General features: G+C 54.1%; 59 protein-coding genes and 1 tRNA gene (2 of these 60 running past the window's edge). 34 read left to right on the top strand and 26 right to left on the bottom strand.

Annotation, left to right across the window (positions count from 1 at the left end):
* From ispG to prfA, 3 genes are all read left to right on the top strand, one after another.
* Positions 1-856, top strand: the 3' portion of a protein-coding gene (gene ispG / locus ACP7IZ_RS00830) for a flavodoxin-dependent (E)-4-hydroxy-3-methylbut-2-enyl-diphosphate synthase (RefSeq protein ID WP_003623480.1). It extends 305 nt beyond the left edge of the window; 856 of the gene's 1,161 nt are visible here — the last part of the coding sequence; its start codon lies off the left edge, out of view; it ends in the stop codon at positions 854-856.
* A gap of 126 nt (positions 857-982) precedes the next feature.
* Complete coding sequence (gene hisS / locus ACP7IZ_RS00825; protein ID WP_426847469.1) at positions 983-2,233, top strand: histidine--tRNA ligase; 1,251 nt, start codon at positions 983-985, stop codon at positions 2,231-2,233.
* The gene (gene prfA / locus ACP7IZ_RS00820) at positions 2,230-3,288 is read left to right on the top strand and encodes a peptide chain release factor 1 (protein WP_426847468.1); all 1,059 of its coding nucleotides are present in this window, start codon (positions 2,230-2,232) and stop codon (positions 3,286-3,288) included. The genes hisS and prfA overlap by 4 nt, the downstream gene beginning before the upstream one ends.
* Here the strand turns inward: prfA and ACP7IZ_RS00815 are convergent.
* Entirely contained in the window at positions 3,285-3,749 is a 465-nt protein-coding gene (locus ACP7IZ_RS00815) for a hypothetical protein (protein WP_063353957.1), read from the bottom strand. The genes prfA and ACP7IZ_RS00815 overlap by 4 nt on opposite strands.
* Positions 3,750-3,786: 37 nt before the next feature.
* Here ACP7IZ_RS00815 and prmC point away from each other — a divergent pair, with 37 nt between their 5' ends.
* Entirely contained in the window at positions 3,787-4,665 is an 879-nt protein-coding gene (gene prmC, locus ACP7IZ_RS00810; protein WP_426847467.1) for a peptide chain release factor N(5)-glutamine methyltransferase, read from the top strand.
* 258 nt (positions 4,666-4,923) lie between these two features.
* On the top strand, positions 4,924-5,355 hold the full coding sequence (locus ACP7IZ_RS00805; protein ID WP_426847466.1) for a DUF4167 domain-containing protein: 432 nt from the start codon (positions 4,924-4,926) through the stop codon (positions 5,353-5,355).
* A 176-nt stretch (positions 5,356-5,531) separates the two neighbouring features.
* On the opposite strand, the gene ACP7IZ_RS00800 is transcribed toward ACP7IZ_RS00805, so the two are convergent.
* Positions 5,532-5,606: transfer RNA gene (locus ACP7IZ_RS00800), tRNA-Met, on the bottom strand.
* Between the two features lie 99 nt (positions 5,607-5,705).
* The gene (locus tag ACP7IZ_RS00795; RefSeq protein WP_426847465.1) at positions 5,706-6,227 is read right to left on the bottom strand and encodes an MlaD family protein; all 522 of its coding nucleotides are present in this window, start codon (positions 6,225-6,227) and stop codon (positions 5,706-5,708) included.
* Between the two features lie 59 nt (positions 6,228-6,286).
* On the opposite strand from ACP7IZ_RS00795, the gene ACP7IZ_RS00790 reads away from it, so the two are divergent.
* The gene (locus ACP7IZ_RS00790) at positions 6,287-7,135 is read left to right on the top strand and encodes an undecaprenyl-diphosphate phosphatase (RefSeq protein ID WP_426847464.1); all 849 of its coding nucleotides are present in this window, start codon (positions 6,287-6,289) and stop codon (positions 7,133-7,135) included.
* A 15-nt stretch (positions 7,136-7,150) separates the two neighbouring features.
* A complete protein-coding gene (locus tag ACP7IZ_RS00785) occupies positions 7,151-8,677 on the top strand; it encodes an amino acid permease (protein WP_426847463.1) in 1,527 nt (508 codons plus the stop codon).
* 1 nt (position 8,678) lies between these two features.
* Here the strand turns inward: ACP7IZ_RS00785 and ACP7IZ_RS00780 are convergent, their stop codons facing one another.
* Positions 8,679-9,743, bottom strand: a complete 1,065-nt coding sequence (locus ACP7IZ_RS00780) for a D-alanine--D-alanine ligase (RefSeq protein ID WP_426847462.1) — start codon at positions 9,741-9,743, stop codon at positions 8,679-8,681.
* The gene (locus ACP7IZ_RS00775) at positions 9,740-10,306 is read right to left on the bottom strand and encodes a DedA family protein (RefSeq protein WP_414144629.1); all 567 of its coding nucleotides are present in this window, start codon (positions 10,304-10,306) and stop codon (positions 9,740-9,742) included. The genes ACP7IZ_RS00780 and ACP7IZ_RS00775 overlap by 4 nt, the downstream gene beginning before the upstream one ends.
* Before the next feature lie 228 nt (positions 10,307-10,534).
* On the opposite strand from ACP7IZ_RS00775, the gene ACP7IZ_RS00770 reads away from it, so the two are divergent.
* Genes ACP7IZ_RS00770 through ACP7IZ_RS00735 form a run of 8 tightly spaced genes read left to right on the top strand, consistent with a single transcriptional unit; the run spans position 10,535 to position 18,390 of the window.
* The gene (locus ACP7IZ_RS00770) at positions 10,535-11,530 is read left to right on the top strand and encodes a lytic murein transglycosylase (protein WP_426847461.1); all 996 of its coding nucleotides are present in this window, start codon (positions 10,535-10,537) and stop codon (positions 11,528-11,530) included.
* Positions 11,527-12,393 (top strand): RlpA-like double-psi beta-barrel domain-containing protein, encoded by an 867-nt coding sequence (locus tag ACP7IZ_RS00765; RefSeq protein ID WP_426847460.1) that lies wholly within the window; start codon positions 11,527-11,529, stop codon positions 12,391-12,393. Before ACP7IZ_RS00770 ends, ACP7IZ_RS00765 begins: the two co-directional genes overlap by 4 nt.
* 6 nt (positions 12,394-12,399) lie before the next feature.
* Positions 12,400-13,620, top strand: a complete 1,221-nt coding sequence (locus ACP7IZ_RS00760) for a D-alanyl-D-alanine carboxypeptidase family protein (RefSeq protein WP_006115218.1) — start codon at positions 12,400-12,402, stop codon at positions 13,618-13,620.
* Positions 13,621-13,623: 3 nt separating this feature from the next.
* The gene (tmk, locus tag ACP7IZ_RS00755) at positions 13,624-14,268 is read left to right on the top strand and encodes a dTMP kinase (RefSeq protein WP_426847459.1); all 645 of its coding nucleotides are present in this window, start codon (positions 13,624-13,626) and stop codon (positions 14,266-14,268) included.
* Between the two features lie 4 nt (positions 14,269-14,272).
* Positions 14,273-15,217, top strand: a complete 945-nt coding sequence (locus ACP7IZ_RS00750; RefSeq protein WP_426847458.1) for a DNA polymerase III subunit delta' — start codon at positions 14,273-14,275, stop codon at positions 15,215-15,217.
* The gene (metG, locus tag ACP7IZ_RS00745; protein ID WP_426847457.1) at positions 15,214-16,752 is read left to right on the top strand and encodes a methionine--tRNA ligase; all 1,539 of its coding nucleotides are present in this window, start codon (positions 15,214-15,216) and stop codon (positions 16,750-16,752) included. Before ACP7IZ_RS00750 ends, metG begins: the two co-directional genes overlap by 4 nt.
* Positions 16,752-17,564, top strand: coding sequence for a TatD family hydrolase (locus tag ACP7IZ_RS00740; RefSeq protein ID WP_426847456.1), 813 nt, complete (start codon positions 16,752-16,754; stop codon positions 17,562-17,564). Before metG ends, ACP7IZ_RS00740 begins: the two co-directional genes overlap by 1 nt.
* Positions 17,565-17,595: 31 nt before the next feature.
* Positions 17,596-18,390: an MBL fold metallo-hydrolase gene (locus ACP7IZ_RS00735; protein ID WP_426847455.1), complete on the top strand. Its 795-nt coding sequence runs from the start codon at positions 17,596-17,598 to the stop codon at positions 18,388-18,390.
* Positions 18,391-18,449: 59 nt separating this feature from the next.
* Here ACP7IZ_RS00735 and ACP7IZ_RS00730 read toward each other — a convergent pair whose 3' ends face one another.
* Positions 18,450-19,328, bottom strand: coding sequence for a universal stress protein (locus tag ACP7IZ_RS00730; RefSeq protein ID WP_426847454.1), 879 nt, complete (start codon positions 19,326-19,328; stop codon positions 18,450-18,452).
* 53 nt (positions 19,329-19,381) lie between these two features.
* Positions 19,382-20,020 carry a pyridoxamine 5'-phosphate oxidase gene (gene pdxH / locus ACP7IZ_RS00725; protein WP_035351439.1) on the bottom strand — a complete coding sequence of 213 codons (639 nt, stop codon included), beginning with the start codon at positions 20,018-20,020 and terminating at the stop codon, positions 19,382-19,384.
* A 187-nt stretch (positions 20,021-20,207) separates the two neighbouring features.
* On the opposite strand from pdxH, the gene fabI reads away from it, so the two are divergent.
* Both fabI and aroC read left to right on the top strand, forming a co-directional pair.
* On the top strand, positions 20,208-21,047 hold the full coding sequence (gene fabI, locus ACP7IZ_RS00720; RefSeq protein WP_003623523.1) for an enoyl-ACP reductase FabI: 840 nt from the start codon (positions 20,208-20,210) through the stop codon (positions 21,045-21,047).
* A 9-nt stretch (positions 21,048-21,056) separates the two neighbouring features.
* Complete coding sequence (gene aroC, locus ACP7IZ_RS00715; protein ID WP_426847453.1) at positions 21,057-22,127, top strand: chorismate synthase; 1,071 nt, start codon at positions 21,057-21,059, stop codon at positions 22,125-22,127.
* 16 nt (positions 22,128-22,143) lie between these two features.
* Here aroC and ACP7IZ_RS00710 read toward each other — a convergent pair whose 3' ends face one another.
* Positions 22,144-22,578 carry an OsmC family protein gene (locus tag ACP7IZ_RS00710; protein ID WP_426847452.1) on the bottom strand — a complete coding sequence of 145 codons (435 nt, stop codon included), beginning with the start codon at positions 22,576-22,578 and terminating at the stop codon, positions 22,144-22,146.
* 288 nt (positions 22,579-22,866) lie between these two features.
* Between ACP7IZ_RS00710 and ACP7IZ_RS00705 the strand changes: the two genes are divergently transcribed.
* Entirely contained in the window at positions 22,867-24,366 is a 1,500-nt protein-coding gene (locus tag ACP7IZ_RS00705; RefSeq protein ID WP_426847451.1) for a malate:quinone oxidoreductase, read from the top strand.
* Between the two features lie 48 nt (positions 24,367-24,414).
* Here ACP7IZ_RS00705 and ACP7IZ_RS00700 read toward each other — a convergent pair whose 3' ends face one another.
* The 4 genes from ACP7IZ_RS00700 to bioB are packed head-to-tail and all read right to left on the bottom strand — an operon-like array spanning position 24,415 to position 27,363.
* On the bottom strand, positions 24,415-24,963 hold the full coding sequence (locus ACP7IZ_RS00700) for a 6-pyruvoyl trahydropterin synthase family protein (protein ID WP_426847450.1): 549 nt from the start codon (positions 24,961-24,963) through the stop codon (positions 24,415-24,417).
* Positions 24,956-25,696, bottom strand: coding sequence for a 7-cyano-7-deazaguanine synthase QueC (gene queC / locus ACP7IZ_RS00695; protein WP_426847449.1), 741 nt, complete (start codon positions 25,694-25,696; stop codon positions 24,956-24,958). Before queC ends, ACP7IZ_RS00700 begins: the two co-directional genes overlap by 8 nt.
* Before the next feature lie 2 nt (positions 25,697-25,698).
* Positions 25,699-26,349, bottom strand: coding sequence for a 7-carboxy-7-deazaguanine synthase (gene queE / locus ACP7IZ_RS00690; protein WP_426847448.1), 651 nt, complete (start codon positions 26,347-26,349; stop codon positions 25,699-25,701).
* Positions 26,350-26,352: 3 nt separating this feature from the next.
* On the bottom strand, positions 26,353-27,363 hold the full coding sequence (bioB, locus tag ACP7IZ_RS00685) for a biotin synthase BioB (RefSeq protein ID WP_035351428.1): 1,011 nt from the start codon (positions 27,361-27,363) through the stop codon (positions 26,353-26,355).
* 169 nt (positions 27,364-27,532) lie between these two features.
* On the opposite strand from bioB, the gene ACP7IZ_RS00680 reads away from it, so the two are divergent.
* The 12 genes from ACP7IZ_RS00680 (at position 27,533) to ACP7IZ_RS00625 (ending at position 40,205) form a co-directional block, all read left to right on the top strand.
* The gene (locus ACP7IZ_RS00680) at positions 27,533-27,808 is read left to right on the top strand and encodes a putative hemolysin (protein ID WP_426847446.1); all 276 of its coding nucleotides are present in this window, start codon (positions 27,533-27,535) and stop codon (positions 27,806-27,808) included.
* A 322-nt stretch (positions 27,809-28,130) separates the two neighbouring features.
* Positions 28,131-28,895 (top strand): phosphoadenylyl-sulfate reductase, encoded by a 765-nt coding sequence (locus ACP7IZ_RS00675; protein ID WP_426847445.1) that lies wholly within the window; start codon positions 28,131-28,133, stop codon positions 28,893-28,895.
* 64 nt (positions 28,896-28,959) lie between these two features.
* The gene (gene cysD / locus ACP7IZ_RS00670) at positions 28,960-29,754 is read left to right on the top strand and encodes a sulfate adenylyltransferase subunit CysD (RefSeq protein WP_003628792.1); all 795 of its coding nucleotides are present in this window, start codon (positions 28,960-28,962) and stop codon (positions 29,752-29,754) included.
* A 28-nt stretch (positions 29,755-29,782) separates the two neighbouring features.
* Positions 29,783-31,663, top strand: a complete 1,881-nt coding sequence (cysC, locus tag ACP7IZ_RS00665) for an adenylyl-sulfate kinase (protein ID WP_426847444.1) — start codon at positions 29,783-29,785, stop codon at positions 31,661-31,663.
* 193 nt (positions 31,664-31,856) lie between these two features.
* Entirely contained in the window at positions 31,857-32,198 is a 342-nt protein-coding gene (locus ACP7IZ_RS00660; protein ID WP_426847443.1) for a DUF2849 domain-containing protein, read from the top strand.
* Positions 32,199-32,231: 33 nt separating this feature from the next.
* Positions 32,232-33,923 (top strand): nitrite/sulfite reductase, encoded by a 1,692-nt coding sequence (locus ACP7IZ_RS00655; RefSeq protein WP_426847442.1) that lies wholly within the window; start codon positions 32,232-32,234, stop codon positions 33,921-33,923.
* A complete protein-coding gene (locus ACP7IZ_RS00650; protein ID WP_426847441.1) occupies positions 33,910-34,398 on the top strand; it encodes a DUF934 domain-containing protein in 489 nt (162 codons plus the stop codon). Before ACP7IZ_RS00655 ends, ACP7IZ_RS00650 begins: the two co-directional genes overlap by 14 nt.
* Before the next feature lie 15 nt (positions 34,399-34,413).
* Positions 34,414-36,438 carry a glycosyltransferase N-terminal domain-containing protein gene (locus ACP7IZ_RS00645; RefSeq protein WP_426847440.1) on the top strand — a complete coding sequence of 675 codons (2,025 nt, stop codon included), beginning with the start codon at positions 34,414-34,416 and terminating at the stop codon, positions 36,436-36,438.
* The gene (gene lpxK / locus ACP7IZ_RS00640; protein ID WP_426847439.1) at positions 36,432-37,427 is read left to right on the top strand and encodes a tetraacyldisaccharide 4'-kinase; all 996 of its coding nucleotides are present in this window, start codon (positions 36,432-36,434) and stop codon (positions 37,425-37,427) included. Before ACP7IZ_RS00645 ends, lpxK begins: the two co-directional genes overlap by 7 nt.
* A complete protein-coding gene (locus ACP7IZ_RS00635; protein WP_426847438.1) occupies positions 37,424-38,347 on the top strand; it encodes a lysophospholipid acyltransferase family protein in 924 nt (307 codons plus the stop codon). The genes lpxK and ACP7IZ_RS00635 overlap by 4 nt, the downstream gene beginning before the upstream one ends.
* 93 nt (positions 38,348-38,440) lie before the next feature.
* The gene (locus tag ACP7IZ_RS00630) at positions 38,441-39,268 is read left to right on the top strand and encodes an inositol monophosphatase family protein (RefSeq protein WP_426847437.1); all 828 of its coding nucleotides are present in this window, start codon (positions 38,441-38,443) and stop codon (positions 39,266-39,268) included.
* A gap of 91 nt (positions 39,269-39,359) precedes the next feature.
* Positions 39,360-40,205 carry a lipid-binding SYLF domain-containing protein gene (locus ACP7IZ_RS00625; protein ID WP_426847436.1) on the top strand — a complete coding sequence of 282 codons (846 nt, stop codon included), beginning with the start codon at positions 39,360-39,362 and terminating at the stop codon, positions 40,203-40,205.
* A 53-nt stretch (positions 40,206-40,258) separates the two neighbouring features.
* Here ACP7IZ_RS00625 and mltG read toward each other — a convergent pair whose 3' ends face one another.
* The 10 genes from mltG to ACP7IZ_RS00575 form a co-directional block, all read right to left on the bottom strand.
* On the bottom strand, positions 40,259-41,293 hold the full coding sequence (mltG, locus tag ACP7IZ_RS00620) for an endolytic transglycosylase MltG (RefSeq protein WP_426847435.1): 1,035 nt from the start codon (positions 41,291-41,293) through the stop codon (positions 40,259-40,261).
* Positions 41,283-42,593: a beta-ketoacyl-ACP synthase II gene (gene fabF, locus ACP7IZ_RS00615; protein WP_006115244.1), complete on the bottom strand. Its 1,311-nt coding sequence runs from the start codon at positions 42,591-42,593 to the stop codon at positions 41,283-41,285. The genes mltG and fabF overlap by 11 nt, the downstream gene beginning before the upstream one ends.
* Positions 42,594-42,656: 63 nt before the next feature.
* Positions 42,657-42,896 (bottom strand): acyl carrier protein, encoded by a 240-nt coding sequence (locus ACP7IZ_RS00610; RefSeq protein WP_003628807.1) that lies wholly within the window; start codon positions 42,894-42,896, stop codon positions 42,657-42,659.
* A 302-nt stretch (positions 42,897-43,198) separates the two neighbouring features.
* Positions 43,199-43,942 carry a 3-oxoacyl-[acyl-carrier-protein] reductase gene (gene fabG / locus ACP7IZ_RS00605; RefSeq protein ID WP_426847434.1) on the bottom strand — a complete coding sequence of 248 codons (744 nt, stop codon included), beginning with the start codon at positions 43,940-43,942 and terminating at the stop codon, positions 43,199-43,201.
* Between the two features lie 21 nt (positions 43,943-43,963).
* The gene (gene fabD, locus ACP7IZ_RS00600) at positions 43,964-44,908 is read right to left on the bottom strand and encodes an ACP S-malonyltransferase (protein WP_426847647.1); all 945 of its coding nucleotides are present in this window, start codon (positions 44,906-44,908) and stop codon (positions 43,964-43,966) included.
* A 172-nt stretch (positions 44,909-45,080) separates the two neighbouring features.
* Positions 45,081-45,596 (bottom strand): YdcF family protein, encoded by a 516-nt coding sequence (locus ACP7IZ_RS00595; protein WP_426847433.1) that lies wholly within the window; start codon positions 45,594-45,596, stop codon positions 45,081-45,083.
* Between the two features lie 29 nt (positions 45,597-45,625).
* Entirely contained in the window at positions 45,626-46,885 is a 1,260-nt protein-coding gene (locus ACP7IZ_RS00590) for a class I SAM-dependent methyltransferase (protein ID WP_426847432.1), read from the bottom strand.
* A 17-nt stretch (positions 46,886-46,902) separates the two neighbouring features.
* Positions 46,903-47,652 (bottom strand): glycine betaine ABC transporter substrate-binding protein, encoded by a 750-nt coding sequence (locus tag ACP7IZ_RS00585; RefSeq protein ID WP_426847431.1) that lies wholly within the window; start codon positions 47,650-47,652, stop codon positions 46,903-46,905.
* A gap of 201 nt (positions 47,653-47,853) precedes the next feature.
* Complete coding sequence (locus ACP7IZ_RS00580; RefSeq protein WP_006115252.1) at positions 47,854-48,216, bottom strand: hypothetical protein; 363 nt, start codon at positions 48,214-48,216, stop codon at positions 47,854-47,856.
* Between the two features lie 214 nt (positions 48,217-48,430).
* Positions 48,431-49,492 carry a lipid A deacylase LpxR family protein gene (locus ACP7IZ_RS00575; protein ID WP_004449120.1) on the bottom strand — a complete coding sequence of 354 codons (1,062 nt, stop codon included), beginning with the start codon at positions 49,490-49,492 and terminating at the stop codon, positions 48,431-48,433.
* Positions 49,493-49,871: 379 nt separating this feature from the next.
* Here ACP7IZ_RS00575 and ACP7IZ_RS00570 point away from each other — a divergent pair, with 379 nt between their 5' ends.
* Complete coding sequence (locus ACP7IZ_RS00570) at positions 49,872-50,549, top strand: cold-shock protein (RefSeq protein ID WP_006115255.1); 678 nt, start codon at positions 49,872-49,874, stop codon at positions 50,547-50,549.
* 108 nt (positions 50,550-50,657) lie between these two features.
* On the opposite strand, the gene smpB is transcribed toward ACP7IZ_RS00570, so the two are convergent.
* The 4 genes from smpB to ACP7IZ_RS00550 are packed head-to-tail and all read right to left on the bottom strand — an operon-like array spanning position 50,658 to position 53,703.
* Positions 50,658-51,164 (bottom strand): SsrA-binding protein SmpB, encoded by a 507-nt coding sequence (gene smpB, locus ACP7IZ_RS00565; RefSeq protein ID WP_006115256.1) that lies wholly within the window; start codon positions 51,162-51,164, stop codon positions 50,658-50,660.
* Positions 51,164-52,054, bottom strand: coding sequence for a 4-hydroxy-tetrahydrodipicolinate synthase (dapA, locus tag ACP7IZ_RS00560; protein ID WP_426847430.1), 891 nt, complete (start codon positions 52,052-52,054; stop codon positions 51,164-51,166). The genes smpB and dapA overlap by 1 nt, the downstream gene beginning before the upstream one ends.
* A 10-nt stretch (positions 52,055-52,064) precedes the next feature.
* A complete protein-coding gene (locus tag ACP7IZ_RS00555; protein ID WP_426847429.1) occupies positions 52,065-52,961 on the bottom strand; it encodes a prephenate dehydratase in 897 nt (298 codons plus the stop codon).
* Positions 52,962-52,968: 7 nt separating this feature from the next.
* A complete protein-coding gene (locus ACP7IZ_RS00550) occupies positions 52,969-53,703 on the bottom strand; it encodes a 3-deoxy-manno-octulosonate cytidylyltransferase (protein ID WP_426847428.1) in 735 nt (244 codons plus the stop codon).
* A 107-nt stretch (positions 53,704-53,810) separates the two neighbouring features.
* Between ACP7IZ_RS00550 and ACP7IZ_RS00545 the strand changes: the two genes are divergently transcribed.
* The 3 genes from ACP7IZ_RS00545 to serA all read left to right on the top strand — a co-directional run.
* Positions 53,811-54,329, top strand: coding sequence for a c-type cytochrome (locus ACP7IZ_RS00545; RefSeq protein ID WP_426847427.1), 519 nt, complete (start codon positions 53,811-53,813; stop codon positions 54,327-54,329).
* Positions 54,326-55,123 carry an inositol monophosphatase family protein gene (locus tag ACP7IZ_RS00540; RefSeq protein ID WP_426847426.1) on the top strand — a complete coding sequence of 266 codons (798 nt, stop codon included), beginning with the start codon at positions 54,326-54,328 and terminating at the stop codon, positions 55,121-55,123. Before ACP7IZ_RS00545 ends, ACP7IZ_RS00540 begins: the two co-directional genes overlap by 4 nt.
* Before the next feature lie 103 nt (positions 55,124-55,226).
* Positions 55,227-55,734, top strand: partial view of a phosphoglycerate dehydrogenase gene (gene serA / locus ACP7IZ_RS00535; RefSeq protein WP_006115262.1) — the beginning only. Its footprint extends 752 nt past the window's final position; only the first 508 of its 1,260 coding nucleotides appear in the window; it begins with the start codon at positions 55,227-55,229; its stop codon lies off the right edge, out of view.

The raw sequence follows: 55,734 nt of genomic DNA, 5'->3' as shown, positions 1-55,734 counted from the left end.
GGCTGGCGCTGCCTGCCTGCGTATCAACCCTGGCAACATCGGCAGCGCCGAACGTGTGCGTGAAGTGGTTAAGGCCGCCAAGGATTACGGCTGTTCCATCCGTATTGGTGTGAACGCCGGATCACTGGAAAAGCATCTGCTTGAAAAATATGGTGAGCCTAACCCAGATGCGCTGGTGGAAAGCGCTCTGGAACACGCTAAAATTCTGGAAGATCATGATTTCCGTGAATTCAAGATCAGCGTGAAAGCCTCGGATGTGTTCATGGCTGTGGCCGCGTATCAGCAACTGGCAGATGCTTGTGATTACCCGCTGCACATTGGTATTACAGAAGCAGGCAGCAAGCGTGCTGGCACCGTAAAATCCTCCATTGGTCTGGGCAATCTGCTGTGGGCCGGTGTGGGTGATACCATGCGCGTTTCTCTTTCCGCTGCGCCGGAAGAAGAAGTGTTGGTGGGTTGGGATATTCTTAAGTCCCTCGGCCTGCGCCACCGTGGCGTTAAGATTATTTCCTGCCCATCCTGCGCACGTCAGGGCTTTAACGTGGTAGAAACAGTGCAAACGCTGGAAGACCGGCTGGCACATATTAAAACCCCGCTTACCCTGTCCATTATTGGGTGCGTGGTGAACGGCCCGGGTGAAGCCCTGCTGACCGATCTGGGCGTAACCGGCGGTGGTTCTGGCCGCCACATGGTGTATGCCGGTGGCAAGCAGGATCATACCGTGCCTGCGGCAGACATGATCGAACATGTTGTGGAACTGGTAGAAGAGCGCGTTGCTGCTATTCAGGCAGAAGAAGCCAAGGAAAAGCAGGAAGGTAAAGCGCAGGAACTGCCAGACATGGCATCTGCCAACTAAGCATTCAACTTTCTTCCTCTGCTTTGCGCCAAAAGGCGCGGGCAGGGGCAGACGTGCCATTTTTAAACAGCAAAAAACACCACGCCAGCCAAGGTGACGGGTGCCGTGGTGTGGGAATATGTATTCGTGAGCAGCATTCAGCCCGTAAGAGGAACGCACGACCTTATTGGAGAAGACCAGCGCCGCCATACACATGTGGTAGACACAGCGCGTCGGATTGCAGGTGTTTACGGGTTTGATGAATGGGCAACCCCGATTTTTGAAGATACACGGGTTTTCTCCCGCTCTTTGGGGGATACGTCCGATGTTGTTTCCAAAGAAATGTATTCCTTTAGTGATCGGGATGGTGAAAGCCTAACATTGCGGCCAGAAGGTACGGCAGCCATTTGCCGGGCCTTGGTTACCAATGCGCTTACGCAGTCTCTGCCGCAGAAAGTATTTTATGCAGGCCCCATGTTCCGGCATGAACGGCCCCAGAAAGGGCGGTATCGCCAGTTTCACCAAATTGGTGCAGAGCTTCTGGGGGCAGCCGAACCTTTGGCAGATGCAGAAGCCATTGCCATGGGGTACGAAGTGCTCAAGGCGTTGGGCATTGCAGATTACGTGACGCTGGAACTGAATACGCTGGGTGATGCTGCCAGCCGTGATGCATGGCGTGATGCTTTGGTGGCGTATTTTTCGGCCCATAAGGATAAACTGTCAGAAGACAGTCTCACCCGTTTGGAAAAGAACCCGCTGCGTATTCTGGATAGCAAGGATGCAGGCGATAAGGTTCTGGTGGCTGATGCCCCCATGATGGCAGAGTTTCTAACGCCGGAAGCCCGCACGTTTTGGGATGATTTGCGCAATAAGCTGGATGTGTTCGGCATTGCCTACACCGTAAACCCCAGCATTGTGCGTGGGCTGGATTACTACAACCACACTACGTTTGAGTTCGTCACCAACCGTCTGGGTTCTCAGGGCACAGTGCTGGCCGGTGGCCGGTATGATGGTTTGGTAAAACAGATGGGTGGGCCAGAAGTGCCAGCTATTGGCTGGGCTGCGGGTATTGAGCGCCTATCTATGCTGCTGGAACAAGTGCCTGCGGCGCCGCGCTCTGTTGTGTTGGTGCCTGTTGGCGCGCCTGATGAAAGCGCAGTTGTGCAGATTTTGCAGGGGTTGCGCGGGCAGGGTGTAAGAACAGAAATTGGCTACAAGGGTTCGCTGCGTAAGCGTATGGAACGCGCAGGTAAGCAGAACGCCAGTCATGTGCTTTTCCTTGGGGAAGATGAACTGGCCAAGGGTCTGTTCCGTGTGAAAAATATGGAAACAGGGGCCGAACAGGAAGTCTCTCGTGATACGTTGCTTTCCAAAGCGCAAGACGTATTTGCAGCATGAAGTTTGACGAACGGTTAGACCAGATTGTCAGCCGCGCTCTGGAGTTGGAAGCGCAACTGGCAAGCGGGCTGAATGGTGAGGCCTTTACGCAGGCATCACGGGAATATGCTGAAATCGAACCCGTTGTGGCGCGTATCAACGCCCTGCGCGGGGTGGAAGACGGTATCCGGCAAGCTGAGCAGCTTCTAGCAGATCCAGAAATGAAGGAACTGGCAGAAGCAGAGCTGACTGAGCTGCGTGAGCAACTTCCACAGCTGCAAAAAGATGTGCGTCTGTCTTTGTTGCCAAAAGATGTGGCAGATGCCCGCAGTGCTATTCTGGAAGTGCGGCCTGCGGCCGGGGGTGATGAAGCCGCTCTGTTTGCTGCCGAACTGTTTGACATGTACCGCCGCTATGCCGACCTAAACGGCTGGCGCTTTACCGTTATGGATTATGACGAAAGCGAGCTAGGCGGCCTGCGCGAAGGCATTGCCGAAATTAACGGCAAAGGCGTGTTTGCGCGGTTGAAGTATGAATCCGGTGTGCATCGGGTGCAGCGCGTGCCCGCTACGGAAAGCCAGGGCCGTATCCATACCTCCACAGTTACGGTGGCTGTGCTGCCAGAAGCCGAAGATGTGGATGTAGAGGTTAACGAAACAGACCTGAGGGTAGATGTGTTTCGAGCCTCTGGCGCTGGTGGGCAGCACGTGAATAAGACAGAAAGCGCCGTGCGTCTTACACATATGCCCAGCGGTATTGTGGTTTCTATGCAGGAAGAAAAAAGCCAGCATAAAAACCGTGCCAAGGCCATGAAAATCCTGCGTGCACGTTTGTATGAGCGTGAAAGAGCGCAGGCCCATGCCAACCGTGCGGCAGATAGGCGCTCTCAGGTGGGTACGGGGGATAGATCAGAGCGTATTCGCACCTATAACTTCCCGCAGGGGCGTGTCACGGACCATCGTATCAACCTGACACTCTATAAAATTGATCGTGTCATGTTGGGGGAACTGGATGAGTTTGTGGATGCCCTTACGCAGGAAGAACAGGCGGCTTTGCTGGCGGCTGAAGGTTTTTAACTGATAGGTGCCGCACACACGCCAGAACGGCCGGGGTGATGCTCTGCTGCTTCTGGCGCGTTTGGATCTGTTAGAAAGAATTCAGTGAAGTTATCAGACCCCAAGGCGTAAAAATGGTGCCCATCGGGGTTGTGGAGCGTGCCATCACTATCCACCTCATGGGTTTCTACCCGTCCTTCGGGGGAACGGATGGTGATTTCACCGCATAAGGTATAGGTGTGGTCTAACCGCCCCATAGGGGTGGTGACTTTAACCGTTTTTTCCTGATTTTTATCATCCAGCCGGATCACGCTTACAAGTTTGCCATCCAGATAGATGCGTGAAACTTCAGAAATTTCCGTATCTGCCTTGCCGTCCGTTACTGTAAATTCGCCCGCATAGGCGTAAGAAAGGGGTAATGCGGCCATAAGGCCAAGCAGGCAAAAAGTTGTATTCTGGATACGGCGGAAAAATTGGGGCATTGATGTCTAACCAGATCAATCCATCAAGGTTGCGCGTGTGAGTACAGCAGAAAAAACAATTCCCTGCCAGCCAATAGCGCAACTGTTGCGTGAGGGTACACAACTTCTGGCGCAGGCCGGTATTGAAGGCCCGCGGCGGGAAGCGCGATTACTACTTATTCATGCGCTTTCCCTTACGCCAGAGCAACTGCTAGCCCGCTCTCCAACAGAGAATGTGCCCAGTGAGCCCTTTTTTTCTTACGTAAAACGCCGCGCTGCACATGAACCTTTTGCCTATATTACAGGCAGTAAAGGGTTTTGGAGCTTGGATTTAGCAGTATCTCCAGCAAGTTTGGTGCCGCGCGGAGATACAGAAACACTTATTACAAGCCTTCTGGAATATCGACCGGATCAGGCATCCGTGCAGAATATTCTGGATTTAGGTACTGGTACAGGCTGTTTGCTGCTGGCTGCTTTGGCGGAATACCCCAACGCGCGTGGGGTAGGGGTGGATATCAACCCACAAGCCGCCATGTTGGCGCATGCTAATGCCCAGCGTTGTGGCATGCAGGATCACGCATTGTTTATAGCGGCGGAGTGGGATGCCGCTTTGGCTCCAAGTGCGCGGTTTGATGTGGTGCTGAGCAACCCTCCCTATATTCCGAGTTCAGATCTGGCAGACCTTATGCGGGAAGTGCGCGAGCATGAGCCTGTGCGCGCACTGGATGGTGGGAGTGATGGGTTAAACGCGTACCGCTATCTTTGCGGGCGTCTGCCATTTTTGTTGGCAGATGGCGGGTTGGCTGTGCTGGAAATTGGCATAGGGCAGGAAGAGGCTTTACGCGCCTTGGCAGCCACCAATGCCTTGCGCGTGGTAGATGTAAAAGCAGATCTGGCAGGTATTGCCCGCGCTGTGGTGCTAGAAAAACAGGCGTGAAAAATAACTTGGCTTTATAGGCTTGGGTTGCTACACTACCCAAGCTTGCTTCTGTAGCAGATGTAAAAACCTAAAATCACTGCATCAGAAATTAAAGCAGCAAGGGGGCCTTTCATTTGGCAACAAGTTATGTGTTGCCTTACATAAAGCCCATTCCGAAAAAACAATTCGGCCTTCACTCAGGAAGCATACCTTTTTAATACAGGACTGTTTCTTTATGCCAAAGTGCCCTGAACAGGAAAGCGCTGTGATAAACCCATGAACGTAAAACGGATGCGGACAAGACACCATCGTTCCAACGGGAGCAATGGGAGTTCCCGACAACTGAATGGACAGATTCCGATGAACAGGAATCATGTTTTTGATAGTCATGGCCCGGATGTGCGCGTACGTGGCACAGCCCAGCAGCTTTTTGAAAAATATCTCCAGCTTGGCCGTGATTCCACAGGCAGCGGAGACCGCGTGGCAGCGGAAGGTTACTTCCAGCATGCCGAACATTACTTCCGTATCATGAACGCCATGGCGCAGGCTGCGCAGCAAAGCCAGCAAGAGCGTGCCGAACGCCTTGCCGCCCGCCAGCAGCGTGCCGTTGCGCAGACAAATGAAGATGGCGAAGACCGGCAGGAAAATGCCCCTCAGCCTGATGTGCGGGAAGAATCCGAACCTCAGCCTGAACTTTCCGAAGGCTAATAATCTTCAGATCCCTTGCTGCCCTGCTTCTGATATCTGGAGGCGGGGTAGGCGGGGTATAGATTGTGTTTGCTTGTAAGGTGTTCAGGCAGCCATAAAACGCGCGCAACGCAAAAATAACACTGCAAGCTCTTGGCTTGGTGTGTTGGGTTTAGTGTGCTGATTTTTAAGGGAATTGGTAGCGGCGGAAGGATTTGAACCTCCGACCAAGGGATTATGATTCCCCTGCTCTACCACTGAGCTACGCCGCCATCATGTGATGGCGCTGATCTACCTGATTCTCCGGGATGCCGTCAACCCGGTTTGGCGTATTTTGTTATAAAAATAATCAGATAAGAGAATATAAGGGCTTACTGCCCCAGATTTCCGGCGCCAAAAATGTAATTGCTAACCTGTTGCTCAAGGCTTGTGGGCTCCAGCGTATGTGTCAGCATGCCATTGGGCGGTGCTATGGTGGAGGATGTGCCGGGTTCAATCATCAAAGCATTTTCAGATGAAAGCGTGGCGCTGCTGATTGTGAGCGTGCTGTCCTGTGGTAAATGCAGTGCGCCATCCAGTGTAAAGTGCACAAAAGCCATCTGAGTGGCTGGGTCCAGTATAATGGATGAAACACGGCCTACTTTTACCCCGGCAATATCTACATCTGCGCCACGTTCCAGCCCGTTGGCCGAGACAAAGCGGGCAGAGAGAGCATAGTTATTTGTGCCCGGAGATTTTTGAGTGCCATGCGCATAAAAAGCAAAACCCAGCGTGGCTGCCAGAACTGCTCCGCTAAAAAGACATGCGCCTGCACGGTTTTGCCTGCTCATAGGTGTGTTTTCATCCCGAATAATAATGTTGTGGCACAAGATTAGCATGAATCCTTGCAGCATGGTGGCGCATGGTGCAAGGACAGGCAGCAAAGTTGTGCCAGCGTGGGTTGTAACTGCATATGTCGTTTCTTCAGGCTATCATTATCGCTCTTCTTCAGGGAGCAACAGAACTCTTTCCCGTAAGTAGCCTTGGACATGCTGTTATCCTTCCGGCGTTGTTCCATTGGTCGTACGATCCGCATGACCCGGCATTTCTGCCGTTTCTGGTTATGCTGCATCTGGGTACTTCTGTGGCGCTGCTGGTTTTCTTCTGGAAAGACTGGCTGGCCATATTCAAAGGGGCCAGTGGCAGTTGCGGCCAGCGCATGCAAATGGAAAGCCTGCATATTCTGTGGCTGCTAATTGTAGCCACCATTCCCGCTGTTGTGGTGGGTGGCCTGTTTGAGCACTTCTTGCGCAATTTGTTTGGTTCAGCTTCATCCGCTGCCATTTTCTTGTTTTTAAATGGTTTGCTTTTGCTGGTGGTAGAACGGCTGCGCAGCAGTGTGGTGCGGAAAAACGTTAATTCTGTTGCCAGCATGACATCGCGCGATGCGGTTATTATTGGCCTGTTCCAGTGCCTTGCATTCTTTCCTGGGCTTTCTCGCTCTGGTGCAACCATTTGTGGTGGTCTGTTGCGGGGGCTGCACCATGATACGGCAGCACGCTTTTCCTTTTTGATGGCGCAACCCGTTATCTTGGCCGCCACGGTGCGTGAAGCCTTCAAAATGCGGCATCTGGAGCTACAGCCGGGGCAGATGCGCATTGCCATGGTGGCAGCTCTTGTATCTGGCCTGACAGCATTGTTCAGCACCGCTTTTCTGATGCGGTATTTCCGTGATCATGACAGATGGGCGCTTTCTCCCTTCGCTTGGTACTGCATGGGCGTAGGCGGTATTGCGACCATTCTGTTCCATTTTATGCACTGATCCAGAAATAGTCTGATGGGAGATCTTTCTGGTTCGCCGCGGCGCAAGTCCTTACAGCGCATTGAAAAGGAAAACAGTAACCAACGCCTAAGCAGAACACTGGGGCCTTTGCAGCTTACCATGCTGGGCGTGGGCTCCACTATTGGCGCGGGCATTTATGTTATGACAGGCACGGCAGCCGCCAACTATGCGGGGCCGTCCATCCTTTTGTCCTTTATTGTGGCGGGGGTTGCCTGCCTTTTTACAGCCCTTTCTTATGGTGAGCTGGCATCTTCCATGCCGGTTTCAGGCTCTGCCTATACGTATGCCTATGTTTCCATGGGGGAGCGTTGGGCGTGGGCTGTTGGGTGGCTGCTTTTGCTGGAATACGGCATTTCCTGCGCAGGTGTGGCTGCCGGTTTTTCAGGCTATGCGGTCAGCCTTTTGCAAGATTTTGGCGTGCATGTGCCATCGGCGCTGTCCACCACTACGCTGCAAGTTGCGTTTGAAGGGGCATCCCGCCATGTTGCCGCGGGGTGGCGGATGGATGCGGTGGGCGCTTTCTCTATTCTGGCCGTTTCTTTGCTGCTGGTTTTGGGCGTGCGGGAATCCTTCAAAATCAATGCGCTCATTGTTTTTCTCAAAGTGGGCGTTCTGGCGCTCTTTGTGGCGCTGGGCGTGTGGGAGGTGCATCCATCTTACTGGTCTCCCTTTATCCCGAAGTATGAAGGAGGCTTCCGTTTTGGCTTCCCCGGTATTTTCCGCGCAGCATCGGTTATATTTTTTGCATATGTAGGGTTTGAGGCTGTTTCCACCGCAGCGGGAGAGGCCCAAAACCCTCGGCGGGATGTGCCTGTTGGTATCGTGCTTTCGCTCATCATCTGCACGGTTGTGTACATGATTGTGGCTGCCGTATTGATTGGTGTGGTGCCGTGGCAGACGCTGGATGTGGCAGACCCGCTGGCAATAGCCGTTAACGCCATGCATCAGCCGTGGCTGGCTTTGTTTGTAAAGCTAGGGGCCGTTATTGGCCTGTGTTCTGTGCTGATGGGGCTGTTATATGCCCAAAGCCGCATCTTTTTCGCCATGGCGGAAGATGGCTTGCTGATGCCGATGTTCAGCAAGCTGCATCCGCGCTTTCAAACACCGTGGATCGGCAGCATTGTGCTGGGGCTTGGCGTAGCGCTGGCAACTGCCACGTTGCCGATTGATATTATTGGTGATCTGGTTAGCCTTGGCACAGCTGTAGCGTTTGGCATTGTGTGTTTTACCGTTATCTGGGTGCGCAATAAGGCCACCGAAATTCCGCGTCGCTTTAGTGTGCCGTGGGGCGGCTTTACCGTGCGCGGTATCTGGCTGGGCTATGTGCCGCTTTTAGGGATTTTCTTTTGCGCGGTTATGGTGGCGCCGCTTTGCGTGGATATGATGTTGGCCCTGTACAAAGGGGACCCCATACCTCTGCTGCTTCTGCTCACTTATGCCGGTATAGGGTGGGCCAGCTATCGGTTTTATGGTCACGTCCATTCCCGCCTGGGGCGGGAACAGCGCGAAAAAGCCAAATAAGTCAGTCGTTCAACGGGTAGGATGCCAAAAGCCGCTTCTGGCGCTGCCAGAGGCGCACACCTTCCCACAAATTGGTGGGGGACCAGCCAGCCTTCTTCTTTTTGGCGCCAATACGGAAACTTTCCCGGTAATGGTGAAACTGGGCTGCATAGGCTTCGCGCAGCGTTGTGCGAGAATCCCAAATGTGGATAGCTTCTGAACCTACGCCGTTGATTTCGATAATTTCAAAATCCTTGCCTTCACGCAGTGCTTCGGCAGAGCGGAATTTCACATCAATACGCCCGAAGTGAAAATCGGGAATATCCTGCATGATGGCGTCAATCTGGCGGGTGAGTTCCGGCGTAATGTCTGCCTTACCGTTGCGGAAAATGGCCCCTTTGCAATGGTTGCCTGCAAATACCAGTTCCAGTTCATCACCATCTGGCAAAACTTCGTGCAGGCAGTGGGTTAGGCGTGGTGTGTAGATGTGTAGCACTTTGCTGGTGCGGCTATCTTTTTGCAGCAGTTGCAGCACGGTATCGCGTCCATTTCCGCGCAGGGCCGGAATATCCTTGTAAGTGAGGGATGAAATTTCCCCCATAGGGCTGTCAGGATGACGAATATAAAACAGCCCGGCTTCGTGCTTCCATGTAATGAGTTTTTGTATCACCAGCCGGATCTTGCGCGGGAAGGAGGCAAGGGCTGCTTTCAGCTCCTCTTCCGTGCGCACCAGTTTTACACCGGTGCCATTACATCCAATATCGGGCTTAACCACTACGGGCAGCGTGAGCCCTTTGGCCTGCATGGCTGCGTGGGCGCGGGCAAGATCATGCGTGCCGGTTGGTAGTGTTACGTAAGGAGCAATCCAGCGTTTGGCATAATTGCCTGCCATATCCAGAATGCTGCTTTTGCTTTCACCGCATAGGCCGCCTGTTTCAATACGCGGGTTGGCGGCTGTGGGTAGGGTGACATCCCCATAGCGTATGCCAAGCAGAATCCAGTACGCCACAACGGGCGTGTAAAAAACCCAACCAGGCCAGAATTCAAAAAGGGAAAGAGGAGAAGGCTGTTTTTCGGCCTGTGTCATGTCTTCTGTTTCTGTGCTCGGGCAATCAAACGGCCCATAAAGAAAATAACCAGCACAAACCCAGCCAAGCCAGCCCAGCGCCAAGCGCCAAGATGATCCAGAATAAACCCACCAACATGGAGCGAAAGCGCAAAAAGCGCAGTTGTCCAGATAAGCGTGGCCAGAAATGTGGCGGCAGTAAATATAGGCAAGCCCGCGTTAAAAAAACCGCTTGCCGTGTAAAGCGGCAACCGGGTGCCCGGAATAAAGCGGCTGACAAATACAACCCAGAACAGGTTTTTGGAAAGCCAGACTTTTTGGTTTTCCATCTGTGATGTGTTCACCCACCTTTGGGCAGGTTTCCAGCGTGCTGCCAGGTAGCCCAACCCGTAAAGCCCTACATCGCCCGTTACAATGCCAATATACAACGCAACAAGTGCTGTAATGGGGGAAAGAGTGTGAAGGTTAACCTGAATGGCCGTAATAACCGTGGCGGCATCTTCCAGCACAAACGTGGCCAGAATAACAATAATAACCTGCGCAAGAGGGTAAGCGGCGGTAAGTTCCAGAAACTGATCCAGCAAAGAAGGTAATCTCTCTCCGGCCAGAACAGCACGGTCTTGAAGGTTTTAAGAGTGTGAGCAGGGCTCCAACAGGCTCTTTTGTGACAGTATTGTCAAGGGGTGGAGGCCGGTATGGAGCTGCGTGTTCGTAACCAAAAATAAGGAATAAAGAAGATGACCTGACAAAGGCCTTATTCCACTATATTCTATGACATTGAATGTTACACAGATCAGAAGCGTGAAGCCTTAATGCTACGAAGAAAACTTCTTGTTGGTGGGGCTTCTGCTCTGTTCGCCACACCTGTATTGGCCCGCACAACTGCGGCTACTCCTCCGCATCCTGCTGCATCTTCCAGTTATGCCACCTTTCTGGCCGGCGTGCGGCGAGAGGCCATAGGGCAGGGTATTTCTGCTTCTGTGGTGGATCAGGCGCTGGCTCTTACCACCCAACCGAATGCCAAAGTGCTTAAGGCAGACCGGCATCAGCCAGAATTCACCCTGACATGGGCGCAATATAAAGATCGGGTTCTGACGGAAAAGAAAATTTCCGATGGGCTTGCTGCTGTTGGCCAACGTACAGCGCTACTCAACCGTATCAGTTCCACATATGGCGTTAATAAAGGTGCTATTGCGGGTATCTGGGGGCTGGAATCTGCTTACGGCACACGCATGGGCACATTCCATGTGATCGATGCTTTAGCGACTCTGGCTTACGATGGTAGACGTTCGGCTTTCTTCCGCTCAGAATTGATGAAGGCGCTAAGCATTCTGGGCCAAGGAGACATCACGCCCGCAGGTATGCTGGGCAGCTATGCAGGTGCTATGGGGCAGCCGCAGTTTATGCCAAGCGCCTATCTGCGTTACGCAGCCAGCTACCCGGAAGGTGGGCGGCGCGATATCTGGCATAATGAAGCCGATGTTTTTGCCTCTATCGCCAATTATTTGGCCAAGTGCCATTGGTTGCCCGGACAGCCTTGGGGAGAGGAAGTCTTACTGCCTGATACCATAACGCAGGCACAAATTGGCCGTACGGCTGTGCACCCTATTTCATGGTGGGCGCAGCAGGGCGTGCGGCCACGTGCAGGGCAGTTTTCCAGCGCTGTGCAGGAAGGCGCTATTATCCGCCCAGATGGGGTGGGGGGCGAAGCCTTTATCGTCTATCATAATTTCAACGTGATCCGCCGCTACAACCCCTCCGATTTCTACGCGCTGGGTGTAGGGCTTCTTGGTGATGCAATAACGTGAAAAAACTCGCCCTTGTAGGGTGCCTGGCGGTGCTGGCCTGTTCGCGCCAGCAGCCTGTGGCACAGCAGGATCTGCATTATACAGTTGGGCCGGCATGGCAGGCAGGCAACAAGTGGTTTTACCCGCGGGAAGACTTTGCGTGGCAAGGCACGGGCTTGGCTGTAAGGGAACCCCCACAGGCAGAAGGCCACCTGACAGCAGATGGTGAGGTCTGGCGCGCCGCCAGCATGACAGGCAGCCATCAGACCTTGCAGCTACCTGCCGTGGTGCGGGTGACCAATCTGGATAACGGGCGGCAAATTGTGATCCGCTTGAATGATCGTGGCCCGAATGATCCGGGGCGTATGATCGGTCTTTCCCCGCGTGCTGCAGATTTGCTGGGTGTGGGCAAGGAGCCTGCACGTGTGCAGGTAGTGGAAGATGAAATGGCCAGCAGGCAGTTTGCCGAAGTGCTGCCCGGTGGCCCCATGTTGCAGATTAGTGCAGCCCCGCTGGAAAAAGTGCAGCAAACGGCATTAGGTAACGCGGCAGTTGATAGGCAGGGCCTTACAGTTCTGGCAGATAACACCACGCAGGAAACGCCTGCGCCGGGCAAGGTGGTGCTGGCAGATCTGCCAGCCACTGTTATGCAGGGCGCGCCTGTGTCCAGCATGCTGTGGGTGGAAACCATGGATTTTACATCTCGCTTGGCCGCCATGCGGCAGGCGGCGGCACAAGGTGCCAGCGTTCGGCCTGTGTTTTTGGGGCATAGCACAATGTGGGCTGTGCGCTACGGGCCTTTTACGACTATAAGCGAAGCAGATGCCGCCCTTAAGCGAGCACTTGCTACTGGTTTAACCGGATCTCATATCGTCGTCGAATAGGGAAAAATGTTGCAGACTCGACGGTTCTTACTCGCAGGGGGCGCTGCCCTTTTCTCTGGTGCCTATGCGCTTGATGCCATGGCACGGCCTCGCCACCACGGCGCGGCGGCCAAAGGTGCAACACCTGCGGCGGCCCAGCCTGCTGTGCCGGGGGCGGATACACCCGCCACTACGCCCGTGGGGCCGGTGGATACACAGGCACGCTGGGCCTGCATTCTGGATTACAATAGCGGTGCCACACTGCTTGAGAAAAATGCAGATGAGCGCATGCCCCCATCATCCCTTACCAAGATGATGACGGCGTACGTTACATTTGGCATGCTCAAATCTGGCCGCCTGAAGCTGGATCAGATGCTGCCTGTAAGTGAACGCGCATGGCGCATGCAGGGTTCACGCATGTTTGTGCCCTTGGGGCAAAGCGTAAGTGTGCAGGATCTTATTCAGGGCATGGTGATCCAGTCCGGTAACGATGCCTGTATTGTGATTGCAGAAGGCATTTCCGGCTCGGAAGAACAGTTTGTTGCGTTGATGAACGACACAGCCACCAAACTGGGGCTCACCAACTCGCACTTCATGAACGCAACCGGCTGGCCAGCAGAAAACCATTACATGTCTGCGCGAGATGTAGCCTATCTGGCGCTGCGTTTGATTCATGATTTTCCGGAATATTATCATTTCTTCTCGGAAAAAGAGTTTCTGTTTAACAAAATCAGGCAGGAAAACCGGAACTCTCTGGTGGTTAAAGGTTTGGCCGATGGCTTAAAAACCGGCCACACAGATGCAGGTGGGTTTGGCCTGTGCGCTTCTTCCGAGCGCGAAGGGCGGCGTGTTGTGCTGGCTGTGAACGGGCTGCCTTCATCCGCAGCACGTGGGCGGGAAGCTGAACGTCTGATGGGCTGGGCTTTCGCCAATTTTGAAACCGCGCAAATTGTCAGCAAAGGCGATGTGCTGGAACAGGCTCCTGTATGGATGGGTGTAACCCAGACAGTGCCGCTGGTGGCTGCGCAGGATTTCAAGATTCTGCTGCCACATGGCTGGCGTAACGGCACACATCTGGCGCTGGACTACAATGGCCCGATTATTGCGCCTGTGCAGGCCGGGCAGGTTGTAGGCCAACTTACAGTGTCTTTGCCCGGTGGGCGGCAGGCCAGTATTCCGGTGCAAGCCGGGCAGAGCGTGCCTGCACTCAGCTTTTTGGGGCGGGCTGCACGTCGGCTGCACCTCTGATTCATGGCTTGTGGCATGTTTATAACGCTGGAAGGCGCAGAAGGGGTGGGAAAATCCACCCAGCTGCGGCTTTTGAAGGAAAAGCTGGAAGCGCAAGGCCAGAAGGTTCTGGCCACGCGTGAACCGGGCGGTTCTGCTGGTGCGGAAGATCTGCGCCAGCTTTTGTTGTTTGGTAAAAATCCGCTTTCTGCCCGGGCGGAAATTCTGACACATTTTGCCGCACGGTATGATCATGTTGATCAGGTTATTCTGCCCGCTCTCAAGGCTGGGCAGATTGTGCTGTGTGATCGCTTTACCGATTCCACCTTGGCGTATCAGGGATATGGGCGCGCCAATGGTGATCCGGCTCTTTTAAGCCTGATTGCAACTCTGCAAAAGCAACTCGGTTTGCAGCCAGATATAACCTTTCTGTTGCAAGCGCCACGCGCCGTTTCCCGCCAACGTCTGGCTGCGCGTGGTGCGCCAACAGACAGGTATGAGCAGGCGGATGAGGATTTTCATGCGCGTTTGGCAGATGGGTTTGCGCATATTGCCAAGGCAGAGCCGCAGCGGGTGGTTGTGGTGGATACCTCCGTTCATTCAGCAGAGCAGGTAAACGCTCAGATTCTGAAAGATATCCAGACCCGTCTGGCCCATGCCGAGGGCTGAGAACGTGCAGGAACCACGTCTGGCATCTTTGCAGTTGCGGGGGCATCAGGCTGCGTTGCAGGCATTTCGGCAGGCCATGCAGGGTGGGCGCTTGCCCCATGCATGGTTGATTACAGGCCCACCGGGTATTGGTAAGGCCACGTTTGCGTTCCGGCTGGCGCGTATATTGCTGGGCGGAGAGGATGAACTTAGCCCCGCTGGGCGGCGTGTTTCTGCCGCCACGCATGCAGATTTGCTGGTGGTTGCCCGCGGGTTTGATGAAAAACGCCAGAAATACCGCAGCGAGATTGTAGCGGATGATGTGCGGCCCATTAACTCCTTTTTGCGGCGCACGGCGGCAGAAGGTGGGTGGCGTGTTGTCATTGTAGATGGCGCGGAATGGATGAACCGTAGCGCAGCCAATGCTGTGCTGAAAATTCTGGAAGAACCACCGCCAGCTACGGTATTGTTGTTAACCTGTTCCGCTCCAGGGCGGCTTTTGCCCACTATTCGTAGCCGATGCCGTAAACTGGAACTTGCACCGCTGGATGCGGCAGATATGTCTGCCGTGCTGCATACGCAGGCTCCGGAAGCTTCGGATACAGAAATACAGCGCGTTATGGCAGAAGCCCACGGCGCGCCGGGGCGTGCTCTGGCGTTGCTGGCAGATAAGGGTGGTGAAATTGCCGGCCTTGTGCACGAAGTGGTGCAGGGCATTACGCCATTACGCAGCTATGAGGTTGCAGAAACCATTTTACGCAGGGATTATGGTTTCAGTCTGTTTTTCAGCCTGTTATCAGACACACTCCAGATGCAAGCCCGTCAGGCGGCGCGGCAGGGAAACCCGCAATGTGTGGCCCTGGCCAACGCGTGGGAAGCCACCATGCGCAAGCACGCCGAGACGGAACGCTTTAATCTGGATAAACAGGAAGCCCTGCTTGAAGCTATGACGATTGCGAGCCGAGAATGACCCGTCGTTTCTATGTAACTACGCCCATCTATTACGTGAACGGAGCGCCCCATATCGGCCACGCTTACACGTCTATTGCTGCGGATGTGATGGCCCGCTTTCATCGTCTGGCAGGGGATGAGGTCTTCTTTCTGACAGGCACGGATGAGCACGGCCAGAAGGTAGAGCAGGCTGCGCAGGCCAATGGCACAGATGCCAAAAGCTTTGCGGATAAGGTTTCTGCCGATTTCCGCAACATGGCCGATGCCATGAACATCTCGTATGATGATTTCATCCGCACGACAGAGCCGCGCCATATTACCAGCACGCAGGCATTGTGGAAAAAAGTGGCGGATAACGGGGCCATTTATCTGGGCGCGTATGAGGGCTGGTATGCTCTGCGTGATGAATGCTTCTACGGTGAAGATGAACTGGTGCCCGGCCCAGATGGCAAAAAAGTTGCTCCCACAGGCGCACCGGTAGAATGGGTGAAGGAACCCTCTTACTTCTTCAAGCTGTCTGAATATCAGGATCGGCTGTTGGAGCTGTATGAAAGTAATCCGGATTTTCTGGGCCCTCATGGTGCGCGGAATGAGATTGTAAGCTTTGTTAAGCAGGGCCTGCGCGATCTTTCCATCAGCCGTACCAGCTTTAAGTGGGGCATTCCTGTTCCGGGTGATGATAAGCACGTTATGTATGTGTGGTTTGATGCACTCGCCAATTACCTGAGCGCGCTGGGCTATCCGGATACCTCTGCCCCGCGTATGGCGTTCTGGCCTGCCAATCTGCATCTGGTTGGCAAGGATATTGCACGCTTCCATGCCGTTTATTGGCCTGCCTTCCTTATGGCTGCTGGTATTGAGCTGCCACGCAAGGTGTTTGCCAACGGCTGGTGGACCATTGAAGGCCAGAAGATGAGCAAATCTCTGGGCAATGTGGTGGACCCGCGTGATCTGGTTAAAGAATTCGGGCTGGATGCTGTGCGCTTCTTCCTGCTGCGCGAAGTGCCTTTTGGCGGGGATAGTGATCTTTCTCGCAAGGCGCTGATTATGCGCAATAATGTGGAATTGGCGAATGATCTGGGCAATCTGGCCCAGCGTACGCTTTCCCTTGTAGCGCGTAACTGCGGCGGTGTTCTGCCAGAACGCCGTACGCTGACAGAAGAAGATACCCATCTGCTAGGGCAGGTGATGGTGCTGCCCGATCTGCTGAAATCTCAGATCGAGCGGTGTGCGCTTACAGATGCGCTGGAAGATGTGTGGAAGGTGATCCGCGCCTGCAACGCGTATATTGACCATCAGGCCCCGTGGGCGCTGCGCAAAACAGACCCAGAACGCATGAAGGACGTGCTGCGTGTGTTGGTAGATGCCCTGCGCGGTATTGCCACCATGCTCCAGCCGTTCATGCCGCAGAGCATGGAACGCATGTTGGACCAGCTTGCTGTTACGGCAGAAGAACGCAGCTTTGCCGCGCTGGAAACACCATTGCCCGGTGGGCGTCAGCTTCCGGCGCCACAGGGCATTTTCCCCCGTTATGTTGAGCCAGAACAGGCATAATGATGACAGAGGACAGTACAAAGCTGGCAGGGCTGATAGATTCTCACTGCCATCTTGATCATTTCTCAGCCGAGGAAATGCCAGAACTGCTTGAGGCCGCTAAGGATGCGGGCTTGGGCGGTATGGTCACTATTGGTACCCGCTTGGCCCGTGCGCCAGAACAAAAGGCGCTGGCCAAGTTGGATACACCAGACATGCGCGTATGGTGCACCGTTGGCACGCATCCGGACCATGTGGAGGAAGAACCTCTTCCTACCGTTGCGGATATTGTGGCCATTGCAGATGTGCCCGAAGTGATAGGCATTGGTGAAACCGGGCTGGATTACTTCCACGGCAAGGAAGATGTGCGCCCGCTCCAGCATGAGTATTTTCGCCAGCATATTCGCGCAGCGCGGGAACTGGATGTGCCGGTTATCATCCATGCTCGTCAGGCAGATGAGGATGTGGCCAGTATTTTAGAGGAAGAACATGCAAAAGGGGCTTTTCCCATTTTGTTGCATTGTTTTGCCTCTGGCCCAGAACTGGCGCAGCGCGTGGTCAATCTGGGCGGATATGTTAGTTTTTCCGGCATCGCCACATTCCCGAAATGCGATGAGATACGGGCTGTTGCGCGGGATATTCCGGTAGACCGCATTGTGGTGGAAACGGATTCTCCCTATCTCGCGCCTGTGCCAAAGCGGGGTAAGCGTAATCAGCCTGCTTTTGTGGCGCACACGGCAGCCCGGATTGCGCAGGAACGTGGCATGGAACTGCCTGATTTCACCCGTATGACCACAGAAAATTTTTACCGGTTATTCCGCAAAGCCGTGTGATGGTTGCCGAGAAAAAGCGGAGTAAGCGGGTATGAAAGTTACAGTTCTGGGGTGTGGTGGGTCCGCCGGTGTGCCTATGGTGGGCGGGGCCGATGGCCATGGAATCTGGGGCGCGTGTAACCCGAAGGAGCCTCGGAATACCCGCACTCGTTCTTCCATTTTGCTGCGGTTAAAAAACGGTGCTGGCGTATTGGTGGATACGGGGCCAGATTTGCGCGCCCAGCTTCTGGCAAATGGCATTAAGGATTTTCAGTCCATTATCTTTACCCATGCCCATGCGGACCATATTTCCGGGCTGGATGAAGTGCGCGCCATTAACCGCGTAATTCAAAAGCCACTACATGCTTACGGTGCAGCGGAAACGCTGGAAGATATTCAGCGGCGGTTTGATTATGTGTTCAAACCGTGGACACCCCCAAACTTCTTCCGTGCTGTGGTGCAGGCGCACCCGGTAGAAATGGGGCAACCGATTACCATAAGCGGCACGGAATTTACCTTGTTCGATCAGGTACACGGGCGTGTTGGGTCAACAGGCGTGCGTTGTGGCGGCTTTGTTTACAGCACGGATGTTATGGAGTTTCCCGAAGCATCTCTAGACATTCTGCGTGGGGTGGATACGTGGATGGTGGATTGCTTCCAACGGCAGCCTCATAGTGCACATGCTTGGTTGGAGCGGGTGTTGGAATGGCAGCAATCTTTTAATCCACGCCGCATGATACTCACCCATATGGGCCCGGATATGGATTGGCAGTGGATGCAGGATCATCTTCCCGCAGGTATAGAGCCCGCATGGGATGGCGCTGTGTTTGAAGTGGCTGATCCCTGAAATAAAAGGCACCAGAGGGCTTGCCAGTGTAAGCAAACCCTCTGTTTTGTGTTTGGGCCTTAGCGGCTCATCAGCACCGTAATGTCTGCATGTTCCAGCGTATAACGGGTTACACCGCCCAAAATAAGCTGGCGCAGACGAGAATGGGAGTAAGCGCCCATTGCCAGCATGTCGGCATCAAAGTCCTTACACGCGGCTTCCAGCCCTTTGCCCACATCGCGGTCCACGGGCGGGAATTCCACACAATCAGCCGTAATGCCGTGGATGGCCAGATAATCCACGACGTCCCGCGCAGTGGGGCCACGGCGCTGATAATCTCCACAATGCAGCACGCGCACAGCATCTGCTGTAAGCGCCCATGCCAGAGCACCGCGCAGCGCGGATGAGGCTTCTGCCGTGCCATTCCAGGCAATGCAAACGCGTTTAATAAGCCCTTTGGGCGGCGTGCGCGGGGCAATTACCACTGGGCGTCCGCTATCAAACAGAACGGCATGCAGGGTTTCGGAAGATGAGACAGCATCACCGGAATCCGGGTGCGGCACGAGTGTAAAGTCAGACAAGCGAGCCTGTGCAGGCACAATTTCACTTTCTGCGCCACGCATGATGTTGAAGCTGATTGTTGGTGCATCCATAGGGAAGGGGCCGCGTGGGGGCACAACCTGAATATCTGGATGCGCGGCCACAAAGCGTTCAAACAGAGCATGCACTTCATGCGCATGGCGTGCGCCTTCATGCTCGGCAGAGCGCATCAGGTCTTCCACCATGGCGCCGGAAAGGCCTTCACCAGCCAGTGGCGCCATTTCCCGCCCATCTGGGCGAATGTGCAGTACAGCCAAATGCGCGCCAAAGCGGCGGGCAAAGTTGTAGCCTCGGATAAGTGCGGCTTCAGCATTAGATGTGCTGGGAAGCGGCAGCAGAATTTTACGAACGTCTTTCATTCTTATTTTTCTCCGCTGTCTTTTAAAATAATGTGTTTCAAGTGGCTGTGCGCTTACGGATATAAACGCGTGACATCCCAATCGTTTCCATTGCGTGCCCATACGGCGCGATCATGCAAGCGGAAGCGCCGTTCCTGCCAGAACTCAAAATATTCTGGGTTTACCCGATAGCCAGACCAGTTGGCCGGGCGAGGGATTGGGTCTTGCGGGTATGTTTCTTCCACCTGCTTGAGGCGCTCTTCAAATATGGCGCGGTTTGCCAACGGGCGGGATTGATCCGAGGCCACGGCGCCAAGGCGGGAAACACGGCTCCGACTCGCAAAATACGCATCGGCTTCTTCCGGCGTTACGGGGGTAACGGCCCCTTCAATCCGAATCTGGCGGCGCTGGCTTTTCCAATGGAACAACAGGGCGACGTGCGGGTTTTCTTCCAGCTCACGCCCTTTGCGGCTGTGCATGTTGGTATAAAAAACAAACCCCCGATGGTCTGCCCCTTTTAACAGCACAATGCGGGCCGATGGCCTGCCATCTCGCGTAGCGGTGGCCAGCACCATGGCGTTGGGGTCGTTCACCTCTGTCTTTTCCGCCTCCTTCATCCATGTCTCAAACAGCGTAAACGGGTTGGCTGTCAGATCAATCAAAGGCTGACTGTCTAATGGGAGGGCCGCGGGAGAAGGTGAGGTTTCCGTCATGCTCGGACTCAATTCGTGTTCGTTTACCTAAAGCTACGGCATTGCAGCTTTGTGCCTGTTATCATACTCCTACGTTCACCGGGTTTGAAGCATGCGTGTCGCTTTGCTCTTGTTTCAATAGCGCGTGTATGCGACCAACCAGCTAACATTCGGATATTTGAACAACAGAAATAGGTTGAGGTCACGCATGTCTTCTCCCAACGCCACATTGCCTGCTCAGGGAACGCTCATGAAGGGCAAGAAGGGTCTGGTAATGGGTGTCGCTAATGATCGTTCCATTGCATGGGGCATTGCCTCCGCCGTTGCGGCACAGGGTGGGGAGCTTGCATTTACGTATCAGGGCGAAGCTCTGGGCAAGCGCGTGCAGCCTCTGGCAGAAAGCGTAGGCTCCAGCCTGGTTCTGCCCTGCGATGTGACAGATGATGCCGCCATTGATGCTGCTTTTGCCACCATTGAAAAAGAATGGGGTGAACTGGACTTTGTGGTGCACGCCATTGGCTGGGCAGATAAGCAGTTCCTGCGTGGGCGGTATGTTGATACCCCGCGTGAAGCGTTTTTGAAGGCGCTGGATATTTCCTGCTATTCCTTTACGGCTGTTGCGCAGCGCGCCTCCAAGCTGATGAAAAATGGTGGCTCTTTGCTTACCCTGAGCTATCTGGGTGCAGAACGTGTAATGCCGCATTATAACGTTATGGGTATTGCAAAAGCTGCGCTGGAAGCCTCGGTGCGTTATATGGCAACAGATCTGGGGCGTGATGGTATCCGTGTGAACGCCATTTCTGCCGGCCCGATCAAAACCCTTGCTGCCAATGGAATTGGGGATTTCCGCTACATTCTGAAGTGGAACCAGTACAACTCTCCGCTGGAACGCAATGTGGCGTTGGAAGAAGTGGGTGGCGCTGGCCTGTATATGGTGTCTGATCTTTCATCCGGCGTAACGGGTGAAGTGCACCATGTGGATTGCGGTTACCATGTTGTGGGCATGAAAAACCCAACTGCCCCTGATATTTCTGTAGCTGGGGACTGAGGGCGCACCGTGTCTTACAATACCTTCGGACAGCTTTTTCGTGTGACCACATGGGGTGAAAGCCACGGCCCAGCCATTGGCTGTGTTGTGGATGGGTGCCCGCCACGTCTGGCGTTAACAGAAGCGGATATTCAGCCGTTTTTGGATAAGCGTAAGCCGGGGCAATCCGCCTTTACCACACAGCGTAAAGAGCCGGATCAGGTGCGTATTCTGTCTGGCGTGTTCGAAGGGCAGACAACAGGCACGCCTATCTCTTTGATGATCGAAAACACAGATCAGCGCTCGCGCGATTATGGTGATATTGCCCGCACATATCGCCCCGGCCATGCTGATCTGACGTATGATCTTAAATACGGCATTCGTGATTATCGAGGGGGCGGCCGTTCCTCTGCGCGTGAAACGGCTTGCCGTGTGGCGGCTGGTGCTGTGGCGCGTAAGATTCTGGGCGAAGGCGTGCGTATTCGTGCGGCTTTGGTGCAGCTTGGCCCACATGATATCGACCGCACGCGGTGGGATTGGGAAGAGGTAAACCGTAACCCTTTTTTCTGCCCAGATGCCGGTGTGGTGGCGGAGTGGGAAGAATATCTTGCGGGCATTCGTAAGGCGGGTTCTTCTATTGGTGCCGTAATTGAAGTTGTAGCCGAAGGCGTGCCTGCCGGTTTGGGGGCCCCTGTTTATGGCAAGCTGGATTCAGATCTGGCTGCTGCTCTTATGAGCATTAACGCCGTAAAAGGTGTAGAAATTGGTGATGGCTTTGCTTCGGCATCCCTCACCGGGCAGGAAAATGCAGACCCATTATATATGCGAGATGGCAAGCTGACTTTTGGTGCCAACCACGCAGGCGGTATTTTGGGGGGTATTTCCAGCGGTCAGCCCATTGTGGCGCGTTTTGCTGTTAAGCCCACCAGCTCCATGCTCACGCCTGTTCCTTCCATCACCACCGATGGCAAGGAAACGGAAGTGATCACCAAAGGGCGGCATGATCCATGCGTGGGTATTCGTGCCGTGCCTGTGGGGGAAGCCATGATGGCCTGCGTATTGGCAGACCACCTGATGCGCCATCGGGCACAGGTGGGCTAAAAAGCCCACCTTACCTTTAGTCCAGCAAAGTGGCTTCCAAGGTAATGGAGGCCCCTTTGAACAGTTTGGAAACCGGGCAACCTTCCTTGGCTTTTGTGGCCAGTTTTTCAAACTGATCAGCCGTAGCCCCCGGAATACGCGCCTTAAGGGTGAGGTTAACTTTATCTATTTCAAACCCGCCATCCTTTTTATCTAGGCTGACATCTGCCCGCGTATCAATGGCAGAGGCGGTAAGGCCTGCTTCACCCAAAATAAGCGAAAAAGCCATGGAAAAGCAGGCTGCATGGGCAGCACCCAAAAGCTCTTCTGGGTTGGAGCCGGGTTTGCCTTCAAACCGGGTGTTAAAGCCGTAAGGTTGATCTTTTAAGGCGCCACTTTCGGTAGAAATTGTGCCTTTGCCTTCCTTAATAGTGCCTTCCCAATGGGCTGTGCCGTATTTGATAATGCTCATGTAAAAACCCTTCCATTTATGTGTGCATGCTAGAAAACCATTCTAACGGTTAGCAGCCCAAACGCCTTTCTGGGGGAATGGTTCAGGAAAAGCTGCCATGCTCTCGCAGAGATGAGCAGGCGAGAGCGCAACGATGTGCCTATAATGCTTTCCAGTTAAAAGGCCTGCCGCGCGCGCATACTTCTTTCTTGCATGCAAAAGAAGTTGGGGGCATGTGCAGGTATGGATCCAGCCCTGCCAGCATGTAAGGTGCAAAAGGCAAATACGGCTGACAATGCGGAGACCACGATGAGTTCCACCACGACCGATACCGCTTCTTCTGTTGATGTCGTCCTGATCGGTGGGGGCGTCATGAGCGCCACGCTGGGAACCCTGCTGCGGCAGCTTCAGCCGGAGTGGAGCATCAGTATTTTTGAACGCCTGGATAGCGTGGCGGAAGAAAGCTCCAACGCCTGGAATAATGCCGGCACAGGCCATTCCGCCTTGTGTGAATTAAATTACACACCACAGCAGGCCGATGGCAGCGTTGATATTAGCAAAGCCATTAACGTAAACGAGCAGTTTCAGGTTTCTCGCCAGTTCTGGACATATCTGGTTGAGCAGAACATTCTGGCTTCTGCGCGAGATTTCCTAACCCCCGTGCCGCATATGAGCTTTGTATGGGGGGATAAAAACGTGTCCTTCCTGCAAGCGCGTTACAAGGCGCTGAGTGCGCATCCGCTGTTTTCCGGCATGGAGTTTACGCAGGATCAGGCGCAGATTGCGCAGTGGGCACCGCTCATTATGCGTAACCGCCCTGCAGGGCAGAATTTGGCCGTTACCCGCAGCCTGCGTGGCACGGATGTAAACTTTGGTGCATTAACGCGCTTACTGTTTACCTATCTGGTGAGCACCCCGGCTTGCACACTGCATACAAAGCATGATGTGCATGATATTCGCCGGGGTTCAGATGGCCGCTGGATTATCAAGGTGCAGGATACGCGCCTGAATACCGAGCGTGAGGTTAAGGCGCGGTTTGTCTTTATTGGCGGGGGTGGCGGAGCCCTGCCACTGTTGCAGAAAACGGGTATTCCGGAATCTCGCGGTGTTGGCGGTTTTCCGGTAAGCGGCCAGTTCCTGCGCTGCACCAACCCGGATCTTATTGCTCAGCACCATGCCAAAATTTACGGCAAGGCTTCTGTTGGCGCGCCGCCCATGTCTGTTCCGCATTTGGATACACGCATGATAGACGGCACACCAGCACTGCTGTTTGGCCCATATGCGGGCTTTTCCACCCGGTTCCTGAAAAATGGTTCTCTGATGGATCTGCCGCGTTCCATTCGGGCGGGCAATATCAGCGCCATGCTGGCGGTAGCTCGTGATAACTGGCCGCTCACCAAGTATCTGATCGAACAGGTCATGCAGTCTCATAATGATCGGATCAAGGCGCTGCGTGACTTTATTCCCGATGCCCAAGCCAAGGATTGGGAACTGGTTGTGGCGGGCCAGCGTGTGCAGATTATCAAGAAAGACGCCAAAAAAGGTGGTGTTCTGCAATTTGGTACGGAAGTTATTTCCAGTGCAGATGGATCTGTGGCCGCTCTTCTGGGGGCTTCTCCGGGGGCATCTACCGCAGCCCCAATTATGCTGACAGTGCTGAAGAAGTGCTTTGCCAGCAAGCTGCCAGAGTGGGAAGGCAAGCTGAAGCAGATTATCCCATCTTACGGCCAGAAACTGGCAGATAATCCGGCACTGTGTGCACAGCTATTTGATAAAACCACCAGCGTTCTGGGGTTGAAGGAAGCCTGATATCGCAGAGAGCCTGCTTGTTATAAGGCAGGCTCTTGTTGCGTTTTATTAGATAAAGGTAACCGGGCTATCGGTGTCGGATATGCTCATATCCGCCCGGTTCCACCAACAATTTTCTGGCGGGCGTGGGGTAGGGATAAACTCCGCCGGATTGCCAGAAAAAGAGACCGTATTTGTGGGTGTTTCCTGAATACTCAGTTCAGAACACCACAAAACGCCGCCTTCTGCTGCCAGAAAGGCGTTTACCTTGGCCATAAGTAGGCAGACCATTAATTCTGTGGTGGGGTCTCCCGGCGTAATGACAATGCGGGCCGCACGGGCGGGCTCGTTGGTTTGAAACCATGCCAGCAGCGGATCATCTTCTGCAAGCTGCAAGGCATGATCCAGCTTTTCATCCACAAAGCGATGCCACGTGCTTTTGGCTTTCTGGAAGGATACCGGCATATTGCTTTTGCCATCCAGCGGCGCAAAAGATGTGGGTTTAAGGCGTACAGTCACAAACTCATTATGGCCGTGGGGCAGGGCGCAGCTTTCGCTCGCACCATGAATGAGCCGATGCCCCATAGAAAAACGGCGGGTAAAAACAAGATCAGGCATGAGTCTGTGCGCCTTTTTTATGGGCTACGTAGTCATCCCACCCAGATTTACGCAACTGACAAGCAGGGCAGGTGCCGCATCCATGCCCCCATGCATGCAATGTGCCGCGCTCTCCTAAATAACAGGTGTGGCTTTCTTTATTAATAAGCTCAACAAGCGGATGTCCGCCCAGTTCTTCTGCCAGTTCCCATGTCTCGGCTTTATCTAGCCACATCAAAGGTGTGTGCAGAACGTAGCGGGATTCCATACCAAGGTTGAGCGCAACCTGTAGAGCCTTGATGGTATCATCCCGGCAATCCGGGTATCCCGAATAATCGGTTTCGCACACACCTGTAACAATGTGCTTAATGCCGCGCCGTGCAGCCAGAGCAGCCGCAAAAGTTAGAAAAATAAGGTTCCGGCCTGGTACAAACGTATTGGGCAGGCCATTTTCCGCCATGCTGATTTCAGCATCTCGCGTTAAGGACGTTTCGGAAACCTCGCCCAGTGCGTGCAAGGGCAGGGGGTGGTCATCCCCCAAGCGGCTTGCCCATGCGGGATTCTGATTGGCAAGTCCTTGGCGAATACTGGCACGGCATTCCAGTTCAACCGCATGGCGTTGGCCGTAATCAAACCCCAGCGTTTCTACGCGCCCATAGCGTTCCAGCGCCCATGCCAGACAGGTTGCGGAATCTTGGCCACCAGAGAAAAGAACGAGGGCAGATTCCTGTTTATCACGGGCAGGAAGAGGCATGATTAAGGTATTCCGATAAGCTTGTGGGTCTGGAGCGAAAGCCCCCATAAAGGGTGTTCCAGACAGTATTCAATAGCAGCCTGCGTGTTGGCTGCCTGCTGTGGGCCATCCATAGGCTGAAGCCAGAAATGTTGGAAATCAAGATTTTCCAAAGTGGCTGGGTCAATGCCCGGCTGAGGGAATACGAGTTTTAGCTCGGTTCCTGCTTTTTGCACCAGTTCAGCCCCAGCTTTGGGGCTAATGCACAACCAGTCTATGCCTTTTGGGGCAGCTACTGTGCCATTGCTTTCCACCGCAATGGTAAAGCCTTGGGCGTGCATAGCATTTATCAGGGCAGTATCAAGCTGGAGCAGGGGTTCACCCCCCGTAAAAACAACCAGTTTTTGGCCAGTTGCTTTTACATCCTGCGTGGGCTGTGGCCAGAAACTGGCAATGGTTGCTGCCAGATCTGCTGCGTTTTCAAACTTGCCACCGTTTATGCCATCCGTGCCGATAAAATCGGTATCGCAAAACTGACAGGTGGCTGTAGCCCGATCTTCCTCCCGCCCAGACCATAGGTTGCAGCCCGTAAAGCGGCAGAAAACCGCCGCGCGGCCCGCTTGTCCGCCTTCACCCTGAAGGGTAAGGAAAATTTCTTTAACCGAATACGTCATGAATTATGCAGAAGGCAGGCCAATGCCTGTTGTGTGCATGCCAAGCTTATCCAGCAAAGCTCTGTCACGCGTGGCTTGTGGGTTAGGGGTGGTCAACAGGCGTTCACCATAGAAAATAGAGTTGGCACCGGCCAAAAAGCAGAGAGCTTGCGTTTCATCACTCATGTTTTCGCGGCCAGCGGCCAGGCGTACACGGCTTTTGGGCATGGTAATGCGGGCGGCGGCAATCATGCGCACAAAATCAAGCGGTTCCACTTCATCCGCTTTGGCCAGCGGCGTGCCTTCCACTTTGACCAACAGATTGATCGGCACGCTTTCAGGGTGTGCGGGCAGGGTGGCAAGTGCTGTAATCAGGCCCGCACGGTCTGTTTCATTTTCACCCAAGCCCACAATGCCGCCACAGCACACATTAATGCCCGCGTCTCGCACGTTGGAAAGTGTATCCAGCCGTTCCTGATAGGTGCGGGTGCTGATGATTTCTCCATAATATTCTGGCGAAGTATCCAGATTATGGTTGTAGTAATCCAGCCCGGCATCATGTAGTTTGTGGGCTTGCGTGTTATCCAGCATACCCAGTGTTACGCAGGTTTCCATGCCAAGCTGCTTTACGCCTTCAATCATGGCGCAAACGGTATCCAGATCGCGCTCCTTGGGAGAGCGCCACGCTGCCCCCATGCAAAAACGGCTGGCACCAGCGGCCTTGGCTTTTTTTGCCTCGGTTAATACGGCTTCCACTGCCATCAACTTGTCTGCCTTTACGCCTTGTTCATGCTTGGCGCTTTGGGGGCAGTAGGCGCAATCTTCCGGGCAGCCGCCGGTTTTAATGGAAAGCAGCGTGGAAATCTGGATTTCCGTGGGATCAAACGTAGCACGATGCAGCGTTTGCGCCCTGAACATCAGTTCAGGAAACGGCAGGTCAAGCAAGGCCTGAACTTCTGCGACCGTCCAATCATGGCGGACTTCCGAAGAGGATGAGACAGAAGAGTGAGCGAGCGGGGAAGAACCATCAGGCATGGAGTGCAAACCGAACCAGATTTATAGAGAAGGAAAGTGATTTATAGCCTTTTTATCGACGCAAGGCCAGTTTTCACGTTGCTTGTTAAAGACATATTCAGGGCTATACGCCATACTAAATGTTTATAATTCAGCTTGTCATGATGCGGCTGGAATGAAGGAGAACAAAATGTCTGCAAAAAAAGGCGTTTCCGGCGCGATCCTTGCTGTAGCAATCACCGGTCTTCTGGGTGGCTGCCATGATCAACATGAAGAAAATGCCAACCGTGCTGTGCGGCCGTTGCGGATGCCTAATCCGGCCGCAGTCTATTGTATTAAAAAAGGTGGCACGCTGAGCACCGAAAGCACAGACAAGGGGCAGATCAGCTACTGCCATCTGCCAGACGGCAGCGTGATGGAAGAATGGGAACTGTTCCGTAGGGACAATCCGATGCCTAAAAAGTAATGTGATCGATCGAACATGAATTTTGGCCTGATGCAGGGCGTTTTAACCCGTGAGGGGGCTTTGCATCGGGCATTTTGAGCGTTTTAGGCGGTAGGGTGGATCGATTTTAGGGTTTTAGGGCGCCAGAATGAGCGTGTGAAAGGACGTGGCGCTGATGTGATTGATGGGTCGGGATATTTTTCAAACGGCCATAAATTGTATAAGATATATTATGCCAACAAAATGGACTATAAAACATGAATGCATGAGGGATCGCGTATATAACTATTCATTATGATGGTTAATTGGGGAATGCGACCCTTGCGGCGTTGAATTTTGGGTTGTGAGTTCCTTATTATATCTGTATCACGTCGTTAATTACATTTTCTGTCATACGGGTTTGTGTGTAGTGACTGCTCTTTCTGATGATACAGCAACCATAGCAAAGCAGCTTGTGCCCATGCAGGAGAACCCTGTTCTTCTGCTGCGCAAGGCAAGTGAGCTTTTGGGTGACAGGTTGGCTGTCCTCTCCTCTTTTGGGGCGGAATCTGCGTTGCTTCTGGCAATGGTGGCAGAGGCTGATCCGGCCATGAAAGTGCTGTTTCTGAATACCGGAAAACACTTTCCACAAACCCTTGAATATCGGCGGAATTTAGCGGATTTTCTGCATCTTTCCAACGTTCAGGACATTGCGCCACAGCCCCAGCAGGTTGAAAATCGGGACCCTACGGGAGAATTGTGGGCGTTTGACCCCGATGCCTGCTGCGCCTTGCGTAAGGTAGAACCCCTAAAAGTGGCTTCTCTGCCCTATGAGGCACTGGTTACCGGGCGTAAACGTGGGCAGGCTGCCACAAGATCTACGCTGGAAATTGTGGAATTACGAGAAGATGGGCAGCTGCGGCTGAACCCTCTTGCATTTTGGAGTGCGGAAGACATCACGCAGGAAATGCAGCGCCGGGGGCTGCCTCCTCACCCGTTGGTGGCGGAAGGCTATCTTTCCATCGGCTGCGCCCCATGCACGCAACCAGTCAATGGTGATCAGGATGCACGGGCCGGACGTTGGGCCGGGTTGAACAAAACCGAATGCGGTATCCACATTAAACACTAACGGGTTCTGGCTGATTTTACCCTCAGCCACATTGTGTCATACACAGGGTTACGGAAACGGAAACATGGATCATCTTGATCAACTCGAAGCTCAGAGCGTTTTTATTCTGAGAGAAGCCTACAGAAAGCTCAAACCTCTGGCCATGCTGTGGTCTTTGGGTAAAGATTCCAATGTTATGGTCTGGCTGGCCAAAAAGGCGTTTCTGGGCCGGGTTCCCTTCCCTGTCATGCATGTTGATACCGGCAAGAAGTTCCCGGAAATGTACAAATTTCGGGATGAATACGCCAAAAAGTGGGATCTCAATCTGCTGTTGGGTGAGTGCCCACCGGTAGAGGATATGGACCCCTCCCTTCCGCCTGCCGCCCGTTCTGCTGCGCGTAAAACAGCAGGCCTTGCCGCTATGATCGAAAAGCATAAGTTACAGGGCGTTATTGCCGGTATCCGCCGTGATGAGCAGGGAACGCGCGCCAAGGAACGTGTTTTCAGCCCCCGTGGTGCCAGCCATAAGTGGGACATCCGCAATCAGCCGCCCGAATTCTGGGATCAGTACGCAACCCCGCACGAAGAAGGCATGCATATTCGTGTGCATCCGCTGCTGGCTTGGCGTGAAATTGATATCTGGCGTTATATCGAGCGTGAAGGCATTCCGCTGGTTGATCTGTATTTTTCCAAAAATGGCAAGCGCTATCGTTCCTTGGGTGATTCAGACATCACCTTCCCGGTAGAAAGCAATGCTTCCACCTTGGCGGAAGTGATTGAAGAGCTGGAAACAACCAAAACATCTGAACGCGCAGGCCGCGCAATGGATCATGAATCCGAAGATGCTTTTGAACGCCTGCGTGTGGCGGGTTACCTCTGATTACGGCGTGGACTGGAAATAAAATATCATGAGCGAAAAAATTTATTCATCTCAGGATGCCGCCACGCCAATCGTGATTGTGGGGCATGTTGACCACGGCAAATCCACCCTCATCGGGCGTTTGCTGCACGATACGGACAGCCTTCAGGATGGCAAGGTTGCCCAGATTATTGAATCGTCCAAAAAGCGCGGCCTGAAGATTGAGTGGAGCTTCCTGCTGGACTCCCTTCAGATCGAACGCGATCAGGGCGTAACTGTTGATTCCACCCGTATTCCGTTCCGCTTGGGGCAGCGCGAATTTGTGATTGTGGATGCACCAGGACACCGCCAGTTCCTGCGCAACATGATTACAGGTGCCGCCGATGCAGAAGCCGCAGTACTGGTGGTGGATGCACAGGAAGGTGCGCGTGAACAGACACGCCGCCATGCCATGCTGCTGCACCTTATCGGTATTCGCCACGTTATTGTGCTGCTGAACAAAGTGGATCTGCTTGATTTCGATCAGGCTAAGGTTGAGGCGGTCGAAAAATCCGTAACGGAACTGCTGAACAAGTTGGGGCTGGAAGCCGCCCTGTTTGTTCCAGCTTCTGCGCGTGATGGTGATAACATTGCCAGCCGCTCAGAACGCTCTCCGTGGTATAAAGGCCCCACGCTAACAGAAGCTCTGGCCAGCGTGCCCTCACCCGCTTCCCGCTCCGAGCTGGCGCTTCGCCTGCCTGTGCAGGATGTGTACCGTTTTGATAACACCCGTTATGTGGCGGGCCGTGTTGAGCGTGGCCGGGTGCGCGTGGGCGATACCGTTATTATCGGCACGCAGAAAACCCCTGCCCGCATTGCATCGATTGAAAGCTGGCATACAGCGCCGCATGTTTCTGCCTCTGCTGGGCAGTCCATCGCAGTCACGCTGGAACCAGACGTGATTCCTGATCGTGGGGATCTGCTGCATCATGCTGATGCACGTCCAATGGAAGCTTCCCGCGTGCGGGTGCGTCTGTTCTGGTTGCGTCAGGAGCCGCTGCGTGTGGGTGAGCATTTCCGCCTGCGTCTGGCTACGGCAGAACACGCCGTTACCGTTACCGCCATTGATAAAGTGGTGGATCTGGATGATCTGACAGAACATCCCGGCACGGAAGTTCCGCCCGAAGGCTTTGCAGAAATTGTGCTGTCTGCGGCAGAAAACATTCAGTTTGACCCGTTCACACCTGGCACAACGGATGGCCGTGGTGTGTTGGTTGACCGCCAGCAGCGTATTGTGGGTGGTGCACCCATTATTGGCCCAGCCAATATTGCAGATGGTGAAAAGGTTATTCATCCAAGCGCCAGCACCGTTACCGTGCAGGACCGTGAACGCGCCAAAGGCCATAAAGGCTCTGTGTTCTGGCTGACTGGCCTGTCTGGCTCTGGCAAAAGCACGCTGGCCCGTGCGGCAGAAACCCGTCTGTTTGCAGATGGTGTGGATGTAACAGTGCTGGATGGTGATACACTGCGCGCTGGTCTGTGCAAGGATCTGGGCTTCTCTGAAGCAGACCGGACCGAAAACGTACGCCGTGCCGCGGAAGTAGCCCGCCTGCTGCGTGATGCTGGTCAGGTTGTTATTGTGGCCTTGATCTCTCCTCTGCGTTCCGATCGTGATCTGGCCCGCCAGATTATTGGCGATGGGTTTGAGGAAGTGTTTGTAGATGCTGATCTGGGCACCTGTGAACAGCGTGACCCCAAGGGGCTGTATGCCGCAGCACGTGCAGGAAAAATCAGTGGCTTTACGGGTATTGATGCCCCGTATGAAGCCCCTGCCAAACCTGCCCTGCACCTGATAACAGGTAAGGATAGTGTAGAGGCTGCCACCAAAACGCTGGTGACTTTTGTGGAAGATACCGTGCGTAACAAAGCGGGTGCGCGCGCGCAGTCCTGATTGCGCTCTGGCTTGATAAGGCGGGTGTAAAATACCCGCCTTATTTCCCCTTGTAGGTGGTTGTTAAAAGCATATGTGTATTTTGAGGTGCCGGGGGTGCTTCAAGATACGTTGTTGATTCGTGGTATATTGATATTCTCGCATCTGTTGTGTAATTCTCAACCTGCACACGGGGGCAGAAAGGGATTAAGCGTTGGATCGGAGAAATAATCGGCGGGATGAACAAGGGCTGAGCGTTGTAACAGCCAACCGTCTGCTTGATGGGCGCATTGTGTGGTTGGATGCGCAAGGCAAATGGCAGCTTTTTATCCAGCATGCGCACCCTTTCCCCAATGCGGAAATGGAACAGATTCTGGCCCGCCAGAACGCAAAAGCGGCTGCGGATGAAGTGGTTGGGGTGTATGGTGTGCAGGTCGCGCAAACATCGTCTGGCCTGCTGCCCATAACCACGCGGGAGCGTATTCGTGCCCTTGGGCCAAGCGTTCATGCCGAATTCACACCTGCATGGCAGGCTGCGCAACACGCCAGCGCCTGATACCAGCAGAGCAAGACGGACACAGTTAAAGCCATGTCTTATTCCACCCAGCCTGCCCTTCCGGTTGGCCGTTACGCGTATGATGATGTTGATCGTACGTTTCTTAAGCAGCGTGTTGAGCAGTTTCGGGATCAGGTTCAGCGCCGTATCGCTGGGGAGCTGACCGAAGAAGAGTTCAAACCCCTGCGGTTAATGAACGGCCTGTACCTTCAGTTGCATGCTTATATGCTGCGTGTGGCCATTCCGTATGGCACGCTCAGTTCTTCCCAGATGCGCGCTTTGGCACATATCGCCCGAACGTATGACCGGGATTACGGGCACTTTACAACGCGGCAGAATATCCAGTTCAACTGGATCAAGCTGGAAGATACGCCAGATATTCTGAACGTGCTGGCCGATGCAGAAATGCACGCCATTCAAACAAGCGGTAACTGCATTCGTAACGTTACATCAGACCAGTTTGCTGGTGCTGCGGCGGATGAGGTTCTGGACCCGCGCGTGCATGCTGAAATTCTGCGTCAGTGGTCCACCCTGCACCCGGAATTTACGTTTCTGCCACGTAAGTTCAAGATTGCCATTTCCGGCAGCAAGCAAGATCGTGTTGCCGCGCGCTTTCATGATATCGGCCTGCTGGCCCGCAAGGGTGAAAATGGCCGTGCCGTGTTTGAAGTGTATGTTGGTGGTGGCTTGGGCCGTACCCCTATTGTGGGTGTAAAGCTGCGAGATGACCTGCCAGAAGAAGATCTGATTGCCTATCTGGAAGCCGTGCTGCGTGTTTATAATGAATACGGGCGGCGCGATAACATGTACAAAGCCCGTATTAAAATACTGGTGCAGGCTTTGGGCGCAGAAGCTTTTCTGGCTAAGGTGAACGCAGAATTTGCAGCTATGGATCGGGCGCGCTATCGCCTGCCACCAGAAATTGTTGCAGCCATTCAGGCCCGCTTTGGCACGCCGGAGTTTCAGTCAGAAAATGGCGCGGCTGATGCGCTGGCTGCTCAACAAAAAGCAGATGCGGTATTTGATACATGGGTGCGCACCAACACGCATGCCCACAAACAGCCGGGCTATGCATGCGTTACCATCTCCTGCAAGCCGGTTGGCGGTATTCCGGGAGATGTTACATCCGCCCAGATGGATCTGCTTGCTGACCTGGCGGATAAATACAGCTTTGGTGAACTGCGCATTACGCATTTGCAAAACGTGGTGTTAGGGCATGTGCGGCAGGATGCGCTGCATGAGCTGTGGCAGATCCTTAAAGCAAATGGGCTGGGCACGGCCAATATCGAGATGGTGACAGACATTATTGCCTGCCCCGGTCTGGATTATTGCGCGCTGGCTAATGCCCGTTCCATTCCCATTGCGCAAAAGCTGAGCGAACGCTTTGGCGATGCCACACTCCAGCAGGAAATTGGTAGCCTACGGCTGAATATCTCTGGCTGCATCAATGCCTGCGGGCATCATCATGCAGGCCATATTGGTATTCTGGGTGTTGATAAACGGGGTGAGGAAGCGTTCCAGATCACTCTGGGCGGCAGCGCGATGGAAGATGCCTCTGTTGGGCAGATTCTGGGTTCTGCACTTTCTGAAGATGAAACGGTTGATGCCGTGGCGCGCATCATAGATACATATCTGGCCCAGCGTGATGCCGGAGAACGGTTTATTGATACGTGCCGCCGCCTTGGCACAGCCCCCTTCAAGGATGCAGCTTATGCCCCTGTTTGAAAACGGCCAGATTATTGAAGACACATGGCTGATTGCACAGGATGATCAGCCTTTGCCGGAAGGTGATGTGCTGGTGCCGTTGGCGCGTTTGGCTGAAGGGCTGGGCCGTAATGGCAATGGGCGTTTGGGCGTTTTGCTCAAACAAGATGAGCAGGTGGAAAACCTTAAAACCGCCCTGCCCCGGCTTGATGTTGTGTGCCTCACATTCCCCATTTTCCGGGATGGTCGGGCATTCACGCAGGCACGTACCCTGCGCGAACATCTGCACTATGCGGGCAAAATCCGTGTAACTGGGCATTTCCTGCCCGATCAATACGAGTTTTTGCTGCGTTGCGGGGTTGATCAGGTGGTTATTCCTGAAGGCAGCAAACTTGATGTGTGGGAAAAAGCACATCATCGCTTTACCATCGCCTATCAGCCTTCTGTGTTGACCGAAAAGCCGGAAGGTTTTGCGTTCAGGAGATTTCTCTCCTAATCAGGCTGCGTGATTATGCTGCGCGCCCTGAAAACAGACTGTAAAATATTAGCCCGCAAGGCTGGCGTATGGAGTTTACGCCAGTACTTGGGGTTTGCACTTAAAACCACGCGCTGGACGTTTCGGGTAAACGAACAGGCGTGGCCGCTGTTAACCAGCCAGAATGGGCAAACGGCAGTTGTGGCTTTCTGGCACGAAGTGCTGCCCCTTACGCCTGCTTTATGGTGGTGGGCCGAGCCTCAGAACCCTCATATCCGCCTGCGTGTGCTGATAAGCCGCAACCGTGATGGCCGCATGATTGCAGATGTGGTGGCCCCGTGGCGTATCTGGTCCATTGCCGGATCATCAGATTCCAAGGGAAAAAACAAAGGTGGTGCTGCGGCGCTTAGGCGGATGCGTGCAAGCTTGCGCAATGCCACCCTTGTTGCCATCACGCCGGATGGGCCGCGTGGCCCGCGCAGACAGGCACAGCAGGGCACGCTGGCTCTTGCCAAGCTGGCGGGCAAACCCATTGTGCTGGTGGGTGCAACATGTACGGGCATACGGCTGAAAACATGGGATCGGATGATTTTTCCGCTGCCTTTTGGTCATGGCACTATGGCATGCGCTCCACCCATAGATATGCGGCGGCATAATCAGGAAGAAAGCAGCAGCGGCGAAACGTTTACCCAACAGTTGGAACATGCGCTGGATAATATGATGCACCTAGCGCAACAGCCTTCCAGCATGTCTTCTCCCGCAGGTTATTCGCAAGAAAAAGTAGCCCTTAGCCCACTTTCTCTTATGCCTTCGCGCGTGTGGCAGGTGGCAGCCTCTGTTCTTTCCCCCGCTTTGCCCTTTTTTCTGAGATGGCGACAAACCAAAGGAAAAGAAATTCCAGCCCGTGTGCGGGAAAAAATGGGTTTTCCTTCACAGCCTCGGGGTGGCGGAAATCTGGTTTGGTTCCATGCCGCCAGTGTGGGAGAAACCGTTTCCATCCTGCCGCTTGTTGCTGCGTGTTTGGCGCAAAAAGCTGATCTTCAGGTATTGGTCACAACAGGCACGGTAACGGCTGCACGTTTATTGGCGCAGCGCGTTGTAAATCCGCGCGTTGTACACCAGTTTATGCCCCTGGATGTGCCGCGTTGGGGTAAACGCTTTTTAGATTACTGGCAGCCAAAAGCCGCTGTTTTTACAGAAAGCGAATTGTGGCCCAACATGTTGGGGCTATGCCATACGCGTAATGTTCCTGTCGTGCTGGTTAATGGCCGCATGTCTGCATCTTCCTTTAAAGGATGGCAGCGTATGGGGCGTGTGGCGCGGCGCATGTTGGAGCGTTTTGCGTGGGTTTCTGCCCGCTCTGATGAAGATGCACAGCGGCTGCAACAACTGGGTGCCACCAAGCTGCTTGAAACGGGAGACCTAAAAACAGCCGCCCCGCCCTTGCCAGTAGATAAAGCCGAACTGGCACACCTGAAAGAACGTTTGGCAGGCCGCAGAATTTTTGCGGCGGTTTCCACGCATCCGGGTGAGGAGCAGCAGATTGCGCAGGCAGCCAAGCTTATCCGGCGTGATTATCCAGATGTGTTGGTGCTGGTTATTCCACGCCACCCAGAGCGTGGGGCAGATTTAAGCGTAATGCTGGGGTATGTGCCACGCCGTGGGGCTGGCCAGATTCCGACAGAAGATGATCTGCTTTGGGTGTGCGATACGTTGGGTGAGTTAGGGCTGTTTTTCCGTTTGGCGCCTTGCGTGTTTATTGGCAACAGCCTGCCCGGCGTGCTGGGCGGCGGCGGTGGGCATAATCCGTTCGAGCCTGCTCGGCTGGGATGTGCGATTGCATCTGGCCCATTGGTGCAGAACTTTACAGATGCCTTTCAGCACATGGCGGCAGGCGTTACGATTGTAAGCAACGCGCAGGAACTGGCTGTATGGGCGCGGGACATGTTCGCAAACCCTTCCAAGCGGCAACAACTGGCCGAGAATGTGCAGCACATTGCTACAGCCAACGCAGATCTGCCAGAACGTCTGGCCAAGCATATTCTAGCGCAAATATGGTAAAGCTGCGCCCGCCCGCATTTTGGAGCCAGCCTTCTGCAAAAATAAGGCCGCTCCTGTTATCTCCATTTGCGGGTATTGTAGCGGCAATAACGGCACGCAAGCAGCGCCAGCAGGGCTGGACTGCCCCGGTGCCCGTGCTGTGCTGCGGGAATATTTCTGTAGGTGGCGCAGGCAAAACCACAGTTGTATTGGATTTAGCTGCCCGCCTGCTCCGCCGTGGTAAAAAGCCCCACATTCTCACGCGAGGATACGGCGGACGCCTACGCACAACCACACAAGTAAACCCGGCACAACACACCGCGCAGGACGTGGGGGATGAACCCTTGCTGCTGGCACAGCTTTGCCCTGTATGGGTTGGCGCAGATCGTGCGGCTTCTGCCCATATGGCTGTGGCTAATGGCGCAGATTGCTTGTTGATGGATGATGGGTTTCAAAATCCATCCCTCCACAAAAATCTGTCCTTGCTGGTGGTGGATGGTGGCGTAGGCTTGGGCAATGGTTACGTATTGCCCGCCGGTCCGTTAAGAGAGCAGCCAGCACAGGCTTTTGCGCGTGCACAGGCCACAGTTTTGATCGGGCCAGATAAAACAGGATTTCTGGCGCGGTTTGGGCAAGTGGCACCACATGTTATGCAGGCAGAGCTTCAACAGTCCGATACTGTCAGCGCGTTACAAGGGCAGCGTTGCGTAGCGTTTGCGGGGCTGGGGCGGCCAGAAAAATTTTTTGAAGGGCTTAAAAACTGCAATGTCACATTAGCGCAGGCCGTAGCCTTTCCTGATCATTATTTTTATAAACAAAAGGATTTAAAGCGTCTGGCAGATATGGCTGTTTCTCTGCAGGCGTGTTTGGTGACAACCCCCAAGGATGCCGTGCGTTTGCCTGAATATTTCCGTCAGAAAGTAATTACCGTAGGGGTGGATCTGGTGTGGCAGAACCCAGCCGCGCCTGAGGCCTTGCTGGACCAGTTTTTGAATGGATCAGCAGGATGAGCAGCAAAGCCCTTACTGCCTCTTTGATGCAGGCAGAAGCTCTTTTAGCAAGTGGTCTGCTAAAGTTTCTTACATGGCTTGGCCCTTCTACCGCTTCCAATGTTGCCGGGCGTGTCTGCCGTTTTATTGGCCCTAAACTGCCGGTTTCTGGGGTGGCATATCGCAATCTGGAATTGGCTATGCCAGAGCTAAACCCTCAACAGCGCCGCCAGATTGTGCATGGTGTGTGGGAAAATCTGGGCCGCACGGTTGGGGAATTGCCTCATATAGCGGCCTTGCAGGAAAACACGCGCTCTGGCCCCGGTTTTGAGGTTCAGGGTGCAGAATATCTGGAAGAACAGGCCCGCAAAGGTGGATCTGTTCTGTTTGTGTCTGGCCATATCGGAAATTGGGAAATGCTGCCCCCCGGTGTTGCACGGCATGGCACGCCTTTTGCCTCCTTTTACCGCGCAGCAGGCAACCCGCTAATAGATGGCATGATCCGCCGTTTGCGTGATAAAGCCATGGGCAACACGCCTGTGCCGCTATTTGCCAAAGGCGCCAAAGGCGCGCGGGAGGCGCTTTCCTACGTCTCCAAGGGCGGCAGGCTGGGTATGCTGGTTGACCAGAAAATGAATGATGGCATCGAGGTCTCATTCTTCGGCCGCCCCGCTATGACAGCCCCTGCCCTTGCCGCTATGGCGCTGCGTTATCGCTGCCCGGTTATTCCCGGCTATGTAGAACGCCTTGGCCCAGCCCGGTTGCGTATTGTGGTTGAGCCACCGTTGGACCTGCCAGATACGGGAGACCGCAAGCAGGACCTACACATATTAGCGCAGATGATTAATGATCGCCTTGAAACATGGATAAGGCGCAAGCCAGAAAGCTGGCTGTGGTTACACCGGCGTTGGCCCAAGGAACTTTATAAGCGCAAGGCCTAGTTTTTTGGGCATGTGCATGCAAGGCATAGGCTGAATGCAGGCCTGCGCGCTCGTCTTGCTGCACGTAAAGGCGTATGATGCGCTCAGCCTTTAATGCCTTATTTTATCTGGAGTTACAGCAATATGTCTTCACCCAGCCCTGCCCTTGCCACACGTTTGGAAGCCGCGCGGGCTGTGGTGCATGATGCCGCACAGATGGCCATGGCTATGCGTCCGCCACCGGGTGGGCCGCAGGCATCGCAAAAATCTGCACAGGACTGGCTGACAGAAACAGATGGCGCAGTGGAAGCCTTTATTGCCAACCGCATGAAAGCGCTTTTCCCCGATGATGGCTTTCAGGGGGAAGAAGGCGGCGTGGCACGCACAGGCAGCCTGCGCTGGGTGGTGGACCCTATAGATGGCACATCCAACTATGCACGCGGCCGCTGCCGGTGGTGTATTTCTCTCGGCTTGCTGGATGGGGATGAACCCGTTGCAGGTGTGATTGATGCCCCTGCTTTGGGCGAAGTTTATACTGCCCTGCGTGGATATGGCGCATTTTTGAATGGCAAGCGCATTCAGGCTTCCCCGGTGAAGGACCCCGCCAGTTCCATGATTGAAATGGGTTGGAGCAACAGAGTGCCCAAACCTGTGTTCATGGAAAAAATGGATGCCATTATGGCAATGGGCACCATGCCGCGTTCGGGCGGATGTGGTGCGCTGGCGCTGGCTGACGTGGCAAGCGGGCGGCTGGATGGCTATATTGAAATCGTTATTAACCTGTGGGATGTGGCTGCCGCCCTGCCCTTGCTGGCAGAAGCTGGCGCACGAGTTTCACCTTTTCTGCAGGAAGGCGGGCTGACAGGGCCAGCTACAATTATGGCGGCAAACCCGCATATTGCGCAGGCTCTTTCCGAGGCCGTGTCCATTCCGCTGGCATAAATGAAAAACATGCACGCAGGGCCTTTCTGCGGCCACAAAAGCGTGCTTTCTAGCAGATCATATTTACCGGCTTATTGTGGAGAATTCCGGCATGCGTCTGGTTACTCATCTTTCTTCTGCTTCTTTGGCTTTGGCTGCAGCGTTTTCTCTATGTGTTGCAGCGCCGGCTCAGGCGGCTGATAAGCCGCAGGCACTGGTTGATAAGGCAGCCCTGAGCGTACAGGATGTTTTTGTGGGCGCAACCAGCCAAAGCCCGATGGTAACCAATCTGGCTAAAGCGCGTGCTGTCATGGTGTGCCCAGATATGTTCCGCATGTCTATTGCATTTGGCGGCGCGCATGGTGGCTGCCTGCTGCTGGCGCGTGATGCGCGCGGCTCGTGGTCTGATCCGGCATTTTACACCCTCAGCACCGCATCATTCGGTTTGCAATTTGGGGTGCAGAGTTCCGAGATCGTTTTCTTTGTCATGACAGATCGCGGCTTGCAGGCTCTGCTGGATAGCCAGTTCCAGTTTTCTTCTAATGCAGGCGCTTCTTTTGCCAGCATGAGCACGGCAGTTGCCAAGGGAAATGCTGGCGCGCGCAATACAGATATTCTGATTGCCCAGAAATCTCAGGGCGTGTTTGCTGGTGCTTCCTTAGGAGGCAGCAAACTGACCGTGAACAGTGATGCCAATCGGGAATACTACAAGCAGAGCATTGGTCCGGAAGATATTGTTGTAAGCATGCGTGTGAACAACCCGGATGCAGACCCCCTGCGGAGTGTTCTGATGCGTTACGCCGCTATGGCAAAAAGCACGGGTGCGTCTTCCACTTCCTCACGTGTCTCTAACAGCAACACGGTTTCTCAGAGCGATGCAGATGCTCTTGCCGCAGATACCGTTGGGGCATCTGGTGGCGGTGGCATCAAGCAGGAAAGCCTAAGCCCGTCTAGATAAGTTTTTTTAGGTTAAAAATTAAGCGCTTTCTGCCCTTATGGGATGGAAAGCGCTTAATGCGTATTATGCTGCCGAAAAGCAGAAACATTCCGATTATGTTCAGCCAGAGTGGTGGAAAAATTATGCCCACCATTGCCATTGGCTACAAAGAAAAGCGCATCCCCACTGGCAGGATGTGCTGCCGCTTCTAATGCGGACATGCCGGGTGAGCAGATAGGCCCGGGAGGCAACCCCGTAACAACATACGTATTATATGCGTCTGGCGTAGCAAGATCTGTGCGCGTAAGTGCGCGGCCCAACGGTGGGTTGCCATGTGTTATGGCATAAATCACGGTTGGATCTGTTTGCAGTTTCATGCCCTTTTGCAAGCGGTTTAGAAAAACACGTGCAACCATGGGCCTTTCTGCAGGTAAGGCTGTTTCTTTTTCTATCAGGGATGCCAGAACAAGCAGAACCTGTGGAGATGGTATCATGCCATCAAGGGCTGGATCATGCTTTTGCCAGACAGTATCTAGCGCCGTTTGCATGGCGTTTTGTGCGCGCTTTACAATATCCGTACGCTCACTATTCCGCAGGTAATTATAGGTTTGCGGTAATGTGCTGCCTTCTGCGGGCAAGGGTGTTTCACCCTCTAAAAAAGGAGCAGAGGCAATAACGGCCTGAATTTGACGGGCAGAAAGTCCTTCAGGAATGGTCAGCTTATGTAAAACAGGTTTACCATGCCGCAGAATAAACAGCACATCCTGCATGGAAACATGCTGCGGAAAATGCAGTTCTGCCGCGTGTAGCTGGCCGCTTTTACGTGTAAGAGAAATGGCCGTGACAAACAGCTTATCTGTGAACCAGCCAGATGGCAGCACCTGCGCCTGTTGCAGCGCACTTAAGGTGCTGGCGTAGCCACCGTGTGGCACAACAACATCCGTAGCTTCTGGCAAAAGCCCCGGTTTTATATAGCTATACCATGCAAAAAAACCTGTTCCTCCCCCTGCTAATGCAGAAAGAAGAAACAGGCCCCCTAGCCATTTCAGGGCAGCACGACCTTTTTTGGTAGGCTGTTTTGCAGGCTTTCTTTTTGGTTTAGACGCCACGCACAATCAGGCTGGCATTTGTGCCGCCAAATCCAAAGCTGTTAGAAAGAGCCACGTTGATTTCCCGCTGCTGCGCTGTATGGGCAATGCGGTCAATCACGCTTTCACGCGATGGGTTATCCAGGTTCAGCGTAGGCGGTGCCACGTTGTCCCGAATAGCCAGAATGGAGAAAATGGCTTCTACTGCACCAGCCGCGCCAAGCAAATGGCCTGTGGCAGATTTGGTGGAAGACATGGCCAGCTTACGGGCATCATCACCAAACAGGCGTTCAACCGCTTCCAGCTCAAGGTCATCCGCCATGGTGGAGGTGCCGTGGGCGTTAACGTAGTTGATGTCTGCCGGGGTGAGGTCTGCACTTTTCAGTGCAGCGCGCATGGCACGGTATGCCCCGTAATGGCCTTCTGCCGGTGCGGTAATGTGGTATGCATCACCAGACATGCCATAGCCGATAATTTCGCCATAAATTTTGGCGCCACGGGCTTTGGCGTGTTCATATTCTTCCAGCACCACAACGCCGGAACCTTCACCCATTACAAAACCATCACGGTCTTTATCCCATGGGCGGGAGGCTTTTCCGGGGGTGTCATTAAAGCCGGTAGATAGCGCACGGGCTGAGCAGAAGCCAGCAATGCCCAACGGGCAAACGGTTGCTTCTGCACCACCTGCTACCATTACGTCGGCATCGCCAAACATGATAATGCGCGCGGCATCACCAATGGCATGCACGCCGGTAGCGCAAGCCGTAACAACTGAATGATTTGGCCCCTGAAAACCATATTTGATGGAAACATGGCCAGAAACCAGATTGATGAGAGCGGACGGGATAAAGAACGGCGAAAGACGCCGCGCCCGACCTTCATGCACGGTAATGGAGGCATCATAGATGGTTTGAAGACCACCAATGCCAGAGCCAATCATTACACCGGTGCGGCATTTATCTTCTTCGGTTTCGGGTTTCCAACCGGAATCCTCTACCGCTTCCGTTGCTGCCACCAACCCCATGTGAATGAAGCGGTCCATTTTGCGCTGGTCTTTGGGGGAAATCCACTCGGAAAGTGTAAGCTTTCCTTCTGCGGTCGGCCCTTCCGGCACTTCCCCAGCCACATGGGCCGGCAGATCGCTTGGGTCGAACTGCGTGATTCTACCAATCCCGCTTTCGCCTGCAATCAGACGTGACCATACGTTTTCAACGCCCAGACCCAGAGGTCCGACGATGCCCATTCCGGTGACGACTACCCGTCTCCGTCCAGAATTTACTCCGGCCGACTGCAACAAACCAGCCCGCTCCCTGTTCTGCACGTATATGGTCCCTCAAATAGTAGAGGGACCCACAGTTCCGTTAAACGCAAAAGTACCTGAAAATCAGGCAGCTTTCTGCTTTTCGATGTAATCGATAGCATCTTTAACGGTGGTGATTTTTTCCGCTGCATCTTCCGGGATTTCGACATTGAAGGCTTCTTCAAACGCCATCACCAGCTCAACGGTATCAAGGCTGTCAGCGCCCAGGTCATCGATGAACGATGCATCCGGTGTGACCTTGCTTTCCTCGACGCCGAGATGCTCGACCACGATTTTCTTAACCTTATCAGCGATTTCGCTCATCTGTCTTTGTATCCCATAGGCCCGGTTTTACATGCGGGCAGGTTGTTCTGGTGCCTGCTCTACCACAATCCCTATTGGTGGAAGAATAGAAAACAGCACTGCTTCCGTTATTCTTCCCCAGCAACAGGGGTTGCGGGCGCTTAGCACGTTTTTCCATCACAAGCCAAGGCAAACCGGAAAAGTCTTTCTTCCGCCCCTTGGCTATGTGCGTGTTTGCATAGTCTGTCTGCCACATCTGAAAGTATTTTGCACCCTCTCTTCTGCGCAGACATTCTAGAGGCCAAGTTTAAGGGAGGTCTCCCTTAAACCATTGCCATGCCGCCGTTTACGTGCAGCGTGGTGCCCGTAACCCATGCCGCTTCGTTTGATGCCAGATATAGCACGGCAGACGCCACATCTTCTGGCTGGCCCAGACGGCCCAGTGGAATCGCACCCAGCAGTTTTTCTTTCTGCGCATCGGGCAGAACGTCTGTCATGGGGGTAACAATAAAGCCTGGGGCCACAACATTTACCGTAACGCCACGCGGGCCGGCTTCCTGCGCCAAGGATTTGCTCATGCCCACAATGCCTGCTTTTGCAGCCGCATAGTTGGCCTGCCCAGCATTGCCGGTGGAACCGATAACCGAGGAAATATTGATAATACGCCCTGCCCGGCGGCGCAGCATGCCCTTAAGTGCGGCACGGCACAGCCGGAAAGGCGAGGACAGATCCACGTTTAGAACCTGATCCCAGTCTTCATCTTTCATGCGTAGGGCCAGCATATCGCGCGTAAGGCCCGCGTTGTTGACGAGAATATCAACAGGTGCCCCAGCGGCTTCTTCCGCCTTGGCAATAAGGCCATCGGCTTCTGCTGGGTCAGAAAGGTTGGCGGCCACGTAAAATGCACGCCCTTCCCCCAGTTCTTCCGCCTGCTTCTGCAACACGGCTTCACGCGTGCCAGACAGCACAACCTTTGCACCCTGTGCGTGCAGCAAGCGGGCAATGGCGCTGCCAATACCGCCTGTTGCGCCTGTAACCAGTGCGGTTTTTCCGTCCAGTTTGAACATAATTTTTGTTTACCCGCTGTTTTACAAAGTTTTCAGGAAAGATTCGATATCGGCTGGCGTGCCCACAGAAAGGCCAGATACTTCGGAATCAATGCGCCGCACCAAGCCAGAAAGCACCTTGCCTGCACCAATTTCTACAAACGTATCCACACCCATGCCGACCATAGCGGCCACACTTTCCCGCCAGCGCACACGGCCAGTAACCTGACGCACCAGATTTTGCCGAATCGTATCAGCATCCGTTTCGCGCTCGGCTGTTACGTTGGCAATTACGGGCACAATCGGTGCGGCAATGTCAGCTTTGGCTAATGCTTCGGCCATCACATCTTCTGCGGGTTTCATGAGCGAAGAATGAAATGGTGCAGAAACCGGCAGCTTGAGTGCGCGCTTGATCTTCATTTCTTTGGCGATGGCAATGGCTTCATCAATACCTGCAATCTTGCCGGAAATAACAATCTGGCCGCCGCCGTTATCATTGGCAATTTCTACACCACCTTTGGCAGAGGCTTTGGTGCAGATGTCTTCTGCCTGTGCCAATGTTACGCCAATAAGGGCCGCCATGCCGCCTTCTCCAGCGGGAACGGCTTTCTGCATGGCCTGTCCGCGCAGCCGTAGCAGGCGTGCGGCTTCTGCCACACCAAAGGCACGCCCCGCGGCCAGAGCGGAGTATTCCCCCAGAGAATGCCCAGCAAGCAACGTAACTTTGCCAGCAAGATCCAAACCGCCATCCTGTTCCAGAACGCGCAGAACAGCCATGGACACAGCCATAAGTGCAGGCTGAGCGTTTTCTGTGCTGGTCAGGCTTTCCATCGGGCCTTCAAAAATGATTTTGGAGAGTTTTTCGCCCAGGGCGTCATCAACTTCTTCAAAAACAGAACGCGCCGCAGGAAAAGCCTCTGCCAGCTCCTGCCCCATGCCAACAGACTGGCTGCCCTGTCCGGGAAAAACAAATGCGTAAACGGCCATGATACTCACTGTTCCAAATTTTTCCTTGCCAAACGGATGGAAGCCACCTGCTTTGGCAAGATCATGAACTGCGCGGACTGCTTTCTATGCTTTGCGCACTATGGCGGCCTGTAAAAAGGACACCACGCAAAACGCAGACCGGCAGGAAATCGGGGGCAGAATACGGCGCAGTTTAACGCCGCACAATACGCCAGCCCAGAACAAGCAGTGCATCCCAAGGCAGGGCAAGACATTCATGTGCGATACGCAGGAGTTTTTTGCGCATGTTGGGAACATGCGGTTGAGCACGTAAAAATGGCACGGGCTGCACTTTCCAACCCGCAAGGCGCATGAGTAAAACACAGCGCGGTAGGTGCAAAGGGCTGGAAACAACCGCTATGGGCTGAGCCGTAAGATACCCTGCCCGGCGTAGCAGGCGCGTGCAGGCAACAGCGGAATCAAACGTATCTCCTGCCGTGGGCTCGGGCAGAATATATTTTGGAGCAATGCCAGCCTTTAACAGGCAGGAGGCCATAACGTCTGCTTCCGTCTGGCCATTTTGTGGCACGCCACCTGTAGGAATATAGATAACAGGCCCATGCGCAGCGCCAAACATAAGCGCTGAATGCACCCTGTTTAACAGCGCAACAGATGGGCTGCCATCCGGGTTGAGGGCCGCACCAAAAATAATGACGGGCAGTGCTGACATTTCAAATCTCTTTCCCGCAGAGAATGTTTTTAAGCCGGTGGACGTAAGAGCACGCGGTTCAGCCGTTCCAAAGTGGTAAAGCCTTCGGCCCACACTGTGCGAAATTTGCTTTCTGAAATACCGCGAGGTGCCACGGCTTCTGCCAAAGCACCAACAGTACGTTCACCATCAATCAGGGGCAGGATGCCGCGCATTTGTGGCGGTAAGGGAATGGGTACAACCAATGTGCCAAACGCAAAAGGTAGCGTGTGGTCTGGCCGCATCTGCTTGGCCAACTCTACCCCCGGTATTTCACGCATGATTGGCACGGCAGAAAAATCCATGGGGTCTGGCGGCGTAATGCGCGCGCCCTTGCGGACAACATAGGCAACATGAGTGGGCATATTACCTGCAAGGTCTTCTGCTATGGCAGCCTGCTGTTGCCAGGGCAGGCCGCTTATGCGCGCGCGCAGGCGTGGATCTGGCAAAAACAGGGTTGGATCATACCGTGCCGGTTCCATTAAGCAGGATGGTTCCAGCTCGGCTTTGCCCAGAAAATCCAAAAACTCTGTAACGGTATAAGCGCGGTCTCTTGGGTTCAGCAGCAGATCGTATAAGCCAGCATCGCCGCCAGAAAGGTGATCTCCAAAGTTGCCGTTCTGCCGCAACCACGCAGTGGCAGGCAGCGTGCGCATCACGCGGCGTGCCATATCGAGCCGTGTTTGAGGAGATTCGGAATGAGGCGCAATTTTTTCCAGCGCGTCCTGCACCATGTAAACACCTGTGCGCCCATAAGGTGCATAGACCATCAGCCCCATGCCACCACCGGGGGCGAGGTGTTTTTCTAACATGGCTAATGCGGCATCAGGATCTGGGAGATGATGCAGTACGCCACAGCAATCAATATAATCAAAAAGGCCCAGATCCAGCGCATCCAGTTCTGTCAGAGACCCCTGAATGAAGCGGATATTTGCCAGCTCCCGCGTTTGCGCCCGTGCCTGCGCAATGGAAAGCGCCTTTTGGGAGCGATCTACACATACAACCTCACCGGGGCGTCCGGCGCGTTGGAGGTGTGTTGCCAGCATAATGGCACCATCCCCGGTGCCGCACCCTGCCACCAATGCCCGCAAAGGCTGCCTTTGCGGCCGTTTGGCACCAAAAATCCAGTAGTCAATTTCCCGCAAATGGCTGGGGCTGCCTATTAAAAGGCGCTTGGCCTCATCCTGCGGGTTTCTTTCTGGGTATGGATACGCCTCGTATTGGGCGGCTAGGCTGGAATCGCGCGTATCGGCGGAGGATTGATCTGTCATGCTGGCGCGGCCTTTCCTTAGCGGGGCAGCAGTTTGCCGCGCTGCCAGGCTTCTGCTGCTTCATCGGCTGTCATGCCTTCAACACGCATGGCGTAATCCATGGCGCTGATAATTTTGGCGCTGAGCATCAGTTCATCCAGTTCGTCCAGAAGATCCTGCTCCATTTCATCCTTGGTTTCTGCACGGATCAGAATGCGCGCGTCCTGTTCGCCCCCCAGTGCATTTTTGGGGTCGTTCAGAATACGAAAACCGCCGATGTGGAACAGAAAGCAAGGCTGAAACAGTGGCATCAGCACCAGTTCTTCCCGCTTGAGGGCGGCGTTCAGTTCTGCCAGCGCTTCTTCATCCGGCAGCACTTTCAGGCTGAAGCCTGCGGTATCCAGCCCATACTGCTGCAACACTTTTTCCATGTGCTTTTGCAAGGATACAGGCGTGATAATCGTGCGGGAAAGTTCTGGCCCAGCCTGTGCTACATCATCCAAAGATGTCAGCGGCGTATCTTCTGCGGAAATGCAGCAATGGGCTGCGGGACGAAACAGATTGCCAAGCGGAAGAATGCCGGGTGCCAGCATGCCTGCATCTTCATCCGGCAGCCATGCAGAAACGTAAAAATCAACCTCACCCTTTTTGAGCATGTCTGTCAGCACGTCTTTGGGGCCGGTTACAATATCCGGCTCTACATCATTGGCTTCCAGAACGCGGATGATTGCTGCTGCCGTAGCCTCATGCACGGTGGTTTCGGGGTATGCGAGGGTCAGGCTTGTCATCTCAGGATCCTTTCAGATCTGCTCGAACTGGTGATGGTCTGAGTAGTCCTTGCAGCAGGAGAAACCCATGAGGCAATCCCTGAAATGGAAATAACAGGATTTCTTAATGATTTGGTGCAAGGCTGAGGGCAAAAAAAAGCCGCCCTTCCCTTGGAAGGGAAGAAGGCGGCCAACCGGAATACATAACTTAAACAGGGGTGTTTAAGCGGCAACAATGCCCTGTTCGCGCGGCATGACGGGGCGGATCATGTTTAGGGCATCTGCAAAAGTGTTGAAGCTGCCCAGTTTATTATCACGGATAGCATCCATAACAATCCAGCGGTTGCCGTGGCAGTAAATCTGGTAAGCAGGATCTGGGGTTTCGCGCACCCATACCACAACGTAACCAGCGGAAATGCCAGCCTGCTTCTGTTCAGACACAAAAACATCTGCATCGCAAATGCCCATGGGCTGAGCAGCCTGCACCCAACGGGTGAGGTAAGCCTGCTGGCGGGATGTGATTTCCATCTGGAATGGAATGATCTGGCAGGTGTGTTGCTGAGAAGATGCTGTTGTGCGCGGCATGGTTTCTTTTATCCCCCTGACAATCCCGGTTCGGTCTTGATGTTCGGAGTGTAAAAGAGCTGCAGTGCGCTACGCTATGAGAAAACGAATGTTAACGCCTCAAAAGCAGGCAGGTTTGAGGCCTCGTGACGAAAAAAACACAAACACACACAAAGTGCACAATTTTTATGCCTGTTTTTTGTGCAAATGACTTTCTGTGGTGCAGAAAAAAGAATCAGAACTTTGCCGAAACCATTAATGAGCCATAGTTAAACAGGCCAGACTTGGCTGTGGTGAACTGCTGCGTCTGCCAAACCTGGCTGTAGGAAATGCGCAAACCGCAGAACATGAAGGCCAAACCGGCGTGAATTTCACCCACATCCCACTTTTTAATCACGTGTAGGGAATTGCTGCGCATGGTGTTGCCTTGCAATGAGGCATCATACCCAACGGCTTCACCCGTTACGCCACCAAAGATGTACCATGAAAAGGGGCGCCGCGATTTATAGGCATCCGTACCATCTGTGCCGGATGCCTGAATGGTGGGTGTGCCGAAATCACTATCCAGCCCCTGCCCGATCCGGAACACATCACCAATGCGGCCATAAATCTGATAATCACCAATGGCGGCGGCGGCGGATGGCAGCATGTCAAACTCCACGCCAAACACATGCGCCAAAGGCAAACGCCAGATACGCCCGCCTTGCACCTGAAAGATGGGCTGATTTTTAAGCTGATGAGACCAGCCCTGGTTTTTGGTGTCACCAATCAGGCCGTGGAATCCGTTCTGGAGCTGCTCGCCCAAGCCGCCCGGCCCCATAATACCAAACTGAATACCAAATACGCTGCGGGTTCTGTCCGTATCATTAATAAGATTCACGGTGCCTAGCAGCAGGCTGGAATAAGGCCTGTCATTAATACGCGCAGTTTGCGCCTGCCCCGGAGCCCACGGGCTGGAAACCTGCGTATTGCGCGGCGTGAAGATAAGCTGTTGCAGGCCAATGCTAATACGCTGCACGCCTTCCCCCCAAATGGCCTTGTTAATGGCGGCAATGGGGGTGGGCAGCGTATTGGTGCCAGATGTCCAGTTAAAACGCAGGCCACTGGTATAATATTGGTCCGATGTGCCTTTCAGGGTGGTGATGGCATCGTTCTCACCCTGAAGGGTCCATGTGCCTTTGTTGTCAGAGGCAGGAGTCGCTTTGGCGGAAGAAAGAGAACACACGGATGCCCCTGCCAGCATAAGAGACGCAAGGGCAAGGCGCCGTGCGCGAAGCCGTTTTAAAACTACGGGCATGCTTTTTCTTCCATTTGGCCATGTGCGGGCATGATTCTAGGCTGTTCTTAATGGATAATACCCGCACAAGAAAGCCCGTTTCCCCTTATCCTGTCTGGCTGTGGCTATCATGCCAACGTCAGACCTCTATGGGCGCAGAGGTATCACATAACTGTGAGATCAAGAAAAGTGTGTGAAACTCCCGCCAATTTCATGCTTTCCTATAGTCGCACGCTGTTGGCTGTGCTACGGAAACAGTGGGCGCATTTGCAGCTTTCAGGAACGGGAACGGTGGCGTTTTCTTCAAATTACGTAAACCTGTCAACCCATTCCGGCAAACTGCCCGTTTTTCAATATCGGGAGAAGCTTCAGCCTTCTCCGTACTCCAGGATCAAGACCGTTGAAAAGTAACAGGACCGACCGCAGCTCTCGTTTTCCTCGCCGCGGCGGATTTGATGACGATTACATGTCCATGCCTTCCTTTGGTGAGCGCCCTGCTTTTGGTGGCGGTGACCGTGGTGGATTTGCACCGCGCCGTGGCGCTGGTGGTCCGCAGGTTGTGGCTTCCGGGCCGGAAGTTGGTGCAACTGTTAAATGGTTCAACAGCGAAAAAGGCTTCGGCTTTGTTGAACTGGCAGATGGCACCGGTGATGTATTCCTGCACGCCAATGCACTCTCTCAGGCAGGCCATCAGGGTGTAAGCCCGGGTGCGACACTGGTTGTACGGATTGGCCAGGGCCCGAAAGGTCGCCAGGTTGCGGAAGTTATTTCCGTTGACGAAAGCACCGCCCAGCCAGAACGCCCCCGTGCACCGCGCCCCGGTTTTGGCAGCCGTCCGGCTGGCCGCCCTGCCCCGGATCTGTCCATGGCTGAAGACACACGTGGTACCGTAAAATGGTACAACTCTGTCAAAGGCTTTGGCTTCATCACACCGGAAAGCGGCGGTAAGGACATTTTTGTTCACGCTTCTGCTCTTGAACGGTCTGGCCTGAGCGCACTGAACGAAGGTCAGGGTGTAAACGTAAAGGTGGTTCAGGGCCAGAAAGGCCCAGAAGCTGCTGAAGTTTCTCCGGCCTGATCCTGATTTTAGAATTAGGTTTCAAGAAAAAACCCCGGTTATGCCGGGGTTTTTTTTATGGGCTCTAGCTTGGGGCTGTGTCCGTTTTTATAAAGTGGGCGGGAACGTTTAGTAGTCCCCTTTCCCCTTATTTCGGATTAAGCGCGCTTTATCACGCTGCCAATCTCTGTCTGCAATGCTCTGTCGCTTGTCGTGAGTTTTTTTGCCAACGCCCAAGCCAAGCGTAACTTTAGCCAAGCCTCGCTCATTAAAATGCACATTCAATGGCACCAAAGTTGCGCCCTGTTTGGCAATAGCGCCTATAAACTTACGCATTTCCTTCCGGTGCATCAGCAATTTACGCGGCGCACGCGTATCAAAACGGGAAAGAACACCCCCCTGATATTCAGGAATATAGCTGTTAAACAGCCATAGTGATCCATCCCGCTCGCCAGCAAAGGCTTCGTTAATGGTGGCACGGCCAAGGCGCAGGCTTTTAACCTCGGCACCCCTTAGTACAAGCCCAGCTTCAATGGTTTCCAGAATATTGTAATTGAAGCGCGCCTTACGGTTTTGCGCCACCATGCCATGAGAGATCATGGAACTTTTGGCAGATTTTCCCGATTTTGAACTCATCAGTTTAGTAGCCCGACATCAACAAGGGCCGCACGAACCTTCTCGCGAGAAGGTTCGGTAAGAGGTGCAAGCGGCAGGCGGCAGGTTTCACCAGCCAGCCCTAACAGGCTGGCGGCGTATTTGGCCGGGGCCGGATTGCTTTCGCAAAAAAGCGTATCATGCAAAGGCAAAAGCTTATCCTGAATGGCAATGGCATCCTGTGTGCGGCCTTCCTGCCATGCTTTTTGCACATTGGCACACAAAGCAGGCGCAACATTGGCAGTTACACTAATGCAGCCATCGCCCCCGGCAGCTAGAAACGCCACAGCGGTACCATCTTCCCCAGAAAGCTGGTTAAAGCGTTTTTCTACAGCGCGGCGCACCTGCAATGGGCGCAGAAGGTTGGCTGTGGCATCTTTTACACCAATAATATTTGGGTGGCGTGCCAGACGCGCCATTGTTTCTACGCTGATATCAACAATGGAACGGCCCGGAATATTGTAAAGAATAACCGGAATGGAAATGGCATCCGCAATAGCCATGTAATGCCGGTAAAGCCCTTCCTGCGTGGGTTTGTTATAATAAGGCGCCACTACCAATACAGCGCTTGCCCCAGCTTTTTCTGCATACTGGGCCAGATCTACGGCTTCGGATGTGCTGTTTGATCCCGCACCCGCAATAACAGGAACGCGGCCGGCTGATACTTTGATGGTGCGTTCTACAACCGCGTGGTGTTCAGCATGAGAAAGGGTTGGGCTTTCCCCCGTTGTGCCAACGGCGCATAAGGCAGATGTTCCCTCACGGATCTGCCAGTCCACCAGTTTTTCGAACGAGGCAAAATCCAGACTGCCGTCCCGGTTCATGGGGGTAATCAGCGCGGTAATGGACCCGGAGAAAAAGGTATCAGACATGGGCAGTCACTTATCCTGAAATGGCATGTACCGGCATACTGCGCGGCGTGTCCTGCCCTTCGGCAGAGGTATGCTGGCGGAAGGGCGATTGAGGGTAGACACCTAGAATTGTGGTGTTCTGTGCAAAAAAATCAAGCTCAGCCAGTGCTTTACTCAAGCGTATATCATCTGGATGTCCATCAACATCCAACAAAAAGCGGGAGGCGGCAAAGGTTTCACCAGACATGTAGCTTTCCAGCCGGGTCATGTTAACGCCGTTGGTGGCAAAGCCGCCCAGTACTTTATACAACGCGCCGGGCTGGTTTTTGACACTGAAGATGAGTGTCGTCATCACATTAGGGGTTTCTACCGGCGGACGATCTGCCGTGCGGGAGGCAATGTAAAAACGGGTGGTGTTGTGGTCTGCGTCTTCTACATTCTTTTTAAGAATGTCCAGCCCGTAGAGTTCTGCCGCCAGAGCAGATGCCACAGCAGCTTCTTCCGGTTTTTTCCATAGGGCTACCAGTTCCGCAGCCCCTGCCGTATCAAACTCGGCCACGGGTTCCAAATTGTAATCACGGATCAGGTTTCGGATTTGCCCTAAAGCTACCGGGTGCGTATGTACGCGCCGCACCTGCTCCATACGCGTGCCAGGCACAACCAGCAGGCAGTGTTCTACCCTCTGAAAGTGCTCTCCCACAATTTGCAGGCCAGAAGCAGGCAACAGGGAATGAATATCAGGCACACGTCCGGCCAAGCTGTTCTCGCACGCCAGCATGGCCAGCTCTGCTCGGCCCTGATGCACGGCATCAATAGCATCGGCAAAGGTACGGCATGGCAGGGTTTTCCATCCCGGCTTGGCATTACGGCAGGCCAGATCAGAATACGCGCCCGGTGTGCCCTGAAAGGCGATAACCTTTTGTGTCATGCCTCAATTATGCTCCAAATGCACGGCGTGCACGTTCCAGATCTTCTGGTGTATCCACCCCAAATGGTGCTGATGCAAGGCGTGTGCAGCCAATACGCATGCCAGCTTCCAACGCACGGAGCTGTTCCAGACTTTCCCGCTTTTCCAAACCGGATGGTGGTAGGGCTACAAATTGTTCCAAAGCTGCTCTGCGCCACCCATAAACACCAATATGGTGCCATAGTGGCCCATCACCCCATGGAATAGGTTGGCGAGAAAAATAAAGAGCGGGCGCTATTTGTGCATTCCCTGAAAAATCACAGGCCACCTTTACCACAGAAGCCGCGTTTTTTTCTGCATCCGATGTTACAGGTGCGACCAATGTGCCAACATCGTACGTTGGGTTGGCCATAACGCTCATAACGGCGTGTAGGGCTTGCGGTTCAAATGTCGGCAGATCACCTTGCAGGTTCAGCAGCACATCATATTTGCCATCAGGGTCAAAGGCCTGAGTGGCCTGCCATACTCTGTCTGACCCGGAAGGGAGGTCAGGATCTGTTAGAATCGCGGTGCCGCCTGCTGCGGTTACGGCATCATAAATTTCCTGATCCGCTGCAGCCACCACAACCGGGCCAATATTGGCGGCCATGGCGGCATCCCACACACGCAGGACCATGGGGCGGCCAGCAATGTCTGCCAGCGGTTTTCCCGGCAGGCGTGTGGAAGCAAGCCGAGCAGGTATGACAACAAGAGAGGAAACCATCAGCTTGCTCCGAAAAGCGGCTCGTCTTATAGCCGGTTGAAAGCGGCGCGCAGTTTATGAAAGCTGCACGGTAAACGCAACCGGCAGAAAGTGAGGTGCCTCCCGGCATGGATGGCAAGTTTCTGAACAGAATAGCGGTTTCCGCCGTATTAAGTGCGGCAGTGCTGGCAACATGTGTGTTTGCCGCCCGCAGTACTGTGCCAGATACAGCCCCTGCCCGCCCTGCTTTTTCCTTGCCGGGGTTGGAGCCTGTGCCTATCGCCCCGTTTATGGCGCAGGCCAATATGCAACGTGGTGGCGCAACCGTAAGGCAGGTTTGTGCGCAGTGCCATGCTTTAGCTGGCGGATCTGCGGAAAACGCCGGGCCACCGCTGGCCAGTGTTGCAGGGCGTGCTGTGGCATCCTGCGCTGGCTACGCCTATTCTGCGGCTTTGCAGCAGCATGCAGGCCAACACTGGACAGACCAGATGCTGGCAGATTGGCTTATGGCCCCTGCCCGCTTTGCGCCCGGTACGCGTATGTCACTCACCGGCATACCCGATCCCGCCCAGCGGGCAGATGTTATTGCATTTCTTCATACTCTCGGCGGGCAGGCTGCGCCCGCACAGGCAGGATGCACACCATGACACATTCGGAAGAACTCGGCCTTTTTACAGATGTAGCAACCATGATGGCAGATGCCGCCCGCACGGTTGTTCGCCCGTGGTTCCGACGAGATGTGGCGGTGGACGATAAAAAGGATGAAAGCCCCGTAACCATTGCGGACCGCAGTGCAGAACGGGTGATGCGCGCCATTCTGGCCGAGCGCTTGCCAGACCATGGCGTGTTTGGTGAGGAATTTGGCCATGAAAACGCAGCGGCTCCGTGGCAATGGCTGCTGGACCCTGTGGATGGTACGCGGTCCTTTGTAACGGGGCGGCCCATGTTTGGTACGCTTATTGCCCTTTGCCATCATGGCGTGCCGGTGCTTGGGCTGTTGGATCAGCCGGTGCTGGATGAACGCTGGTTGGGCGTGAAAGGCCAGCCTACGCAGTTTTCTTCACCGCTGGGCGGACGCCCTGCTACACGCCAGAACGTGGCGTTAGAAGCGGCAGAAATGTCCTGCACCTCCCCCGAAATGCTGGAACTGGCCCCGCATACAGGTTGGAAAACCCTAAAAGCCTGCGCCAAACGCATGACATGGGGTGGAGATTGCTACGCCTATGGCCTGCTGGCTTTGGGGCAGATTGATCTGATAGCCGAATGCGACATGAATCCGTGGGATTGGGCTGCCCTTGTACCTGTTATTGAAGGTGCCGGTGGCACTATAACGGCGTGGGATGGTACGCCCCTGCGGATGGATGGAGACCGCACAGTTCTAGCTGCGGGTTCGGCCTCCCTGCATCAGCAAGCTGTGGCAACTTTGCAGGCAGATCGCTAGATTTCGGCGTCATTTCTTTATCTCTCATGCGGCAGCCCTATCAATTTTGTGGTTTTTGAGATAGGTCTGCGGCTCGGCACAACAGCTATTTGGTCGGTTCTACATGAGCACAAGCACGCACCTGTCTCTTCCCAAGGACAAGATCCGCATTCTGCTGCTGGAGGGTATCCACGACAGTGCCGTCGCCCTTCTTAAGGCCAGCGGTTATGAAAACGTTGTGCGTCATAAAGGCGCGCTGGAGGGGGATGCCCTCAAAGAAGCGCTGGAAGGTGTGCATATTGTTGGCATTCGTTCCCGCACGCAGCTGACAAAGGACGTGCTGGATGGCGCAGACCGGCTTATGGCCATTGGTTGCTTCTGCATCGGCACCAATCAGGTTGATCTTGAAGCCGCGCGTATGAACGGTATTCCCGTTTTTAACGCACCTTACAGCAACACACGTTCCGTGGCGGAACTGGTGATGGGCGAAATTGTTATGCTCATGCGCCGCATTTTCCCCCGCTCTGTGGAATGCCATGAGGGCAAATGGTCTAAATCCGCTCATAATAGCTGGGAAGTGCGCGGCAAAACGCTGGGTATTGTCGGTTATGGCTCCATTGGCTCCCAGCTTT

Origin of the sequence: Acetobacter sp. AAB5, assembly GCF_050106715.1 — a bacterium.
Lineage (GTDB): Bacteria > Pseudomonadota > Alphaproteobacteria > Acetobacterales > Acetobacteraceae > Acetobacter > Acetobacter oryzifermentans.
This window is presented reverse-complemented; position numbering and strand designations above follow the sequence as displayed.

Bases quoted from the DNA above. Each gene is read 5' to 3' on its own strand.
- prfA (WP_426847468.1), top strand. From the start codon at position 2,230: ATGAAGTTTGACGAACGGTTAGACCAGATTGTCAGCCGCGCTCTGGAG.
- ACP7IZ_RS00815 (WP_063353957.1), bottom strand. From the start codon at position 3,749: ATGCCCCAATTTTTCCGCCGTATCCAGAATACAACTTTTTGCCTGCTT.
- ACP7IZ_RS00805 (WP_426847466.1), top strand. From the start codon at position 4,924: ATGAACGTAAAACGGATGCGGACAAGACACCATCGTTCCAACGGGAGC.
- ACP7IZ_RS00795 (WP_426847465.1), bottom strand. From the start codon at position 6,227: ATGCTGCAAGGATTCATGCTAATCTTGTGCCACAACATTATTATTCGG.
- ACP7IZ_RS00790 (WP_426847464.1), top strand. From the start codon at position 6,287: ATGTCGTTTCTTCAGGCTATCATTATCGCTCTTCTTCAGGGAGCAACA.
- ACP7IZ_RS00785 (WP_426847463.1), top strand. From the start codon at position 7,151: ATGGGAGATCTTTCTGGTTCGCCGCGGCGCAAGTCCTTACAGCGCATT.
- ACP7IZ_RS00780 (WP_426847462.1), bottom strand. From the start codon at position 9,743: ATGACACAGGCCGAAAAACAGCCTTCTCCTCTTTCCCTTTTTGAATTC.
- ACP7IZ_RS00770 (WP_426847461.1), top strand. From the start codon at position 10,535: ATGCTACGAAGAAAACTTCTTGTTGGTGGGGCTTCTGCTCTGTTCGCC.
- ACP7IZ_RS00760 (WP_006115218.1), top strand. From the start codon at position 12,400: ATGTTGCAGACTCGACGGTTCTTACTCGCAGGGGGCGCTGCCCTTTTC.
- tmk (WP_426847459.1), top strand. From the start codon at position 13,624: ATGGCTTGTGGCATGTTTATAACGCTGGAAGGCGCAGAAGGGGTGGGA.
- metG (WP_426847457.1), top strand. From the start codon at position 15,214: ATGACCCGTCGTTTCTATGTAACTACGCCCATCTATTACGTGAACGGA.
- ACP7IZ_RS00740 (WP_426847456.1), top strand. From the start codon at position 16,752: ATGATGACAGAGGACAGTACAAAGCTGGCAGGGCTGATAGATTCTCAC.
- ACP7IZ_RS00735 (WP_426847455.1), top strand. From the start codon at position 17,596: ATGAAAGTTACAGTTCTGGGGTGTGGTGGGTCCGCCGGTGTGCCTATG.
- ACP7IZ_RS00730 (WP_426847454.1), bottom strand. From the start codon at position 19,328: ATGAAAGACGTTCGTAAAATTCTGCTGCCGCTTCCCAGCACATCTAAT.
- pdxH (WP_035351439.1), bottom strand. From the start codon at position 20,020: ATGACGGAAACCTCACCTTCTCCCGCGGCCCTCCCATTAGACAGTCAG.
- fabI (WP_003623523.1), top strand. From the start codon at position 20,208: ATGTCTTCTCCCAACGCCACATTGCCTGCTCAGGGAACGCTCATGAAG.
- ACP7IZ_RS00710 (WP_426847452.1), bottom strand. From the start codon at position 22,578: ATGAGCATTATCAAATACGGCACAGCCCATTGGGAAGGCACTATTAAG.
- ACP7IZ_RS00705 (WP_426847451.1), top strand. From the start codon at position 22,867: ATGAGTTCCACCACGACCGATACCGCTTCTTCTGTTGATGTCGTCCTG.
- ACP7IZ_RS00700 (WP_426847450.1), bottom strand. From the start codon at position 24,963: ATGCCTGATCTTGTTTTTACCCGCCGTTTTTCTATGGGGCATCGGCTC.
- queC (WP_426847449.1), bottom strand. From the start codon at position 25,696: ATGCCTCTTCCTGCCCGTGATAAACAGGAATCTGCCCTCGTTCTTTTC.
- queE (WP_426847448.1), bottom strand. From the start codon at position 26,349: ATGACGTATTCGGTTAAAGAAATTTTCCTTACCCTTCAGGGTGAAGGC.
- bioB (WP_035351428.1), bottom strand. From the start codon at position 27,363: ATGCCTGATGGTTCTTCCCCGCTCGCTCACTCTTCTGTCTCATCCTCT.
- ACP7IZ_RS00680 (WP_426847446.1), top strand. From the start codon at position 27,533: ATGTCTGCAAAAAAAGGCGTTTCCGGCGCGATCCTTGCTGTAGCAATC.
- cysD (WP_003628792.1), top strand. From the start codon at position 28,960: ATGGATCATCTTGATCAACTCGAAGCTCAGAGCGTTTTTATTCTGAGA.
- cysC (WP_426847444.1), top strand. From the start codon at position 29,783: ATGAGCGAAAAAATTTATTCATCTCAGGATGCCGCCACGCCAATCGTG.
- ACP7IZ_RS00655 (WP_426847442.1), top strand. From the start codon at position 32,232: ATGTCTTATTCCACCCAGCCTGCCCTTCCGGTTGGCCGTTACGCGTAT.
- ACP7IZ_RS00650 (WP_426847441.1), top strand. From the start codon at position 33,910: ATGCCCCTGTTTGAAAACGGCCAGATTATTGAAGACACATGGCTGATT.
- ACP7IZ_RS00645 (WP_426847440.1), top strand. From the start codon at position 34,414: ATGCTGCGCGCCCTGAAAACAGACTGTAAAATATTAGCCCGCAAGGCT.
- lpxK (WP_426847439.1), top strand. From the start codon at position 36,432: ATGGTAAAGCTGCGCCCGCCCGCATTTTGGAGCCAGCCTTCTGCAAAA.
- ACP7IZ_RS00635 (WP_426847438.1), top strand. From the start codon at position 37,424: ATGAGCAGCAAAGCCCTTACTGCCTCTTTGATGCAGGCAGAAGCTCTT.
- ACP7IZ_RS00630 (WP_426847437.1), top strand. From the start codon at position 38,441: ATGCCTTATTTTATCTGGAGTTACAGCAATATGTCTTCACCCAGCCCT.
- ACP7IZ_RS00625 (WP_426847436.1), top strand. From the start codon at position 39,360: ATGCGTCTGGTTACTCATCTTTCTTCTGCTTCTTTGGCTTTGGCTGCA.
- ACP7IZ_RS00610 (WP_003628807.1), bottom strand. From the start codon at position 42,896: ATGAGCGAAATCGCTGATAAGGTTAAGAAAATCGTGGTCGAGCATCTC.
- fabG (WP_426847434.1), bottom strand. From the start codon at position 43,942: ATGTTCAAACTGGACGGAAAAACCGCACTGGTTACAGGCGCAACAGGC.
- fabD (WP_426847647.1), bottom strand. From the start codon at position 44,908: ATGGCCGTTTACGCATTTGTTTTTCCCGGACAGGGCAGCCAGTCTGTT.
- ACP7IZ_RS00595 (WP_426847433.1), bottom strand. From the start codon at position 45,596: ATGTCAGCACTGCCCGTCATTATTTTTGGTGCGGCCCTCAACCCGGAT.
- ACP7IZ_RS00590 (WP_426847432.1), bottom strand. From the start codon at position 46,885: ATGACAGATCAATCCTCCGCCGATACGCGCGATTCCAGCCTAGCCGCC.
- ACP7IZ_RS00585 (WP_426847431.1), bottom strand. From the start codon at position 47,652: ATGACAAGCCTGACCCTCGCATACCCCGAAACCACCGTGCATGAGGCT.
- ACP7IZ_RS00580 (WP_006115252.1), bottom strand. From the start codon at position 48,216: ATGCCGCGCACAACAGCATCTTCTCAGCAACACACCTGCCAGATCATT.
- ACP7IZ_RS00575 (WP_004449120.1), bottom strand. From the start codon at position 49,492: ATGCCCGTAGTTTTAAAACGGCTTCGCGCACGGCGCCTTGCCCTTGCG.
- smpB (WP_006115256.1), bottom strand. From the start codon at position 51,164: ATGAGTTCAAAATCGGGAAAATCTGCCAAAAGTTCCATGATCTCTCAT.
- dapA (WP_426847430.1), bottom strand. From the start codon at position 52,054: ATGTCTGATACCTTTTTCTCCGGGTCCATTACCGCGCTGATTACCCCC.
- ACP7IZ_RS00555 (WP_426847429.1), bottom strand. From the start codon at position 52,961: ATGACACAAAAGGTTATCGCCTTTCAGGGCACACCGGGCGCGTATTCT.
- ACP7IZ_RS00550 (WP_426847428.1), bottom strand. From the start codon at position 53,703: ATGGTTTCCTCTCTTGTTGTCATACCTGCTCGGCTTGCTTCCACACGC.
- ACP7IZ_RS00545 (WP_426847427.1), top strand. From the start codon at position 53,811: ATGGATGGCAAGTTTCTGAACAGAATAGCGGTTTCCGCCGTATTAAGT.
- ACP7IZ_RS00540 (WP_426847426.1), top strand. From the start codon at position 54,326: ATGACACATTCGGAAGAACTCGGCCTTTTTACAGATGTAGCAACCATG.